Source organism: Halomonas sp. RT37 (genome assembly GCF_040070525.1).
Taxonomy (GTDB): Bacteria; Pseudomonadota; Gammaproteobacteria; order Pseudomonadales; family Halomonadaceae; genus Halomonas; species Halomonas litopenaei.
Window position 1 is genome coordinate 3,030,458 of the sequence record NZ_CP098827.1, and the last position, 57,671, is coordinate 3,088,128.

Below are 57,671 nucleotides of genomic sequence, written 5' to 3' on the forward strand. Positions count from 1 at the left end.
GTCTTGTTTTCGCCTGACCGCCGCCGCCCTGGGGCTCGGCCTGCTGGCCGGCTGCGCCACCTCCCAGAGCGTCACCGAGCCGCGCCAGGAGCGCCAGGCCGGTGACTGGGAAGCCCAGACCGAACAGGTGGAAGCCTTCACCTCCTGGAACCTGACCGGAAAGGTGGGCCTGCGCACTCCCCAGGAATCCACCAGCGCCAACCTCGACTGGCGCCAGACCCCCTACCACTATCGCCTGCTGGTCACCGGCCCCATGGGCGCCGGCCGCAGTACCCTGGAAGGACGCGACGGTCGCGTCTCGCTGACCACCAGCGAGGGTCGCTTCGAGGCCGACAGCCCCGAAGCCCTGATGGAACAGCGCCTGGGCTGGTCGCTGCCGGTCTCGAGCCTCACCGACTGGGTGCGCGGCCTGCCCGCCGACGACAGTGACTTCGAGATGACCGACGACGAACTCGGCTTCCCCGCTTCACTGGAACAGGACGGCTGGGAGATCGACTATCGCGGCTGGAAGGATGTGAACGGCACCTGGCTACCCAACCGGCTGGTCATGACCTATGACGACCTGCGCGCCACCCTGGTGGTGAACCAGTGGCAGCCACTGGAACAGTAGTCGCGCCGGCTCCCGCCCCGGGTGGCGGGAGCCTGTCTCCCGGGTAGAATGAAGCACCATCGCCCTCTGCCTCCTGTCGACGTGCTCCTTGCAGCAAGCTCCCTATAGAGAGAAGCAACGAGAGCCATCATCGATCCCGGTCGCCGATGGCAGGCGCCGCCCCCAGTCACCGATCGCCATCACTTCGGTCAGTCGATCCCTGGACAGCACCCTTTATAGACTCCCCCATGCCCGACACCTCTTTCTCTTCCGATGCCAGCGCGCAGCAGACCCTGACGTTGCCGGCGCCGGCCAAGCTCAATCGCATGCTGCATATCGTCGGCCGTCGCGACGACGGCTACCACGAGCTGCAGACGCTGTTCCAGTTCCTCGACCACGGTGACGATATCCACCTGCGCCTGCGCCTGGACGGTGAGATAACCCTGACCGACCGTCTCGAGGGCGTACCCCGCGAGGCCAACCTGCTATGGCGGGCCGCCGACCTGCTCAAGCGCGAGACCGGCTGCGCGCTCGGTGCCGATCTTGGCGTCACCAAGCGCCTGCCCATGGGTGGTGGCCTGGGCGGTGGCAGCAGCGACGCCGCCAGCGTGCTGGTCGGGCTGAATCATCTGTGGGGCCTGGAACTGACGACCCGGCGTCTGGCCGAACTGGGCCTGACGCTGGGCGCCGATGTGCCGGTATTCGTCCACGGCCAGGCCGCCTGGGCGGAAGGCGTCGGCGAGCGCCTTGTCGCGGTGGCACTCGACACCCCCTGGTTCGTGGTCGTGCACCCGGGTGTGGCGGTCTCCACCCCTGCCGTGTTCACTGCGCCGGAATTGACACGGGACACCCCCGCCATTACCATGGCGCGCGCACTCAAGGGGGGAGCGTCAAGCTGGCGCAACGATTGCGAGGACACCGTCAGGCAAGCCTATGCTGAGGTGGCTCGTGCCCTGGACTGGCTCAACGCCCGGGCGCCGTCAATGTTGACGGGTACCGGCGCGTGCGTTTTTGCCCGTCTGGAGTCGGAGGCCGAGGCCGTCCAGTTGCTGGACGATGTCCGATGCCAACAGCCGACCTGGCACGCCTTCAAGGCCCTGGGCCTGAATCGATCGCCTCTCCTCGACGCCCTGCCCGCGTGAGGCAGGACGTATGCTGGGGTATAGCCAAGCGGTAAGGCAGCGGTTTTTGGTATCGCCATGCGGAGGTTCGAATCCTCCTACCCCAGCCAACTTCCTTCTGAGTCCTGGACTCACTCCCCCAGGCTCACACTGAAGACCCAACACAGCAAAGGTGGCTGCGCGTGTCAAAATTGATGGTTTTCGCCGGGAATGCCAACCCCGAACTCGCCCGTAAGGTCGCCGAGAGCCTGGACAGCCGACTGGGTAATGCCACGGTCGGCCAGTTCAGCGATGGCGAGGTCGCGGTCGAGATCAACGAGAACGTGCGCGGCAAGGATGTCTTTATCCTGCAGTCCACCTGTGCACCGACCAACGACAACCTGATGGAACTGATCCTGATGGTTGACGCCCTGCGCCGAGCCTCGGCCACCCGTATCACTGCGGTGGTGCCCTACTTCGGCTACGCCCGCCAGGATCGCCGCGTGCGCTCCGCCCGGGTGCCGATCTCGGCCAAGATCGTGGCCGACATGATGGTCAAGGCCGGCGTCGACCGGGTCATGACCATGGACCTGCACGCCGACCAGATCCAGGGCTTCTTCGACGTGCCCGTGGACAACGTCTACGGCTCGCCGATCCTGCTCGACGACATCGAGCGTCAGAACTACGACGACCTGGTCGTGGTCTCCCCCGATGTCGGCGGCGTGGTCCGTGCCCGTGCCATCGCCAAGCAGCTCAACGCTGACCTGGCGATCATCGACAAGCGTCGTCCCCAGGCCAACCAGGCCCAGGTGATGCACATCATCGGTGATATCCAGGACCGCACCTGCGTGGTGGTGGACGACATGATCGACACCGCCGGCACCCTGTGCAAGGCGGGCGAAGCGCTCAAGGAACACGGCGCCAAGCGCGTGGTCGCCTACGCCACCCACCCGATCCTGTCGGGCCCTGCGGTGGACAACATCTCCGAGTCGGTGCTGGACGAAGTGGTGGTGGCCGACACCATCCCGCTGTCCGACACCGCGCGTCGCAGCGGACGTATCCGCCAGCTCAGCGTGGCCGGCCTGATCGCCGAAGCGATCCGCCGCGTCAGCAACGAGGAATCCGTCAGCGCGATGTTCCACTAAGCGACATATCGCGCGGGAAACGCGCCCCGACAACCGGGGCATCTGGAACCACCGAGGTCTGGTCGCGGGCTCGGTGGCTTCCTTACTTTAGCCAAGAGGCAATTTCATGTCTGACTACAAACTTACCGCCAATGTTCGTAACGACCTGGGGAAAGGTGCGAGCCGCCGCCTGCGTCGTGCGAACCAGCAAGTCCCCGCCATCATCTACGGTGGTGAAAAGACGCCGCAGCCGATCGCCGTCGACAAGACTGCGTTCTACAAGGCGCTGGAAGACGAAGCCTTCTTCTCTTCCGTCATCAACCTTGAGGTTGACGGCAAGTCCCAGCAGGTCGTGGTGCGTGACCTTCAGCGCCACCCGTACAAGCCGCTGGTGACCCACGCCGACTTCCTGCGCGTCGATGCGACTCACGAGATCACCATGCGCGTTCCGCTGCACGTGGTCGGTCAGGACGAGTCCAAGGCCATCAAGGAGCAGGACGGTGAACTGCACCAGCTGGCCAACGAAGTCGAGATCAGCTGCCTGCCGAAGGACCTGCCCGACTACCTCGAGGTCAACATCGCTGACCTCGAGATCGGCAGCACCCTGCACCTGTCCGACCTCAAGGTTCCGGCTGGCGTGACCATCGTCGAGCTGAGCCACGGTGAAGAGCACGACCAGGCCATCGTCAACGTGACCAAGGCCAAGGTCATGCAGACCGAGGAAGAAATCGCCGAGGAAGAAGCCGCCGCCGCCGAGGCCAGCGAAGAAGCTGCCGAGGAAGCGAAGGACGAAGCCAAGGACGAAGACGAAGAAGGCGACAAGGAGTAATCCTTTTCTGCCGGATTCAGGGGCCACTGCGGTGGCCCTTTTCGTTTCCGAGGGCTTTGCCCATGGCCTCGTCGCCAAGGCCCTGAGCAAAGCGCTTGCCCCGCACCGCTGACCGGAGAGACCACCATGACAAGGATCAAGGCGCTGATCGGCCTTGCCAACCCTGGCACCCAGTACGAGGCGACGCGTCACAACGCCGGCGCCTGGCTGGTGGAGGAAGTCGCGCGTCAGTCCAGCGCCGAGCTGCGCCCGGAGAAGAAGTTTCTCGGCCTCTACGCCAAGGCCTTTGTCGAAGGCAGCGACCTGCACCTGCTGGTGCCGACCACCTACATGAACCGCTCTGGCGCCTCGGTGGCGGCGCTGGCCAACTTCTTCAAGCTTGCCCCCGACGAGATGCTCATCGCCCACGACGAGCTCGACCTGCCCCCCGGCAGCGCGCGCTACAAGCAGGGCGGCGGCCACGGTGGGCACAATGGCCTGCGCGACATCATCAGCGCCCTGGGCAACGACAAGTCCTTCCATCGTGCGCGCATCGGCATCGGTCATCCCGGCAGCGCCAAGCTGGTCACCAACTACGTGCTGGGCCGCCCCGGCAAGACCGAGCGCGAGGCCATCGACGGCGCCCTGATCGAGTGCCTGGCGACATTGCCCCAGGCGCTATCCGGCGACTGGGCCAAGGCCATGAACCGCCTGCACAGCCACTCTGCCTGACCCGGCGGGCGCCAACAGGGACAGCAGGTGGTTGCACCGCCCGGGCTGTCCCCGCCTGGCCCGACGTCATACACTGTGCGCCGACTTCTTTCACTTCACGCCTTCAGGAACCACCCATGGGATTCAACTGCGGCATCGTTGGTCTGCCCAACGTCGGCAAGTCCACCCTCTTCAACGCCCTGACCAAGTCCGGCATCGATGCAGAGAACTTCCCGTTCTGCACCATCGAGCCCAATGTCGGCATCGTCCCCATGCCGGACCCGCGCCTCGACAAGCTCGCCGAGATCGTCAAGCCGGAGAAGGTGGTGCCCACCACCATGGAATTCGTCGATATCGCCGGCCTGGTCGCCGGTGCCTCCAAGGGTGAAGGTCTCGGCAACCAGTTCCTCGCCAATATCCGCGAGACCCAGGCCATCGCCCACGTGGTGCGCTGCTTCGACAACGACAACGTCATCCACGTGGCCAACCAGGTCGACCCGGCGGCGGATATCGAGACCATCAACCTGGAGCTGGCCCTGGCCGATCTCGACACCGTGGAGAAGGCCATCCAGCGCCTGGTTCGCGTGGTCAAGGGCGGCGACAAGGACGCCATTGCCACCAAGGCGGTGCTCGACAAGATCCAGCCGCACCTGGCCGAAGGCCAGCCGCTGCGCAGCTTCGATCTGAGCGATGACGAGAAGAAGCAGATCAAGAGCTTCGGTTTCCTGACCCTGAAGCCGACCATGTACATCGCCAACGTCAACGAGGACGGCTTCGACAACAACCCCTACCTCGACGTGGTCAAGGGCATCGCCGAGGCCGAGGGCGCCGTGGTGGTTCCCGTGTGCAACCAGCTGGAAGCCGAGATCGCCGAACTCGATGACGAGGAACGCGAGATGTTCCTGGCCGAGATGGGCATGGAAGAGCCCGGCCTCGACCGGGTGATCCGCGCCGGCTACGCCCTGCTGGGTCTGCAGACCTACTTCACCGCAGGGGTCAAGGAAGTGCGTGCCTGGACCGTCAAGGTCGGCGCCACCGCCCCGGAAGGCGCCGGTGTCATCCACACCGACTTCCAGAAGGGCTTCATCCGCGCCGAAGTGGTGGCCTATGACGACTTCGTCAGCCTGAACGGCGAGCAGGGAGCCAAGGACGCCGGCAAGTGGCGCCTGGAAGGCAAGGACTACGTGCTCAAGGATGGCGACGTGGTGCACTTCCGCTTCAACGTCTGACGCTCACTGCAGCGTCCGACGTAACATCACGTTTCCTGTGTCAACACCGAGGCATGCCTCGGTGTTGTCGTTTACATGCCAGTCACATGCAGCAACTCTATCGCAAAGAGGTTATATTCGAGAGATGTCATCAAGCGCAGGAACAAGAGCGTGACACTCTCGAACGATTCTCCACCACTCAAGGCAACGGCGCCTGAGCTATGGATAGCGGATGGGCCCGTCATCAGAGGCAAGCTGCTGCCCTATCCGACACGCATGGTGGTGGTACGCCTGAGCGGCGACCGGCTGTGGGTGCACAGCCCCGTCCCACTGACCGAGCCACTGCGTGACGCCCTCGACGAGCTGGGCCAGGTACACTTCCTGATCGCTCCCAACCATTGTCACCACCTGTTCATGCGCGAATGGCAGATGGCCTACCCGATGGCTCGCAGTTTCGGCACCCGGGAAGTCATCGCCAAGCGCGGCGACCTGGTGTTCGAAAGCACCCTGGATGGCACTCCCAACCGCTTCTGGGGTGACGATATCGACCAGTGCCTGTTCACCGGCTCATCGCGCATGCAGGAAGCGGTGTTCCTGCACCGTTCCAGCCGCAGCCTGATCGTGGCCGATCTTATCGGCAATCTACCCCCTGCTTCCCTGACGCCCTTGCAGCGTCGACTGGCCAGGCTCTCGGGCATCCTGGCGCCGGATGGCAGGATACCACTGGAGTGGCGACTGAGCTTCCTCGGCCGACGCTACCTGGCGAGCGAACATCTGCGCACCCTGCTCTCCTGGCGGCCCGCTCGAATCATCATGGCCCACGGCGAGATCATCGAGCATGACGCCAGCGACTTTCTCGCTCGCGCTTTTCGCTGGTTGAAGGATTAAGGGCCAAGCATGGCGCTGTTTGCATACAGTGCATAATGTTTGTATAACATTGAGGCAGGTTCTGAACGCAAAGGATCTGCGCTCATGCTTGGTTCACCTCGGCTACTGCTGATCGGTTATCTGTTGGCAGTAGGCCTGCTCGGCATCTTTTGGCTACCGACGTCCCCGCAACAGCTCTGGTGGTGGCTACCACTGGCGGCGCTGGGGGTGGTCGGCGTGCTGGACCTTCGCTCCAGCCACAACGTGCTGCGCAACTACCCCATCGTCGGCCATCTGCGCTACATGATGGAATTTCTGCGTCCGGAACTGCGCCAGTACTTCTTCGAATCGGAGACCAGCGGCCGGCCGTTCAATCGCGAACAGCGCCAGATCATCGGCGCCCGGGCCGAGGGACGCAGCGACACCGCCCCCTTCGGCACCCGCCAGGACGTGCTACGCCAGGGGCGTCGCCAGATTGCCCACGCCATGATCCCCACTCGCGTCGACCCGCAGCAAGCCTGGGTGACGATCGGTGGCCCCCAGTGCCACCGCCCCTACCGCTCTTCACGGCTCAATATCTCGGCCATGAGCTTTGGTGCCCTGTCCGGACGGGCCATCACCGCCCTCAACCTGGGGGCCAGGCGCGGCGGCTTTGCCCAGGACACCGGCGAGGGCGCCATCAGTCCTTATCACCAACGGCACGGCGGTGACCTGATCTGGCAGATCGCCAGCGGCTACTTTGGCTGCCGCGACCAGGCCGGGCGCTTCAACCCGGAAGCGTTCAGCGCCAAGGCCCGCGAGGATCAGGTCAAGATGATCGAGATCAAGCTGTCCCAGGGCGCCAAGCCGGGACACGGCGGCATGCTCCCCGGCTCCAAGGTCGACCAGGAGATCGCCGAGACACGCCAGGTCCCGGTGGGGGAAGACTGCTATTCACCGGCGGCCCACCCGGAATTTTCCACCCCGCTGGAACTGATGCACTTCATCCAACGCCTGCGCGATCTGAGCGGCGGCAAGCCGGTGGGCATCAAGCTGTGCCTGGGCCACACCCGGGACATGCTGGCGATGTGCAAGGCCATGCTGGCAAGCGGCATCCAGCCGGACTTCATCACCGTGGACGGCGCCGAGGGCGGCACCGGCGCGGGACCGGCGGAGTACGCCGACCATGTGGGCCGCTATATCGATGAGGCGCTGCCGATCGTCGACGCCTGCCTCAAGGGGATCGGCAAGCGCGACGAAATCAGCGTGATCGCCAGCGGCAAGGTGGCGCTTGCCATCGACATGGTCGAGAAGTTCGCGCTTGGCGCCGACGTCTGCAACGCCGCGCGTCCGTTCATGTTTACCCTGGGTTGCATCCAGGCCCAGCGTTGCCACACCAACACCTGCCCCACCGGGGTGGCGACCCAGGACCCGGCCCGCAGTCGCTCCATCGATGTCGACAGCAAGGCCGACAACGTCCAGCGCTTCCATCGGGCCACCCTGGACGCCTGCCTCGACATGATCGGCACCATGGGCCTGGCAGGCCCTGGCGAGCTGCGCCCTGAGCACCTGCTCGAGGGACCAGCCACCGCCACCCGGGTATGGCAAGTCGACAGCCTGGAGGTCGGCGCCTTGCTCGACCACCAGAAAGCGCAACAACTCCCCGACTGCTGGCGAGACGACTGGCATGAAGCCAGTCCCCACCACTTCTTGCGTGGACCGGGAGGCTCGCACCAGGAAAGCCACCACAGGACGGCCCCCGGCCCCATCGAGACGGCGGCGAAGGAGACCGCCATCATCCGCCAAAGGAGGTGCAACGATGATCGTACGTAGTCACAAGGATGCGGAGAAGTCAGCCGTAGAGGACGACAAGTGGATCAGCCGGCGCTACACCCTGCGCAAGGACGGCATGGGGCATTCGGTCCACGAGACCTACATCAAGCCCGGCCAGGAACTCCACATGTGGTACAAGAACCACACCGAGACGGTCCTGTGCATCGAAGGCGAGGGCCAGATCGAGGACCTGACCGAGGGCGGCAAGTGGGAACTCAAGCCCGGTGTGCTCTACGCCCTCGACAAGCACCAGCAGCATATCCTGTCGAGCGAAAAGGGCATGACCGTGATCTGTACCTTCTCGCCGGCCCTGGTCGGTCCCGAGACCCACGATGAACAGGGCTCCTATCCCCTGCTCGACGACGACGGCAGCGTGCTCAAGCGCTGAGCCATGGCCCGACACCGGGGCGGCACCAAGCACAGGACGGCTCAGCAAGCAGACGGAAAGACCTAGGCGCTGTCCGAAAAGTCGACGAGCGAAGGTTAGACAAGGCAAAAATCGGTGAGAAAGCGCAGTTTACGGGGTGTAAATGAGCATTTTGATCCGATTTTTAACGCCGTATTACCGAGCGCAGGCACTTTTCAGACAAGCCCTAGCGGAAATCCCGCGAGGGCACGCCGAGTTCGGCCCATAAGCCGCTCAAGTCCTCGAGCCGTCCGGCGATCACGTGGATCACGCTGCCCTCGCGCTCCAGATGGCCGGTGACCTTCAACAGCCGGGCGTTCAACAGCGACTGGCGCTGGGCCTTGGCGGTGTCCTTCCACACCACCACGTTGACGTTGCCGGTCTCGTCTTCCAGGGTCACGAAGGTGACCCCGGAGGCGGTGCCCGGCCGCTGGCGGGTGGTCACCAGCCCCGCTACCTGGACCAGATGGCCGTGGTCCAGCTCGGCAAGCTCAGTGGCCTTGAGGCAAGGCGCCAGTCCTTGCCGCCCCATGGCAGCCTGCTCGCGCAGCAACGCCATGGGATGGCGGGCAAGGCTAAGCCCCAGATGGCGAAAGTCCTCCTCGAGGTCGGCTTGCTCGCTGGGGGGCGCCAGCTCTGGGGTGGTGTCGTCGAGGATATCGGTCTCGCCCAGCGCCAGCGCCGGATCCGGCGCCAGCAGATTCCAACGTGCCTGGTAGCGATGGCCGCCGAGGCTCGACAGCGCCCCGGCCGCCGCCAGCGCTTCCCACTCGCGGGCCGACATCGGCGCGCGACGCCTGGCCTCGGCGACGCTGGCATAGCCGTTGGCCGGACGCCTCGCCAGCAGGCAGTCGATGGCACCACGCCCCAGCCCCTTGACCAGGCGAAAGCCCAGTCGCAAGGCACCGTCCGGCTCCAGGGTGGCGTCCCAGTGGCTGGCATTGATATCCACCGGACGCACCTCGACGCCGTGGCGGCGGGCATCCTGCACCAGCTGTGACGGGCTATAGAAGCCCATCGGCTGGCTATTGAGCAGGCCGCAGCAGAAGGCCGCGGGATGGTGGCACTTGAGCCAGGCCGAGACGTACACCAGGTGGGCGAAGCTGGCCGCGTGGGACTCGGGGAAGCCGTACTGGCCAAAGCCCTCGATCTGGCGACAGATGGCGTTGGCAAACTCATCGCTGTAGCCCCTGGCACGCAGCCCGGCGGTCAGCCGCTGCTGGTGTTCGGCGATGGTGCCGGCCCGTCGCCAGGCCGCCATGGCCCGCCGCAACTGGTCGGCCTCGCCACCGGAGTAGCCCGCCGCCACCATGGCCAGCTTGATCACCTGCTCCTGGAAGATCGGCACCCCCAGGGTCCGCTCGAGCACGCCCCTGACCTCGTCGCTGGGATAGCTGACCTCCTCGATGCCGTCGCGACGCCGCAGGTAGGGATGCACCATATCGCCCTGGATCGGCCCCGGACGAACGATGGCGATCTCGATCACCAGGTCGTAGTAGTTGCGGGGCTTCAAGCGCGGCAGCATGTTCATCTGGGCACGGCTCTCCACCTGGAAGACGCCGACGCTGTCCCCTCGACTGAGCATGGCGTACACCTCGGAATCATCCCGGGGCACCCGGGACATGGCCATGGCCTGATGCTCGCTCTCGCTCTCGCTCTCGCTCTCGCCATCGTCGTCGCTCTCACCCGTGCTCTCGTAGCAGCGCCTGTCGTCGTCCCGGTGTTCACCTCCGTCAGACAGCAGCGCCAGGGTCTTGCGAATGGCGGTCAACATGCCCAGCGCCAGCACGTCGACCTTGAGCAGCCCCAGACTCTCCAGGTCGTCCTTGTTCCACTGGATCAGGGTACGCCCTTCCATCGCGGCGTTCTCCACCGGCACCAGCTCGTGCAGCGGCCCGCGCGAGATCACGAAGCCCCCCACGTGCTGTGACAGGTGGCGGGGAAAGCCCAATAGCTGCTCCACCAGTTCGACCAGATGGCGCAGCAGTTCCGGGACGGCGGTGGAGGCGGCCTCTTCACATCCCGCGCCCACCGTCTCCCCCACCGTCTGCTTGAGCGCCTCGAGCCAGGCACCCTCACCCTCGCGGCGATCCAGCCGACTGGCGAGCCAGGCCAGATAGCCCGGTTGCAGCCCCAGCGCCCGCCCCACGTCCTTGAGTGCACTTCTGGGGCGGTAGCTGATCACGGTGGCGGCAAGCCCGGCCCGCTCGCGGCCGTAGCGCCGATAGATGTACTGGATCACCTCCTCGCGGCGCTCGTGCTCGAAGTCCACGTCGATATCCGGCGGCTCGTCGCGCTCCTCGGAAATAAAGCGTTCGAACAGTAGCTGCACCTGACGCGGGTCCACCTCGGTGATAAACAGGCAGTAACAGACCACCGAATTGGCCGCCGAGCCACGCCCCTGACACAGGATGCCCTGGCGGCGGGCGAAGGCGACGATGTCCTCGATGGTCAGAAAGAACGGCTCGTAGGCCATCCTGGCGATCAGCTCAAGCTCGCGGGCGATCTGCTCGGCGATATCCGAAGGCGTACCCTCCGGGAAGCGTAGCCGCTCGCCCTGGCGCACCTTGTGCGCCAGCCAGGACGACGGCGTATGGCCGTCGGGGACCAGTTCCTCGGGGTACTCGTAGCGAAGCTCACCGGGGTCGAAGCGACAGCGCTCGGCGATACGCAGGCTTTGTTCGAGCAGCGCAGGCGCAAAACACTGCGCCAACCGTGACAGGGGGCGCAGGCAGCGCTCGGCGTTGGGCTCGAGCAGAAAACCGGCGCGCTGCACGCTGGTGCGATGCCGAAGGGCGGTCAGTACATCCTGCAATCGCTTGCGGCTCGGCTGGTGCATCAGGACGCCACCGCTGGCGACCAGCGGCAGGCCGGCGGCGCTGGCCAGCCTCATCCGCCTCGCCAATCGGTCCTCCTCGCTTGCCAGAAAGTGGCGCTGGACCATCACCCAGCAGCGCCCGTCGAAGCGTTGCTTCAGCCCGTCCATTCTCTCCCGAGTCCGGGCGTCGTCGTTGCCCGGCAGGTACAGCAGCAGACAGTCCTCGAGCGCCTCCAGATCCTCCCAGCCGAGACGATAGCTGCCCTTGGGCGCACGGCGACGGCCCAGGGTGATCAGCCGACACAGGCTGGCGTAGCCGCAGCGGTTCTCGGCCAGCACGACCACGACCTCGTCGGCCAGGCGAAACTCGGCACCGATGATCAGCGCGATCCGGTGGTCTCGGGCAGCCTCCCAGGCGCGCACGATGCCGGCCACCGAGCACTCGTCGGTGATCGCCAGGGCGCGATAGCCAAGCTCGGCGGCACGGGCGACCAGCTCATGGGGGTGAGACGCGCCCTTGAGAAAGGTGAAGTTGGACAGGCAATGTAGCTCAGCGTAGCCAGGGCCCGGGGCGACTTCGGCAGCGTCAGGTGGCTCGCCGACACGCTCAACCGAACCAGCCATGCAACCACCATTGCGACTCGGCGTCGCGAAAGACCCAGCCGTGGCGACCGTCCGGCCAGCAGGCCACGTGATAGTCACGTCGCGCCGGGGCCTGGTCCCACCAGCCGCTGGCCAGTCGCTCGGGCCCGGCGACCCAGACCAGACGCTCGAGGGTCGCCGGCGTCAACGGCTCGGGGTGTTCCAGCAGCCAGGCCGGATGGTTGGCGCTCTGGATTTCAGACGGGGGCCTGCGGGCGGTCCCCGGCTGCGCTACCAAGCGGGAGGCTCGTTCGGGGCGATGATCCTCCAGCGCCATGGGCTGCAACACGGCGCCATCACCGAGACGAGAACGCAACCGGCTGAACAGCGACTCGGGGGTGTCTCTGGGCGGCGCCGCCTGAAACAGGTCCGTTGCCACCTCTTGCAGGCTAGCTACCTCGCTGACCTCCAGGCGCAGGCGCAACACCGGTGCTTCGAGTACCACTGATTCCAGGCGCAGCCGGCACAGCTCGAGCCAGGCCTCCGCCGCCTGCTCGCCCCCGGCGTGCCCCACGCTCAGGTGCTGAGCCCCTTCCCGGTGATACAGGGTCAAGGTCAACGACAATGCCTTGACGCAACGCACCTTGAGAAAGCCCTCGAGCTCCGCCAGCAGGCGCCGCAGGGGAAACACGATGCCGGCGGCCAGCTCGATCTCATGGACCAGCTCCCGCTCACGATCGAAGCGCGGTGGTGGCGCGAATACCGGCGGGGGATCGGCGACCTCGCCGGTCAAGCGCTGAAGGTAGCGCCGCAGGTCAGTCCCCAGGCGCGAGGCCAGCGAGGCCGGCGGCAGCACAAGCAGGTCATTGAGGTGCGTAAACCCGAGTCCCTTGAGGCGCGACTGCTGGCGTGCGGATAGCCCCAGCCGGTCGAGGCGAAGCCAGCCGAGCCTGGCCATATGCTCCGCCTCGCCCTGGCCACAATAGCCCCCCGTCCGGGCCAGCAGGCAGGCGGCCAGCGGGGTATGCCCGGTGGCGCTGGACACCTCAAGCTCCAGGGTCGCCAATTCTTCGTGCAGTCGACGCCACAGTCCCTCGAGTCCGCCGAAGTAGTCGAGCATCGAGGCGATCTCCATCACCACCCCCCAGGACGCGGCGTTCTCCCCCGTCGGCTCGAGACTGACCCGGGCGCTGAAGCGGGCACACCACAACGCCAGCCCTTCGAGACGACGTCGGCTCACCTCAGGATCCGGCGTCAACAGCCGGAGTCCTGGCTCCAGACACAGTGCGGCATTGATCGTCATGCCCGGCCGCACACCGGCCTGCCAGGCCCTGGCCGAGGCCAGCGCGATACGCTCCCCGTCCTCGCACAGCAACGCGAGGGGTCCGTCATCGCCGGCGCTCAGCACCTCCAGCCCAAGCTGCGGACAGTGAAGGCATAGCCACAGCCCCTTCATGATCGCCCCGCACCCTTGCGCTCGGAGACGAGCAACACGGGTCGGGATCGACGTTCCCCACTGGGGGCGCACGGTAGCGAAGTCGGCCGCGGGCACGGGGGCGACAGCCTAGAGTCGGCCAGGGTGATATCGATGGCCCTGGCTGGCATGGCCCCCTTGCGCTTGAAGGCATGGACCTTGATGCGGCTCGACAAGGGCGCCGTCTCGTCACCGCTGCTCTGATCAGGAGCCGACAGCCGCAGTCGCCAGGGGGCCACTGACCCTTGCTTGGCGAAGTCGGCCGGTCGAATCAGCGCGCCATGGCCGCCCCCTGACGCCACGGCGAGCTGCAGCCGCCGCAGCCATTGCCCCTGCACCGCGGCGAACCAGCCCAGCACCAGATCGCAGCAGCCGCTCTTCAATGCCTGCTCCATGGCCCACAGCCGCTGCCTGGGATGGCGGGTACGCACGATGACTAGGCGCGACAGATCCAGGCCCGCCGCCGCCAGGGCCGCCGCATGAGGCTGCCAGGGTGGGTCAAACCACACCACCCGCTCGCAGCGGTGCATCAGCGGAAGCAATAGACGAATCTCGCCGCAACCCGCTCGATCCAGCAGCAGTTCCAGCAGCTCTCCCCGGGGCCAGCCACCGCCGAGCACCTCGTCCAGGGCCTCGACCCCGGTGGAGATCCCGCGCTTCGTGTCGCCCTCCGGCTGATCACGGTGCCACTGTCGCCGCGCCCGCCAGACGCTGCCTCGCTGCATCAAGCGCGAGAGGTCATCACTTGCGTTGTCACGGGCCTGGTTGTCTGCTGCCTTCATCGCTCCTCTCCCGCTCCTGTCCCGCTCCGCTCTTGGCCTGCTCAACTGGTCTGCTCAACTAGCCTGCTCTGCCGACCTTCTCTGCTGGCGTTTGCTGCTGGCGTTCGCTGCAGGCGTTCTCTGCTGAGCTGCGCTCCTGGCCCGCTAGATACTCCAGCCCGGCCCAGGTTTCAGGCCCAGATTTCTGGTCCAGGTTTCAGGCCCAGGTTTCTGGCCCATGTTTCTAGACCACGCCCTGGCCTTACCGGGCGGACGCCGAGATACCGAATACTGTTATTTTATACAGTACTCGTCCAATGCCAAGTCGGCAATGCAGCGCCAGGGCAATCTGACGATGGGTCAGGAAAGCGGCACATCCGCTCACACCAGCACAGAAGCGCCACGGGGGCTCCCCCGGGGAGGGGTATGGTGGTCGTAGAAGGTTGTCACAGCTCAAGTTTGGCTTGCGATAGCTGTGAAATAGTCAGGCAGGTCTTTTCTTCACCGCTGGACGTCATGACCATTCACCCCCCCACGACACCGCCATGCACCCCAGAGACCACGGTAGAAATCCGGGTCCGCGGCTGTGTGCAGGGTGTGGGGTTTCGTCCGACGGTATGGCAACTGGCCAACCGGCTAGCGCTGGTCGGTGAGGTGCTCAACGACGGTGAAGGCGTGCTGATCCGGGCAACCGGCCCCAGTGAACGCCTCGAGAGCCTGATCGAACAACTCAAGCGCGACCCGCCCCCACTGGCACAGATCACCGACATCGAGGTTCGCTCGGGCCTGGCACCGCTGCACCGAGTCGGCTTCACCATCGTCGATAGTCTCGAGGGCGCAACGCGCACCGATATCGCCGTGGACGCCGCCATCTGCGCAGCCTGCACAGAAGAAATACTGAGCCAGCACCAGCGACGCTCCGGCTACGCCCTGACCAACTGCACCCACTGTGGCCCACGCCTGTCGATCATTCGTGACATGCCCTACGACCGGGCGGCCACCACCATGGCTGACTTTGCGCTATGCGAGTGCTGTCGCGCCGAATATCTGGATCCCGGCGACCGTCGCTTTCATGCCGAACCCATCGCCTGTCCGGCCTGCGGGCCACAGGTGCGTCTGGTGGCGCTTGACGGCGGGCCCTGGCTGGCGGGCGAAGACGCCATCGACGCTCACCCCCCCCCCGCCATTGAGGCTCCCATCGACCAGGCCGCAGCGCTGATCCGCCAGGGCCAGATCCTCGCCATCAAGGGGCTCGGCGGCTACCAGCTTGCCTGCGACGCCACCAGCACCGAGGCCCTCGAGCGCCTGCGACGACTCAAGCATCGCCCCACCCGACCGCTGGCGTTGATGGCCAAAGACCTGGAGATGGTCAGGCGCTACTGCCGGCTCGATGAGCTCGAACAACAGGCACTCTGCTCAGCCGCCGCACCCATCGTGCTGCTCGAGCGGCGCCGCGACGATGCCCCAGGCCGGCCACTCGCCGAGGCCCTGGCCCCGGGGCTCGACCGACTCGGCGTGATGCTGCCGTCGACCCCCTTGCACGTGCTGCTGTGCCAGCGGCTGCCCTTTCCCATCGTGATGACCAGCGGCAACGTCTCCGGCGAGCCCCAGCTGATCGACGATGATGAACTCGGCGACAGCCTTTCGACGATCGCCAGTCATGCCCTCACCCACGACCGCGCCATCGCCCGGCGCATCGACGACAGCCTGGTACAGCTGGCCGCCGGCAAGGTGCGCATGCTGCGTCGTGCCAGGGGCTACGCCCCGGCATCACTGCCGCTGCCGCCTGGCTTCGAGGACATCTCGCCGGGGCTTGCCCTGGGTCCGCAACAGAAGGCCACCTTCTGCCTGGTGGATGGCCAGCGCGCGATCCTGTCGCCGCATCAGGGTGACCTGGACGACGCCGCCACCCTCGACGACTACGAACGCAATCTTGACGACTTCCTGACGCTTTACGACCACCGTCCCGCCTGGCTGGCCTGCGACACTCACCCGGACTACCGTACCAGCGGCATGGCTCGTCACATGGCCGACGACGCCGGCCTGCCACTCGATGCCATTGGCCATCACCACGCCCATATCGCCGCCTGTCTGGCCGACAACGGCTATCCTCGCGACGCCGCTCCAGTACTGGGTATCGCCCTGGACGGCCTGGGCCTTGGCGAGAATGACGGCCTGTGGGGCGGTGAGTTCCTGCTGGCGGATTATCGCCATTGCCAGCGGTTGGGCTCGCTCAAGTCCGTGGCCATGCCGGGGGCCGGCGCCGCCTCCCGCGAGCCCTGGCGCAACCTCTTGGCGCAGCTCATCGCCGGTCCCGGCCTTGCCGCCCTGAAGCGCCGCCACCCCAACCTTGGCGTACTCAAGCGACTGCAGCAGAAGCCGATCGACACCCTCAGCGGGATGATCGAGGCCAGGATCAACAGCCCCCTCGCCTCCTCCTGCGGGCGCCTGTTCGACGCCGTCGCCGCCGCCCTGGAGCTGTGCTTCGATCGCCAGCACCACGAAGGCGAAGCGGCCATGGCCCTGGAAGCCCTGGCCGCCCGCGCGCTGACTCAAACTCCGCCGCCTACGTCATGCACGTCTGGCGCCATTGCGCCCTATCCCTTCGCCCTTCACAGGGAGCAAGGCGGTCACCGGATCCTCGATCCGGCACCGATGTGGACGGCGCTGTTTGACGACCTGGCCGTCGGCAAGGACCCCACGCTGATCGCGGCGCGCTTTCATCTGGGACTGGCCAAGGGGCTTGGCGAGGTCGTTGGCGAGATGCTGGGCGACGTCGATGGCGACATGCAGGACGACGCACGTGACGAAGTCTCTAACGACAATGCCCGGCGACTCTCCAGCACGCGCAACGTCAAGACCGTCGCGCTGAGCGGTGGCTGCTTTCACAACCGCACCCTGCTGGAACTGACGCTTAAGTGCCTCGCACCCCTGCCTGTTCAGGTGCTGACCCACCGCCAGGTACCCGCCAACGACGGCGGCATCGCCCTGGGCCAGGCGCTGATCGCGGCGGCGCGGCGGCATCCGCTGGCCTCCCACCAGGCGTCGGATCGTCGGACCTCGGCGACCTCGGCGACCTCGGCAACCTCAGCAATCGCGGCAACCTCAGCAATCGCGGCAACCTCAGCAATCGCGGCAACCTCAGCAACTTCGACGATCTCGACAACAACAACCGCTCCCTCCATTGCCACTGTCATTACCGCCACCACGGCATCCAATAACACACAGGAGACCGCCCATGTGTCTGGGAATTCCAGGACAGATCATTTCCCTCGATGACGCCGACGCGCGGCTCGCCACGGTGGACGTGAGCGGGGTCCGACGCCAGATCAACATCGCCTGCATCGTCGATGACGACCACCCGCCCGAACGCTGCGTGGGCGACTGGGTACTGGTCCATGTGGGCTTCGCTCTGAACCGTATCGACGCCGAGGCTGCGGCGCGCACCCTCGAACTGCTGGACGAACTGGGCGACACCCACGAGTTCGACGCTCTGACCTTGACCGGCGACCAGGAGGTCTCTTCATGAAATTCATCGACGAATTCCGCGATCACGCCCGCGCCCGGCAGATCCTCGAACACATCACCACCCTGGTCGCCCGCCTGGCCGAGCAGCGCGGCGGCCCGGTGCGCATCATGGAGGTCTGTGGCGGCCACACCCACGCGATCTTCCACTATGGGCTGGAGGCCATGCTGCCGCCGGAACTGGAGCTGATTCACGGCCCCGGCTGCCCGGTGTGCGTGCTGCCGATGGGGCGCGTCGATGACTGCGTCGCCATCGCCGAGCGTCCCGAGGTGATCCTCGCCACCTTCGGCGACGCCATCCGGGTTCCCGGCTCACGCAAGAGCCTGATGCAGGCCAAGGCCGACGGCGCCGACGTGCGCATCGTCTACTCCCCCACCGACGCCCTGGCACTGGCGCGCAAGCATCCGGATCGGGAGGTGGTGTTCTTTGGCCTGGGCTTCGAGACCACCATTCCCTCCACCGCCCTGACCATCGCCCAGGCCGAGCGCGAAGGGGTCGGCAACTTCTCGGTCTTCTGCAACCACATCACCATCATCCCGACGTTACAGGCGATCCTCGACAATCCTGACCATCGCCTGGATGGCTTCCTCGGGCCGGGACACGTGTCGATGATCATCGGCACCGACCCCTACCGCTTCATCGCCGAGCGCTACGGCTGCCCGGTGGTGGTCTCCGGCTTCGAGCCCCTGGATATCCTGCAGTCGCTGCTGATGGTCGTTCGCCAGCTCCACGATGGCCGCGCCGAGGTCGAAAACCAGTACCAGCGTCTGGTGACCAGCGACGGCAACCTCACCGCGCTGGAGGCCTTCCATCGGGTCTACGAGCCCCGCGAGAGCTGCGAGTGGCGCGGGCTTGGATCGATCGCAGAGTCAGGTGTCCAGATCAAGGATTCCTATGGTGCCTTCGATGCCGAACGCAAGTTCGCCGTCCCCAACCAGCAGGTAGCCGACCCGGACAACTGCCGCTGTGGTGACGTGCTCACCGGCAACCTCAAGCCCTGGCAGTGCGAGCTGTTCGGCAAGCGTTGCACACCGGATCAACCCCGGGGCGCGCTGATGGTCTCCAGCGAAGGCGCCTGCGCCGCCTACTATCAGTACGGCGGGGGCAACGTCGATAGCCCGAACCACAGCACAAGCCAGGCCGAATCATGAGCAATACGACACGACGACAGCTTCCCACCCTTGCCGCCCGCGCGGTGACCCAGGCCCACGGAGGCGGCGGCAAGGCCATGAAGGACCTGATCGATGACGTCTTCGTCAGAGAATTCACCGCGCTTCCCGAGGTGCTCGAGGACCAGGCGCGGCTGGAACTGGCCGAGCTGGCATGCCTGGGCGACCGACTGGCCATGACCACCGACGGCTTCGTGGTCGACCCGCTGTTCTTTCCCGGTGGCGACATCGGCAAGCTGGCGGTGTGCGGCACCGTCAACGACCTGGCCGTGGGGGGTGCCCATCCCCGCTACCTGTCCTGCGCGGTGATCCTGGAAGAAGGCCTGCCGATCGATGACCTGAGGCGCATCGCCCGCTCCATGGCCGCAGCCGCCCGCGAGGCCGGCGTCGAGATCGTCACAGGTGACACCAAGGTGGTCGAGCGCGGGGCCTGCGACGGCGTCTTTATCACCACCACCGGCATCGGCGTCATTCCCGCCGAGCGTAAGCTCGGTATCGAGCGCATCCAGGCCGACGACGTGATCATCGTCAACGGCTGGCTCGGCGATCACGGTGCCGCCATCCTGGCGGCCCGTGGCGACCTGTCGCTGGACACCGACCTTGAGAGCGACTGCGCCTCCCTCAATGGCCTGATCGAGACGCTGCTGACCGCCGCCCCCGAGACCCGCTGCCTGCGTGACGCCACCCGGGGCGGCGTCGCCACGGTGCTCAACGAGATGGCCGAGGCCTCCAGGCTTGCCATCGAACTCGACGACCTGGCCCTGCCGCTGCGCAAGGAGGTCCGGGGGATGTGCGAGATACTGGGGCTGGACCCACTGTACCTGGCCAACGAAGGCAAGCTGGTGGCGGTGGTGCCCGCGGCTCAGGCCGAGGCGGCCCTGGCCGCCCTGCGCGGGCATCCGCTGGGAAAGGAAGCCGCGATCATCGGTCAGGCGCTGGACGGCAAACCGGGACGGGTGACGCTGCGCACCGGCTTCGGTGGCCAGCGTATCGTCGACATGCTGGTGGGAGAGCAGCTACCGCGCATCTGCTGATGCGGTGCTGACACGCTGATGGTGGTCTGCGCCGGGCCGAGTCCACATCTCTGCCTATTCGGGATCGCCGGCCGCCTCGCCGATCCCGTAGCGTTGCAGCTTGGCCCTCAGGCCGATGCGCGATAGCCCCAGTTCACTGGCGGTACGCGACTTGTTGCCGCCATGACGCTCGAGCGCCCGGGCCAGGCAGCTCGCCTCCAGGCGTTCGACCCGTTCGCGCAGGGTGCCGGCGTCCTCGTCGTCCTCGACCGGATCGGCTGTCGTATTCGCTTTCGGCGGCTCAGGCAGGTCCTGGCGCCGCTCGACTGTCGCCTGACGCCATTCATCGGTTCGCAGGTGCGGCGCCAGCAGTTCGACACCAAGCTTCTCGCCGGTCGCCAGCATCACCATGCGGGTGATCTGGTTTTCCAGCTCGCGCACATTGCCGGGCCAGGCGTAGGCGCACAGACACGCCATCGCCGCATCGGTGAAGCTGCCGACCCTGACCCCGTGGCGGGAAGCGATCCGCGCCAGCAGTACCTCGGCCAGGGCCGCGATATCACAGGCGCGATCGCGCAGCGGTGGCAACTGAACCGGGGCCACCGTCAGGCGATGGTAGAGGTCCTCCCGGAAGCGTCCCGCCGCCACCTCGGCCATCAGATCCCGGTTGGTCGCGGCGATGACCCGAACATCCAGCTGACGCACCTCGTTGGAACCCACCGGGCGCAACTCACCCTCCTGCAGAAAGCGCAACAGGCGCAGCTGAAAGGCGCTGGAGGTATCACCGATCTCGTCCAGCAGCAGGGTGCCCTCGTGGGCCCGCTCCAGCAGTCCGACGCGGCTTGAACTCGCCCCGGTGAAGGCCCCCTTGCAGTGGCCGAACAGCTCGCTCTCCAGCAGTTCATCGGTCACCGCGCCGCAGTCCAGGGCGTAGAAAGGCATCTCCGAGCGCAGGCTGCTGGCGTGGATAGCCCGGGCCATCAACTCCTTGCCGGTGCCGCTCTCTCCTGTCACCAGGACCGGCACGTCGAAGCCGGCGATGCGCGCCGCCATGTCGCACAGCGGATCCAGCGGTGACCCCGGCGCCCGGATGATCGTCTCGAAGCCCCCCGCCTCGCGCATCCGCCGGCGGTGGGCCGCCAGCCGCGCCTGAACGGTCGGCTGGTACAGGGCACGCTCCGCGCGCAGCCGCCGACACTCCCGCTCGAGCTGATACTGACGCAGGACGACGTCGATGGTTCGCGCCACCACCTCGACCGGACTGCGGCGACAAAGCAGGTGAAACGCCTCGGGCCAGTCACCGACCGAGGTGGGCCCATGATCGGCGATCACCAGACACTGCACCTCGGGCCAGCGATGGGCCAGTTCCCTGGCCCAGCCACCGTCAGGGGACAGTCCCGCACCCCTGGCGGCGTCGCCCTCAGGTGCAAGCTCGACAATCACCAGCCCGACCCACTCGGACACCAGCAGCGCCCGAGCCTCTTCCCAGTGCGTCGCCCTCAGGCACTCCAGGCGCCCTTGCGTGACGTCCTCAAGCGAGCCGATTCGCTCGCTGGCGGCACCGACCACCAGCACACTGGGCAGCGACTCGGCGGCAACACCCCGTCCATCGAACAGCGGACCCTCGACCAAGGTGGACATGGCGACCCCTAGCGCTGCTCGAGCATGGCAAGGTGCTGGCGCGCCCGGCTCAAGGCACGCTGCCTGAGCGCCTCACGGCGTGCGTCGATCCAGTCGAGCCAGGCGTCCATGCCCTCACCGCTGGTGGCCGACAGCCGCAGGATCTCGAGTTCGGGATTGATCCGACGGGCGTAGGCTTCGCAGGCGTCCATGTCGAAGTCGACATGGGGCGCCAGATCGACCTTGCTCAGCAGCATCAGTGAGGCGGCGGCGAACATGTGTGGGTACTTGAGCGGCTTGTCCTCTCCTTCGGTCACCGACAGGATCACCACCTTGGCGTCCTCGCCCAGATCGAAGCCCGCCGGACACACCAGGTTGCCCACATTCTCGATAAACAACAGGCCGAGCCCGGGCGGGCTTACCTGGGGCAGCGCCCGTTCGACCATGGAGGCGTCGAGATGGCAGCCCTTGCCGGTATTGACCTGCAGCGCCGGCACCCCGGTCTCGCGAATGCGCCGGGCGTCATTGGCGGTCTGCTGGTCGCCCTCGATCACCGCCACTCCCTCGGCACCAAGCCGACGGATGGTGTCGACCAGCAGCGTGGTCTTGCCGGAACCCGGGCTCGACACCAGATTCAGCGCCAGCACGCCGTCGGCCTCGAGGCGCCGCCGATTGCCCTCGGCGATGGCGTCATTGCGCGCCAGGATGTTGGTCTCGATCTCCACCAGACGGCGCTGCGACATTCCCGCCACCTCGACCCCGGCCGGCCCCGCACCACAGTCCAGATGCGGCGAGGCATCCGGCTCGGCAGCGCCAGGGTGGTCGCCGTGGTCATGGGAATGAACATGGGCGTGCACATGCTCATGAGAGTGGGCGTGGTCGTGGTCGTGGTCGTGCTCGTGCTCGTGCTCGTGCGAATGAGGGTGAGCATGGGAGTGAGTGTGGGGGTGAGCATGGGAGTGAGTGTGGGGGTGGGCATGGGAATGAGCATGCTCGTGCTCGTGATGATGGGCGTGACTCTGGTCACCACTTTCGGCGCATCCGAAGACGGTACACATCAGACAACCTCCAGTTCCTTGACGCGAAGTTCCTCTCCGCCGGTCACGTGCAGACGGGCGCTGGAACACAGGGGGCAATCGTCGCCACGCTGGGCAATATCCACCGTGCGATTGCAACCGAAACACCAGGCCGTGGCCGGTATGTTGACGATGTCCAGCGTCGCCCCTTCGGCGACGGAGCCACGGGTGGATAGATCGAAACCGAACGCCAGGGCCTCGGGCTCGACGCAGGACAAGGCCCCTATCTCGAGACACACCCGGGTCACCTTCTCGAACGCCTGGACACTGGCCTGCTCCTCGATCAGTTCGACGATGCTCTGACACAGGCTCAATTCGTGCATGATGACCTCCCCTTGGGCGGCCCTGCCTTCCGGTATGGCGCCTGCGAAGGCGCCTGGCACAGCGCTTCACTCGACTCCTGCCACACCACCGGCAGACAGGGATCAGCACAGCTCAGCGCCATCGCCACCCGCTGCCGGGCCTGGTTGTCGCCATCACTGAGGCCATGACTGTAGCCATGGCACTCGCCCTGGCCGTGGGCGGATTCCAGCAAGCGGGAAAGGAAGCCATGTTGCCGCTCGCCATCGGGGCCGACAGCACCGTCGAGCATGGCGTCGGTCGGGGTGATGATGTGGTAGTCGACGACGCGGTCGTCGCGGCACGCCACCCGATGCACCAGGCGTCCCCGGGCGGCCTCGGCCCAGCCGCTGCCATCGGCGGCGCGCCCGCAGCGTGGCTTGCCGGCATCGCTGCTATCCCCAGCGGTGCAGTTGCCAGCGCCGGCGCGCAGCGCAACTATCAACTGCGCCACCTCCACCAGCCGCGCCAGCATCCGCGCATACAGGCTCCAACCATCCCGCGCGATGACGCCGCCTAGCGACGCATGCCCGGCCACGCGACCCACGAAGGTAGGATCGTCCGCCACAGCGATTCTCCCGAACTCCCGCGGCCAGTCGGCGACCTGGCGCAGCACCTCGGCGGGCCGACTCGGCGCTCGCTCGAGCCACGCCTCGATATCCTCCAGTGCGCGCTCGGCCGACCCGGCAAACACCCGCGCCTCCAGCACCTCCAGCGTGGTCAGCGAAAGCCCCGCCAGCCCCTTCAGGGAGTCGGCGTCCATCGCCATGCCCAGCACCCCCGGCCAGTCCCGCAGCATGACCAGGCCATGCTCGCGCAGGGTCTCGAGCTGGATATGGCGGTGGCAGTCAGGGGCAAGCGGCAGGTCCATGGCCTTGGCTGCCGCGGCGCTCTGGGCAGCGGCGCACAGGTTGTAGAGACACCCCACCATGGTCATCGCCTCGTGACGATTTCGATCGATCAGCCACTGAGTCGGCATCCGTCCTCGCTGACTCACGCGAAACCCCGGCTCGCCCCCGGGGTTGTGGCCGTGACCGTGGCTGATGATCAGCGTCGGCATCATGACGACTCGTCCTCGTCCCCTGACGCAGAATCCAAGGAGGCTGCGCTGCTGGGGGAGGCTTTGGTGCCGGCAGCGGTGCTCGACGTGCGCCCGGTCAGGAAGTCTCGCCGTGACTCGAGCCCAGGCGCCGGGGGAGACCACTGGCTTACGCCAGCTTCACCATCGCTGCCTAGGGGTTCGGGGTCGGCCGAGGGCGCCGCGGTGCTTTTAGCCACAGCGTCAGCGTCAGCATCTGCCCCGGCGATACCCTCCTCCCCGGCCACGCTCAGCGCGGCGATATCGGCGTGGCGATCCGTCTCGGCGCGGTGGGCAGGATCAAACAGCGCCTCCATGGCGGCGCGCGCCACCTCGGTGGCGTAGGCCTGGCTTGCAAACTCGCTCATGTCGGAAAACAGCGAACAGGCCAGGAAGGCGCCCACCGGTACCCGGGTATTGAAGATGAATTCGTAGTCGCCGGAGGCAAAGGAGTAGACCCGCTTGTCGCCGGGACGCAGGCGCTGGGCGTCGTCATCGGGACCTGGGATCACCACCAGATTCATCAGCCAGGGCGCGACCAGGATGCCCAGCAGCCCGCCCTCCCAGGGGATAAACCCCACCGCCTCGACGTGCAGCGACAGATTGTTGAAGGGGGAATCCTTCATGCCGGTGGTCTGGATCTCGCGAAAGGTCTCGACCAGTCGCTTGACGGCGCCCATATCGGCCCTCGCAGCCGCGGCGGGTGTGGCAGGTGTGGCGGGCGGGGCGGCCGCCCCCCCGACGCCCTGCCGATCATCCAGCACCATAAACTGGTTGCGCTCACCGTCGCACTGGGGGCAGCGCCAGTCCTGGGGCAGCGCCGAGAATGGCGTCCCCGGCTCGACCTGACGAACGGCGTCACCGACGGCCGGGTCATAGCAGTACCAGCAGATCTTGCACTCGAGCCGGGCGGCGTCGTCCAGGCGCGCCAGGTCTCCGAGAAACGAACCTTCGAATCGTGCCGTCACGCCATCGCCTCCACTACCTGCTTGAGTCGAATCACCGAATCGGCGATGTCTTCGGCCGCCGCGCAGGCCACCTCGGGCACATCGGAGACTTCGATGACGTCCAGAATCAGCGAGTCCTGGGAATTGAAGTAGCGCACCCGCCAGACGTGATCGAGGGCGGTGCTGTCGATACGACAGTTGCCGTAGCCCCGCGACAGGATGGTGACCTCGCCCCGACCCAGCGCCTCGTCCAGATAGGCCAGATCCTCCGGGGTATGGGGCAACAGCGACAGGTTGATGGCATAAGGCTCGCCACCCGGGACACGCTCCTCGCAGCGCTCGATCAGCTCCGAGACGATAAAGGGCCCGTTGACCACACCCTGGCCGGCCTCCGGCGGGCAGAAGATGCGCTGCTGGCGGCATTGCACCACCGCCAGGGGCACCACGCCGATCTCGATATGTTCCCGCACACTGCCCGTGGCGTGATCCACATCCCGGGACGTCACCCGCCACAGACCGGCGAAGACCGACTCCTGAATCTCGACGGCATCCTTGCCACCGACCTTGATCGCGACCTCACCCTCACCCAGTGCATCGGCCAGCGCCTTGCGATTCTCGGCATCGAGCGACGGCAGCTCGACCACCAGGTTGCCGCCCTCCGGCGTCCACTGGGCGGCCCTGTCGGCCAGAGCGCTGAGGGCATCCAGCGCCGGCCGGATGCGCTCGGGGTCCTCCACCTCGGGAAAGCTCGGCTGAAAGGTGCTCATTCCCGATGGCATCGGCAGGTAATCGAGCACGGCCTCCTCGGGCTGGCTGCCAGGCCCGATACCCGGCGATGACGGCATGAATCCCTGGGTCATGTTCGAACACTCCCGTCGCGAGCGATGATATTGGCGCTGGCAGACGTCCCTTGCAGAATGGCGTGGATCTCGCCCAGGTAGTCGTCCCAGTCGCGCACCTTCGAGATCACACCGGTCATCCGCCCGTCCTGGAAAAACAACAGTGAAGGCACCGGCCACACCTGAAAGCGTTCGCGGGTGGCGTCTTCTTCCGCGCGATCCACCACTGCGGGCTTGAAGCGGCCCGGGAAGGCCTTGACCAGCTCCGGCAGAATGGCGGCCACATCGTTGGTCTCGAGGTTGGTGGCCGGATCGCCACTGAGAAACAGCACCCGTGTGCCTGACCCCGTCACGAAGGCCGCCAGTTCCTCCCCGGCGAGGCAGGGATAGTCCAGTTCATTGATCAGCCGGTGCAATGGCCCCGTCATTGGCGTGACTCCCTAGTCGCTCACTCGCTTGTGTTGTCGATCACCCGCTTGCGTTGTTACCCGTGGCGTACTCAGCCGGTGGAGGCACCCGCCTTGCGCGCCGCCTCCAGATGCGGCGGCAGGCGGGGTTCGCCCTGCTCCAGGTCTGCAAACAGTCCCGCCTCGACCGTCCCTGCCTCGGCCGCCATGGCCATGGCCCTTAGCGCGTCGCTGATGCGCAGCGCCTCATCGGCCTCCAGCACCCGGCGCGCCGCTCCCAGAAATACCAGCAGCCAATCGCCGGGGCTCACCGCCTCGACCAGGGAAATATCGACCTCTTGTCGATCCTCTGCTCCGTCGCTGACACAGATGGCGAGCGTCCCGCTGGCCTCAAGCACCCGCATGGGAATGCCAATGCACATATCGCGGCTACTCCTTCGCAACGCTGTCGGCTACACCATCCCGCTCGCTTCCCGCCTCGCGAGACGGGTCGCCGTGCGCCCCGTCAGGATGACCAAGGTCCCTCGCCAGAAAGCGCGGATCACCCACACGGCAGGCATCACGTGGTGAAGGACGCAGATTTTCGTAGTGGTGAAGGGCGAGCGCCGAAGGCGCCAGTTCGGCGATGGGGGCCTGGTGATCGCGGCTGTATCCGGGGCTGTGTTGAGAGCCGTGTTCGGGGCTTTGTTGAGAGCGAAGCTCAGGCCTTGCGCCCCAGGACGCCAGCTCATCGACCACCAGGCGGATCACCTCATCGATTCGCGCGGCGATCTCCGGTCGCAGCGAGCCACCATAATCGTCCAGCACCGAGGGCTGAACACCGACCAGCATCACCCGCTGTGGCTGCCAGCCGAGCAGCTGCGCCGCCGCCAGCACCTCCTGAAAGCCGGTCTGGTGCAGCGACATCTTCTTGGCGCCCATGAAACTCGGCACCGCGTCATCGCGCACTACATGCACACTGCCCGGGGCCAGGCCGTAGTCGATGGCATCGATGACCAGCAGGCACTCGCAGGACTGCACGTAGGGCAGCAGGTAGAGTCCCTGGGTGCCGCCATCCATCACGGTCACCGCCTCGGCAAACGTATAGCGCTGGTGAAGCGCCTCCACCGCCCGGACCCCGAAGCCCTCGTCGGCCCACAGCACATTGCCGATACCCAGCACCAGAATCGATGGCGTCGCCTCGTGATCATCCGTCTTCATGCCGGCTCCTTCGCTGCGCCGAATATCTGCCTGCGCTACTTTAGTTGGCTTTATCCTGCGTCTCGTTCTTCATTCTTTCCTTGTTCCTTCTTTCCTTGTTCCTTGTTCCTTCTTCGCCTCTTTCAGCGGCTCGCTCTTCGTCTGACTCCTGGATGCATTCGCCATAAAAACATCAAGATGCAGCATCAAAGCCAAAGCCCAGCCACGAAGCGCCTTTTTCAACGACAAACAAGACACCGACAAACAGGACGCCAAAAAACTGCCGAAAACGCTTCCATCTGCGACACCCATGGCATATGCGAAAGCATTTTTTCACACTACAGCAGCCACTTACATGCACATATCCACGATGACCTGAAAAAAACCTCGACCATTTCCGCAGAATAACGCCGCCACCTTTCAATAAAAAACATGCCCATCGTTTCGGCACAGTCACATGGTATATAACCCTACAAAAGTCCAATAACCGCCGATTCAAAGAGAATCTTTCTCATAAAACACCGGGCAACAACGTTTCAAAAGGTGACTTATGATTACCTGATTAATGCCCGACCAAGATACCTCCCCCACCGGCCTATGCACGCGCCTCGCCAACCTCCCTGAACGCCAACAAAAAGCGCCGGAGACCTCACCTGATATTCTCGGTGAAGCCTCCGGCGCCAACAGTCAGCGCTTACGCCCTTCAACGGCAGGGCTAACGATCAACTGCGAGCAATGACAAGTCACGGCGAGCAACGACAACTCACTACAAAGGGTCGTCGTCCTTGAAGGTGCGCTCCCCTGAGATCATGGTCGAGACGATGCTCTGGCGGGACATGATGTCTTCGCGTATCGCCACGTACACATGGATGATGATGAAGGTGATCATCACCCACATGCCGAGACGATGCAGGGTATGCACGTCCAGGCTCTGGCCCACCAGCGGGATGACCCAGCCGAACAGCGTGTCCTGCCAACTGCCGCGCAGGGCACCTTCGGCGTAGAGCGCCATTCCGGTCACGATCATGAACAGGGTGCCGAGGGTGATGAAGATGAACATCGCCAACTGCGCCAGGGGATTGTGGCCCACGTACTTGCGCGGGCGCTTCTCCAGAAACAGATACCAGCGAAGCTCGAACCACACCTCATGCCACCAGTCACGACGGTGCAACGGCAAGCGAAACAGCTGCTTGGCGTGGTGATTGCCGACCAGCGACCAGTAGAACCGAAACAGAAAACCGATCGCCAGGATGTAGCCCGCGGTGAAGTGGGCAAAGCGGATATAGCCCATCACGAAGTGATCGCTGGCCTCACCTGACACCGTCGGCAGCGGCTTGCCGATAAAGTAGCCGGTGACGATCAGCACCAGGATGGCTGCCGCGTTGGTCCAGTGCCACAGCCGCAGCGGCGCCTCATAGACGTAGACAGACGTCTGCTTGACCGAGGAAGGCAGCACCCGCTCCTCCCCGGGGCCCAGCTTGCCTGCCTGAGGGTCGGCCTGGCTGGCTTCTGCAGATGACGACGCTTTCGAGTCATGGGACATGGGACACCCTCCCCCGGCTATCTGACGGTGACGCGAGACAGCTCTTCACCGTCTTCGCTCATCACGTGGGTGGAACAGGCCAGGCACGGATCGAAGGAATGCAGCGTGCGCAGGATCTCCACCGGCTCGTCCGGCCGCTCCATGGGAGTATTCAGCAGTGACGCCTCGAAGGCGCCGATGTTGCCCTCCGGGTCCCGTGGACTGCCGTTCCAGGTGGTCGGCACGATGCACTGGTAGTTCTCGATCTTGCCATCCTTGATGCGGATCCAGTGGCCGTTCATGCCCCGGGGCGCGGCGACCATGCCGACACCGCGAGCCTCCTGGGGCCAGGACGCCGGGTCCCACTTCTCGATATTGGCGGTAGCCAGGTCACCGGCGCGGATGTTGGCGATCAGCTCATGCCAGTCATCGAGCATCATGGATGCGCAGTAGTGGGCTTCCAGGGCGCGGGCCAGGGTACGGCCGATGGTGGTCGGCAGCGCCTGCTTCGGCGTCAGACGGGTGCCGGCGAGCTGATTCAGGGCGGCCAGCGACGAGTCCACCTGGTCGATCACGAAGTCATTGCCCTGGGCGTAGTTGAGGATGTAGCGCGACAGCGGCCCCACCTCCATGGCGTGGCCACGCCAGCGTGGCGACTTGATCCACGAGTACTTGGCGGCCTCGTCGATCTCCTCGATCCGGGTGCGGGTGCCGACGGTGCCCTCGCCCAGTTCGTAGTGGTGCTCGGTCTCGCCGTCCCAGGGGTGCAGACCACGGGACTCGTCGGCGTAGCGGTACCAGGAATGGGCCACAAACTCCTGGATCTGCTCGGGGTCGGTGGGGTCCACCTCGTGGATCTCGTTCCAGTTGCCGCCGAGGATGGCGCCGCCCTTGAGCTGGTCGGTGGACTTGTCGTAGTTGACCTTGGAGTAGTCGCCGTAGTCCATCACGTTGGTGGCGGACAGGCCCCCGCCGTACAACCAGCCCTTGTAGAAGCTCGCAATGGCGATGACGTCGGGGATGTAGACGTTCCTGGAGAAGGCGAAGGCTTCCTCCATGCGCGCGCGCACGAAGTTGAGCCGCTCCATGTTGAGTGGCGCCCCGGCCGCCAGATCGCCGTCGATATTGATGGCACAGGGCACCCCTCCGACCATGTAGTTGGGGTGGGGGTTCTTGCCGCCGAACACGGTGTGGACCTTGACGATCTCCTTCTGCAGGTCCAGCGCCTCGAGATAGTGAGCGGTCGCCATCAGGTCCGCCTCCGGCGACAGCCGATAGGCGGGGTTGTCCCAGTAGCCGTTCTTGAAAAGCCCAAGCTGCCCCGACTCGATAAAGGTCTTCAGGCGATTCTGGACGTCGCGAAAATAGCCCGGCGACGACAGCGGATGGTTGGGGCCGGTCAACTGCTGCAGTTGCGAGGTCGCCCGCGGGTCGGCCCTCAGCGCATTGACCGGGTTGACCCAGTCCAGCGCGTGCAGGTGGTAGAAGTGCACCACGTGGTCATGCCACTGCAGCACCTTGGCCATCATCTCGCGGATCAGGTGGGCGTTGCGCGGGATGCGGATGTCGAGAGCGTCCTCCACCGCGCGCACCGACGCCAGCGCATGACAGCCGGTGCAGACGCCGCAGATGCGCTCGACAAAAGCCCAGGCGTCGCGCGGGTCACGGCCCTTGAGGATGACCTCGAGCCCGCGCCACATGGTGCCGGTGGACACCGCGTTGCGGATGATGTTGTTGTCATCTACGTTGACCTCGCAGCGCATATGCCCCTCGATGCGGGTCACCGGGTCGACGACGATACGCCGTCCGCTTCTGTCCAGATTGAACCCGTTAGGGGTGTTGATCTGCGTCATCAGGCTTCCTCCCTGTTGGCTGACGACTGGCGCTTGACCTGCGCCCGTTTCAAGGCGCTGACGGCAGCGTGGACCGCCACCGCACCGCCCACCCCGGTGGCTACAACGCCGCCGATCTGGTCGGCGTTGGCCTCGATGCCGAACTGGTGCACGTCCTGCAGCCGGGCGTACCAGGAGCCCTTGTCCCAGAAGCCGTCTTCGGAGCAGCCGATACAGCCGTGGCCGGCCTGGATCGGGAAGCTCACGCCCTCGTTCCAGCGGATGGTCGAACAGGCGTTGTAGGTGGTCGGGCCCTTGCAGCCCACCTTGTACAGGCAGTAGCCGCGACGGGCGCCCTCGTCATCGAAGGACTCGACGAACTGGCCGGCGTCGAAGTGTGGCCGGCGGTAGCACTTGTCGTGGATGCGCTGGGAATAGAACATCTTGGGCCGGCCGGTGCGGTCGAGCTCCGGCAGCCGGTCGAAGGTCAGCATATAGGTGATGACCCCGGTCATGACCTCGGCGATCGGCGGACAGCCCGGTACCTTGATGATCGGCTTGTCGGTGATGACCTTGTGCACCGGAGTCGCCCGGGTGGGGTTGGGGCGCGCCGCCTGGACACAGCCGTGGCTTGCACAGGAGCCCCAGGAGATCACCGCCTTGGCGTGCTCTGCGGTCTCGCGCAGCTGGTCGACGAAGGGCCGCCCACCGACGATGCAGAACATGCCGTCCTCGTTGAGCGGCGGGTTGCCCTCCACCGCCAGGATGTAGTTGCCCTTGTAGCGCTCGATGGTGTCGGCCAGGGCGGCCTCGGCCTGATGCCCCGCCGCCGCCATCAGGGTGTCGTCGTAGTCCAGCGAGATCATCGACAGCACCACGTCCTTGACCAGCGGATGGGCCGAGCGGATGAACGACTCCGAGCAGCAGGTGCACTCGAGCCCGTGCACCCAGATCACCGGCGTGCGCGGCTTGGTCTCCATGGCGTGGGCAATTTTGGCGGTGTAGGCAGGCCCGAGCCCCAGCGCCGCCGCCGTCAGTGAACAGAACTTCAGAAATGAGCGACGCGTGACCCCCTGTCGCCGCATCACGTCGTAGAAGGTTTCGATGGGCTCCATCGGCAACGACTCCCCTGTCGTGGTCCTGGATCTCGCCACCGGCGTGATCCCCTGATCTGGAGGCGGCCTGCCCTCGTTACACCCAAGGCCAGAAGCCGACACGAGGCTTGCACGAAAAGCCATCCAGATCGCCTGTTGTTGTTTCCCTAAACTACAGGGCAAGGCCCGTGCCAGATTGCGGGGAGTACGTCTTTTCAAACACTTGGCGCACTTGATGACCACATGGCGGTAGCGCCCTTTCCAGCCACCTCCGTCACGCCAGCACAGAACTCGCGCTACACGGCACACAGGTGGTAGCCGGCTTTCCAGCGCACTGCGCTGGCGTCGCCCTGGCCGCCCCGGGCCACTAGCAGAGCCATCATCGGGGCCATCGCCAGGGCCGGCATCGGGGCCATTGCCGCAACCCAAGCGCTTGACAACAAGCCGGCAATCCGTAGAATACGGCGCCATCCAAAGGCTACGTAGCTCAGTTGGTTAGAGCACATCACTCATAATGATGGGGTCCCCTGTTCGAGTCAGGGCGTAGCCACCAGATACCGAAAGGCCCGCCGATCACCGATCGACGGGCCTTTTCGTTGTGCCTTCCAATGCAACGGTTCAACACCGACGCAACAACGACAGAGCGCCTGGCGGTTGCCCGCCAGGCGCTCTGTTATCGTCGTTTCAGTCTTTCAGCAAGCGTGCTGCGAGCGCTCGCCCTACACCAGTTCGGCACTGTTGAAGAAGGCAGTCAGCGCACGGGTCAGGTGTTCCACGTCCTGGCTGCCGGCGGTCTCGCGGATAGAGTGCATCGCCCACTGGGGCACCCCCACGTCCAGCGTCGGCACGCCAAGCTCCGTTGCGGTGATGGGGCCGATGGTGCTGCCGCAGCCCATGTCCGCCCGGGTAATAAAGGTCTGCACCGGCACCTCTACCTTCTCGCACAGATCACGGAACATCGCCGCCGTGGTGCTGTTGGTGGCGTAGCGCTGGTTGGCGTTGGTCTTGATCACCGGGCCTGCGTTGAGGCTCGGTCCGTGCTGGGCGTCGTGCTTGTCCTTGAAGTTCGGGTGCAGCGCGTGGGCGTTGTCGCAGGAGATCATCCGCGAGGACTGGATCAGGCGGATATAGCCTTCCTCGGTGCCCTCGCCCACCTGGCCATTCACCCGCTTGAGCACGTCGGCGAGGAACGGGCCCTGGGCGCCACAGGCGCTGGCGCTACCCACTTCTTCGTGGTCATTGGCGACCAGCACCATGCCCTGTTCGCCGTCGGCGTCGAGCATCGCTTCCAGGCCAATAAAGCAGGACAGCAGGTTGTCCAGGCGGGCGCTGGCGATCAGTTCCTTGCCCACGCCCACCAGCGACGGCGGCTGCAGATCATAGAAGCCCAGCTCGAAGTCCAGCACCTTCACCCCGGTCAGACCGTGCTCCTGCTCCAGCCAGGCCAGCAGCAGGCGATCGAGGTCGTCGTCCTTGCCGCCCTGCAGCACCACCGGCGCCATCTGGGTCTGGGCATTCATCGCCTTGCCGTCGTTGGCTTCACGATCCAGGTGGATGGCCAGGCTCGGGATGATGGCGATGGCCTCGGCGACGTTGAGCAGCACGCCCTCGACCCGCCCATCGGCGTGACGGACATGCAGACGCCCGGCCAGGCCCAGGTCACGGTCGAACCAGGGCGCGAGCAGTGCCCCGCCGTAGACCTGCACGCCAAGCTGCAGCCAGCCCGCCGAGGTCTGGCCGGCGTGGGTCTTCAGCCTGAGATTGGGGCTGTCGGTATGGGCGCCGACCATGCGCAGACTGGTGACCGGCTGGCCCTTCGGCAGGTTGACGGCGATAATCGAAGAATCGTTGCGGGTCACGTAGAAGCGGTCACCGGGAACCAAATCCCAGCTATCGGTCTCCAACAGACGACGGTAGCCGGCGTCCTCGAGCCGCTGAGCCATGTTCGCGGTGGCGTGCCAAGGGCTGGGGGAACGGTGAAGAAACTCAAGCAGCCGACTGAGCCTTTTGGCGCATCCGGCATCATCCTTTGGCAAGCACTCCTGTGACATGGGCGTCCTCTGTTGCATGATAGTGTGGTTCAAGGATTGACCCTAAATGTCGCACAACGGCAAGGGTCAAGGATTGACATCAAGCTGCTACAATGCGAATCCGGTCCAAGGGACCCGCCGACCGAGTCGGTGTCAGACCGACGAGTGTACACGAATCCTGGAGTGCTTCATTGATGAGCCTGATTGAGTCTGCGGGTCGCGCCCTGGCGCTGTCCCTGCTGATCGCGGCCCCTACGGCGCTGGCTACTCCCACGCCCGGCGACGACCAGCGTCAGGCGGCCATGGAGGTGGCCGAATCACTACGCTACGGCCACTACGCGGATGTGCGGCTGGACGACCAATGGTCCAACCGTGCCTTCCAGCGTTATCTGGACGTGCTGGACGGCCAGCGTGCCTACTTCCTGCAGGACGACGTGGATGAGTTCGCTGATCTGCGCACCGGCATGGACGAGGCAATGCTCGAAGGCTCCCTGGAGCGGGCCTACGACCTCTACGAGCGCTACCACGATCGTGCCGAGGCACGTCTTGAGTGGATGCTCGACGAGATCGACCACCTCGACATGAGCTTCGACGGCGAAGGCCGCCTCGAACTCGACCGCGAGGATGCCCCCTGGGCCGCCTCCCAGGCGAGCCTCGACGACTTGTGGCGCAAGCGCCTGGCCAACGCCGCCCTGACGCTGTCAATCAGCGGCCAGGAAGACGACGAGGTCATCGACACCCTGCGCGAGCGCTACGAGACCCAGAAGCATCGCCTCGAGCAGACCAACGCCGAGGACGTGTTCGGGCTGATCATGGCCGCCGCCACCGGCACCGTGGACCCCCACACCGAATACCTGTCGCCGCGCCAGGGCGAGTCCTTCGACATCCAGATGCGCCTCTCGCTCGAAGGCATCGGTGCCCTGCTCCAGGCCGACGGCGAGTACGTCAAGGTCGCGAGCCTGGTGCCCGGTGGTCCGGCCGAGAAGGACGGCGCGCTCAAGCCCGCCGACCGCATCATCGGCGTCGGCCAGGATGGCGAAGACATCGTCAACGTGGTCGGCATGCGCCTGGACGACGTGGTCGAACTGATTCGTGGGCCCAAGGGCTCCGAGGTGCGCCTCGAGGTGGTGCCCGGTGAAGCCGTGGACATGACCCGCTCCACCGTGGTCGACATTACCCGTGACACCGTCAAGCTCGAGGATCAAGCGGCCAGCAGCGAGGTCATCGAGATCCAGCGCGAAGACGGCGTGCACAAGGTCGGCGTGATCGAGGTGCCCGCCTTCTACGTCGACTTCGACGCCTGGCAGGCCGGCGAGGAAAACTACCGCTCCACCACCCGTGACGTTGCCGCCGAGGTCGAGAAGCTCAAGGCCGAAGGCGTCGAGGGCATCGTGCTGGACCTGCGCAACAACGGCGGCGGCGCCCTGCAGGAAGCCAACTCGATGATCGGCCTGTTCATCGACCGTGGCCCCACCGTGCAGGTACGTGACGCCCGTGGCCGCATCAGCCTGTACGGCGACACCGACAGCGGCACCCTGTATGACGGCCCGCTGGTGGTGCTGGTCAACCGCCTGTCCGCCTCGGCCTCGGAGATCTTCGCTGGTGCCATCCAGGACTACGGACGCGGTCTGATCGTCGGCTCCAACACCTTCGGCAAAGGCACGGTACAGACCCTCAACGACCTGAGCTACGGCCAGATCAAGCTGACCCGCGCCAAGTTCTACCGCATCTCTGGCGAGAGCACCCAGAACCGCGGCGTGAAGCCGGACATCATGTACCCGAGCCTGCTCGACCCCGAGATCATCGGCGAGAGTGCCCTCGACAACGCCCTGCCCTGGGACACCGTACGCGACGTCCAGTACCGCAGCTACGGCACCCCGCGCCAGTACCTGAAGGACCTGCGCGCCCGCCACCAGCAGCGTGCCGACGAGCACCCCAACTTCCACTACCTGGAACAACGGGCAGAGCTAGCGAGCCGTCTGCGCGAGCAGCACACCAGCGTCAGCCTGAATCGCGAGCAGCGTCAGCGTGAAGCCGACGCCCAGGACGCCGAAATGCTGGCACTGGAAAACGAGCGCCGCGAAGCCCTCGGCCTCGACATCCTCGAGGAATGGGGCGACGCCCGCGAAAGCGGCGACGACGCAGACCTCGCCGACGAAGAGACCGAAGAGGAACAGCCCGTCGACCGCGCCGAGGTCGAGGAGTCAGCGGAAATCCTGCTCGACTTCGCCGAACTCGGCCCGAGCTGGCAGTACGCGGTAAAAGGCTAAGCGGCAAAGAGACGACTAGCCGCAAGCTAAACGAAAAAGCCGGGGCTTCGAGCCCCGGCTTTTTTATGGACGTGGTCTGAACTCAGCCATCGTCACCCTAACGGCGAGTAGCCCTTCTCACTCTTCTCTCCCTCCAAAGCCCCATCGCGACCAGGAGTTCGAGCACGGCAAAGCCCACAAACGCAGCCCCGTAGACCCAGCGAACCTGGCGCTTCTGCTCCTCAGTCGGAAACAGCTCCAGCGAGCCGTGCAAAAACCCTGCACCGCTCAGCAGCATCAACACGAGCAACAGCACCGCAATACACCAGAGTAGGATTCTCACCTTCGTCCCGCCTTGTTCGTCAGAGCGCAATCAAGAGAATGGGCAGATGCACTTACTGAGCGCAACTAAAGTACGCCCCTTTCCAAGCCAACCACACTACAGTAGTTGCCAACGCCCATGCGGCTAACCATATTGAAGGTGGTACCGAAAAAGGAGGCAGGACGATGCGAAGGCGATCTGTTCAGAGAGCTCTTAAAAATGCCAAAAACCTCATCACCAACAGTGACTTGAGCGAAAAGACCGGACGTCTGAAGGCCAACATCTCGGCTACACGAGAGAAAGCACTGGAAGCAAAGCTCGGCGGTCTCAACCTACAAGCGCAACACTATTGGAGTGCCGGAGATCCGGGCACTGACATCTGGAGAACCTCCGCGTATACCTCCAGAGGCGTCTTGGCGTTCAACGTCTCTCTAGGCCTGGTATTGAGTGAGTCTGCGATCTCATCGAGCTCCTCCTGGGTGTAGGTCGATAGGTCCGTTCCTTTGGGCAGATACTGTCGAAGCAGACCATTGGTATTCTCGTTAGACCCACGTTGCCACGGGCTGTGTGGATCGGCGAAGTAGATGGCTGTCCCGGTACGTTGGGTTATTTCGGCATGCTTGACCATCTCGCTCCCTTGGTCGTAGGTCATCGACAGCCGTAGTGAGCGTGGAACACGGTTCAATTTGTCACTAAAGCCGACCATCGCATCCGTCGCGGTCGTACCGTCCATTTTCACCAGTATGACGAAGCGTGTCGTGCGCTCAACCAACGTGCCTACGGCAGAACGGTTGCTGGCCCCCATGATGAGGTCGCCTTCCCAATGCCCGGGCATCAACCGATCTTCGATCTCAGGCGGCCGGAGATGAATACTGACCAAGTCAGGAATTTGGCGGCGACGATCCTTGCCACGACTGCGTGGACGCCGCTTTCCCTTCCCCTGCCGAAGGCAAGCAATGAGCTCTTTTTTCAGCGAGCCTCGGGGCATCACATAGAGCGCGTTGTAGATGGCCTCGTGGGAGACCTGACGTGTAGGGTCATTTGGATACATGCGCTTCAGTGTGATGGCTATCTGCCTAGGAGACCAGTACTTGCGCAACAGGTAGGTCACCAGATCGAAAAGAGGCGTACCAAGGCGCAACTTAGATTGTCGTCGTGCTCGATGTCGCGTCAGCGTGGCCCTGAAACCCGCCAGACTGGCGTCATAGCCAGCATGAGAAGGTACCGCATGCCGAGCCAGCTCTCGAGAAATCGTGCTGGCACCTCTCCCAAGGAACTTGGCGATGGAGCGTATCGAGTGACCTTCACGCATCAGCATGATGGTGGCACGTTCTTCAGCAGTAAGGTGGTGGTAGCAATGAGTCATAGCGATAGCGTACCTGATCGATCAGGTGTTGCACTTGCTCATTGAGACCGCCCTCTCCGAGAGCGAAGCCGAACAATGGCAGTGGGACAACAGCAACGCTATCAAAGCCTACAACCATGCTGTCGCTGAGCATGGGTGCCTTGGAGAAGAGTACAGGACATTCTAATGCCCCCAGTTCGACGTGTACGCTAACCCCGGCGCGTCGAAGAAAAAGACGTACCCCTATCTTCTGGACATACAGAGCGATACCCTCTCAGCGTTGGCCACCCGAATTGTGGTGCCGCCTGGACGAGCATCTTTCCTCGAAGGAGAAAAACTGACCCGCCTTACTCCAACAGTGACCCTCGACAGCGAAGAACTGTTGATCCTTATCCCACAAATCGCATCATAGCCTGCCAGCGTTTTAAAAAGGCCCATCGGCACTCTAGAGCACATGCGAGATAAAATAGTCGCCGCACTCGACTTCGCGATCGTGGGTTCTAGTTATGGATATCGGTGTCTAACGCCATGGTCACCTCAAAATCACGAGCACAGCGAGTAATTTATCCGCGTGCAGCACTTTGTTATGCAATCTCGTGTGTTAGTAATTTCTTAAACGCCGCTACAAGGAGCTTTTCTCTTTCTTCCACGAACTGCCTGAAGTTTTCTAATGTAAGGTCAACATCTGGAATATAGTGTTTTTCCATATACGCTCTTCTATCATTTTTATCCGGATATTTTTCATTTATCCAAGCATGAAAACCCTTCCCTGATTTTTCTTGGTTAGGAACGCCCTCAAGTAGCTGCAAATTGGCCAAACAATCAAACTTTTCTAGATAGAACTCGATATCCTGCGTCTTTATTCCGCACTTCTCAAGCCGTTTTCTGGTAAATAGCCTCTTCGGAAATATGTGGTCTTGATGAAATTTATTTCTAAAATCGAGAGATGGATAGATAAACGCAAGGGCAGAATAGGTGTATGATCGACCATATTGGTAATACAAAAGGTTGTCTATTTCGTCCTCATCAAATGATATTGCTTTATTTCCACCTTTCAATTTATTCACAATCTCAAGCAACGGAAATCCATCTTCAGAAGCGTTGATGGCCTCACGAATTGGCCTAAGTACATTGTCAGGCTGCCCACTAAACGTCCTTTTCAAGAGCACCATCACTAGCCACTTGAAAATCTTTTGTCTATCATTTTTATATTTGGATGATTCAGAAAACTTTTCTGGACTACCAATCTTGTATAGGTACCCAGCTATTGGTATAAGGGCATTGTTTGATGTTAATGTATCTCTGTGATAACCAAGGCTTGAAATCAAAATAATTGCAGTTTTGATTGCTTTCGTTATATCATCCCATTGCTTTTCAATGGCAAGCATGTTTTCCTGGTTAAAATTATCAACTTTGAATGCTATATCCCTAAATCCAGATATAACCAAGCAACTTTTTAATACAAAATCTTTGTTAATGTTAAAACCGTCGCCTATGGCATTTATTTCGTCAACAAACGCTGTAATTTCCTCTCTGGCATCTTTTTCTTTCCATTGCGCAGTGGCTATTGAAAGCAAAAGATCCGAATAGCTTAACTGTGTTCCGCCGCTATTTACGCGAATAAATATATTTAGAACCTTATCTAAACTCTCTCCTCTTTCTAAGAAAAAGTTTATTGACTTGTTTTTGTGAATCACTTCGTACAATTTAAAAAGTGCTTTATTAGCATATCTAAATTTAACTTTCCCATATTCCGAGACGTCACTTTCTAGAAGAAAATCATTAACATCAACCGCCTCAGTCAAACTAAGTATATCACCGACGACAAACCAAAAGTGTCGGTCATCAGATTGTTCCGACTCCTTCTTTGTTAGAAATTTAAATTCATATTCCAAGTCACCATCATCGGCAGGTGCAAGCAAGTTTAAACACAGTTTTCGTTTTGGAAATGCAGAATCATTGTCCCATCTTCTACGTGGTAGCTTATAAGCATAGGTTCCTTTCAATCCAACATATAGCGATGTTAGTCGTTGCTGCCCATCCAAAATCGCTGTAATACCAGATTCCCCATCAATATTTGCTTTTGGATTGTGCGTATTGTCTCTTTCATGATATTCGCGAACAAACTCATAGAACTGGTAGTTATCGATATTGGCTTTCTCCACCTCCCAAAACAAGAAAGAACTTATTGGGTAGTCCCTCATTAATGAGTCAAAGAGTCGTTCGATCTGATCTGTTCCCCAAACGAACTCACGCTGGATGGCTGGAAGCAAATAGTTCTTCTTGTGTACATTATCAATCGCGTTTTTTATCGTGATTGGCTCTACAAACGCCATTTAACACACTCCATCTAATTTATTCACATAACGTCTGAGTTCACCGTCATTTGAGGCGATGCATGTTTTTCCGAAAGCAAAAATGGTCAGCGGGTCACTTCAGTCAAATGTCCGGTGCTACGATTTTTTGGGCGGCAACTCCACCAAAGCTAGATTGGCCCATAAACAGGTTTCCCATTCGCGAACTACAGTTGGGCTATATGGATAAAGTTCGCGCATTCAACTTCTGGCCGAACATGTTCTTTCCAACGTCGTCGATGACGCCCCACTTCGGAACGATTCCGGCGACTACAAGCGTGTTATGCAACAAGTACACAAGAGAATTTTCATGTGCCGGCACAGAATTTTCGAACCTAAGCGTATTGAAGGAAGAGTTCTTTACCGGTCTGTATAAAGCATGACCAGGAACACTTCTCACTTCGTTATTTGGGTCCACGTGATCAGGCAGATCACTTGTAAGAAAGGCCAGCGGATTGGTTCGTAAAACGGTCTGAATCTCATTTATTTTTACGATTTCGTGCCTTCCGTCATCAAATGCCAGCAAAATCATACCGTCATAACGAGGATCAACTCCAAACTCAGAAAGAGCATGCGGCAGAAAACACGCATCGAGTGGATCAAGACCTTGTGTACGGATCAGATCCAATTGCTCTACCGCCCAATGTAAGATCTCCTGACGATTTGGATGATCTTTTAACGCAACCTGATTTCTCTTCGCGGTCAAAGGGGGACTATCGATATACCCAACAAATGAACCGTGCCCTGATGCACGGGGATATGCGGCAAGGCCGCCTACTGTAAATAGTGAAAGAAATCCTCGGTCTGCGTGCATAAGTGACAGCGCAGCAAGGCCAATTTGAACGTCGCCCACATGTATAGCCCTTATGCGTGCAACATGGGCGTTAAATTTTTCAGCACTTTCGCCAACATTCATAAACTCAGAAAAAGATATCTTTCTAAGCCAATCATCGGCATCCTCTTCTGCCGGTGTCCCAGAATGAAGTAATATTTTCGCACCATCTCCTTGCTCAAGACTGACCGGCACATCGAGTCCTGCAACCAAACGTTGCAATATTGCGCCTAGTGGAACGAAAAACTCTTGCGCTCCTGCGACAGAAGCGCGAACTTTGAATTTCATTTCTTCTGAAATTACACCGTCCTTAAGCATCAGTGTGACTCGCGTGGACGTGGTAAAACCAGGAACCTTTCCACTACACATCAAGGGACGCAGCGAAAGCTGGTTCTTGAACTTTAATTCTCGACAATCATCTAGTCCGCAATCCCATCTGCGACTGACTACAGAGACAGCCTCTGCCACCATAAATACCGAATAAAAACCTATTCCAAATTTCCCAACAGGTTTGTAAGTAGACGCACGTAGCCCGGGAAATTCAGAGCGAACGAGCTCGGTACTCCAGAAACTGCTCCCAAAGTCGAGTAAGACTGATGTCGAGACACGCTCTGACATGCCGAGACCATCGTCCTCTACTTCAAGTTCGTAGTGTTCGCCAGATTTAAGCCGAACTGTCACTGAGCCGACATAATCCCTTTGAAGCACTCGCCGCGCCGCAATAGCATCGCGTGCATTTTGAATAAGCTCACGAAGCGCAACCCAAAGCTGGTCAGTATTCCCATATAACTGCTCGCCTCCTAATTGCCGAACCAGCCCTTCGACGTTGCCAACATGCAACTCAGCGTTGCAAGGTTGCCAACCAGAAACCCTCAAATAGGTGGACATTAGTCTTGGCGAATCCACTCCTGAGACACCTTTACAAGCAAACGGAGGGACCTCATGCACGCTCAACTCACTCAACAGTGCGTTGGACGCACGAATTTCACGGTCAATAAGACGCGCAGCATCGTACGCCACCCACCAAGCCTCAAAATCACTTTCGTTAAATGATCGAGTTGACGTGATAAGGAGATGCCCCGGTTCAGTCGGGTCAGTTGATGGCCGGCCTATCCAGTTCTGCGCCTTCCAATGGTCCAGGGATACGCCATTTCTATTGAGCAGTACATACAAAAAATCAGGAGATCTTCTTCCATCAATATGCGCAGCGTCAGCGCAACGCAAAATACAGGCGATCTTTTGAGGGCACACTCTCCACTCAGAGGGAAATTCGCTTGGACTGTTGACAAACCTGGGCAGTAGGCTTTGAACCTCTTCGATGGACCAGTGATGGCTTGCTGCGATTTGGCCAATAAGCTCACCGACGTGTGCCCTCAGATGTTCATCCGATATTAGAAAATGCTCAGGCGCACCGTTATTCTTCCAGCTTCGAGAACAAAGTTGACTAGCTTGCCCCGCGTGAAGCAATCGTATGGCCTGAAAATCCGCAGAATGCTTACGAGCGTCTTCGTTGTCTTCACCGTCCGAAACTGCTGCATATGAGTCTTTCCATTCGAGTGTTTCTCGAATTCCAGATAAGCCTCCCTCATAAGCCTCAAAGCACAGCGCCGCGTCGTGTAGCAGAATCGCGCCTCCAAGAATGAAGCCTTCCAAAGGATTAAGAGGATACGACCTCCCTACAAGCAAAGAAGCGGTTTCCCAGAGCGCGTCCAAGTGGGTTACATCGTGAACAGTTAATTCTGGAATGTCATTGCTAACTCTCTCCACGAGAACTGAGACACGATCTCGAAATGACCGCAACTCTGTGCGCAATCGCTCCAGCGCACTGGAGTGACCGTATGTGCTCTCATTACCGAGGCTCCGTTGCCAAAGAATTGTAGTTTCAAATGCCAGATTCCCAGAAGCCATGTTTGTACCTAGAGTTGTTCGGATGGATTACGTATAAGTGCTGCCGTTCGCTCGCATTTTCCGCCCAACGCCGCTAACAATGGCCGACCGTAGCGAGGTCCAGCACCGACGGGGCGGTGCTGCTTGGCCCTGTTTAATGTTGTTGGCTAGAAACTTGATTGAACATAGGAAAACAGTTTTCTTAGTACTTTGTCTGGGTGATCTGTAAACTCATAATCGATCTTATTTAAGTACTCTTCATATTTTTTCGGAATTATCTTCTAATGCTCCAACTCTCTCATCGCGGTTTTTTGGCTGGACCATTCTCACCAAATAAATCTAGCGCTTTCTGGGCAATGCAAGCCATTTTATTTGCCCCAATGGAGTCGATGGCTTTTGCAGCATAAAAAGCGATATCACCAGATGTATTATAAAAAAAGTAGATCGAAGCCACCTTTATTCAGTTCTGATTCCACAGACCATATTGTTTCCAATACGCGCTCTGTTTCACGTATATCATCGAATCCTTTTATTAAAGTTCGATCAGTGTTTTTTCAAATGCTTGCTCTATATTCATTATGACATTTAACGTTTCAATCATCTGACGCGTTAGCGGCCCGCTGAATTGACTTGTTATTTATTTCTGTCCAGTACTTAATGACAAACTTGATCCTTTCTATTAGGTCATCATATGTGACTATATCAATGACATTTTTGTATTGGCGTTTAACAACTTCAAAATCTTGAATTTGCTCGTGACTTAGGCCCTTTGTTCGGCCCATAATAATTAACCCACTCGGATTCGTTATTTTTATTTTGAAACCTGGCATAATATCATCTTTGTAATGCTCACTTAACTTTTCTTCTCCATTCTTTCCCCACTTATTCAAATAGAAAATATACTTTTCAATCTGCATAACTGTTCCGGAAAGCGCTCTAAGAGGGATATAGTTATCTCGATATGTCCTACTTGTTATGACACAACTATTAAATGGCTTCTTAATCTCCACTATGTCTGTGTTGCCGCCAGCATCAACAAGCAAATAATCGATATTTCTATTTTTGTTGTTATAGGTATCTCGGACGGGCGCCTCTTTAAATACGTGAATGTATTTCGGGTAAAGCAATAATAAAATCTGTAGTATTTCTTTTTGCCACTGCGCTTCCGAGTATGATTCTTCGTCATCAAGCATGTTGTTGAGCTTTTCGAGAATTCCTGTGTACTTCAGTAGCTCAACTTCAGAAAAGAGATAGCTTAGGTTGGTTCCTTCCCTTGAAGTGCGTTTATTCAAATATTGCTGATACTTTTCTTCGTAATCGTCTTTTGTTTCTAAATAAGAAGACAGAACACCAGAAATGCGTGCTGACGCGTATCTGTGCAGTTCGTACGCATTTGGAAATGCTTTTAGAAGCTCCCTAAGCGTCACTTCTGATATTGCGCCATCCTCATTGCCACCAATATATATCGACTGGCTTACGAGATCATCAACTTTTCTAAAAATTGAGATACCCCGTTCCGCAATAAATAGCTTTCGCTCAAGAGCTATGCTCTCATGTATATAGAGGTCATGTTCTATAGATAATACGTCTTTTGGAAAGCAAAAATATTCGCCTTCCTTTTCCGCAACCTGAAATTCTACTAACTTGTACTCATCACTCTGATCAAATGTAGTTAAAAGTTCATTTTTTGTGAGTGAGAATGCTTTTGCTATTCTTACAACACCCGATTCATCTAACTCGTGATAAACCCACTCAAGGCTGAGCCTTTCGCTCGAATACGCAAGAATCACCTTGTCATTCGATTTCTTGAATTCGATCATTGCCGATGCTCGATGTTTTTAAACATAACCCTGCGTTAAGCGGTGAGTGAACGTATGCTGCGTTTGAGCGAAGCGAGTCCAGCACACGCTTGCGAATCCGTCTTAAACGCCATTGTTATACTTTACAGAAACAGGTCCTTCAACTCTTCCGATTTTTTGTCGAACTCTTCTTGAGTAATAGCACCTGCATCAAGTAGTTTTTTGCACTCTAAAAGTTCAATTCTAGCTTTTTTTGAAACCATATTCTTTTTAAGCTTATGTAGGTAACCAACTTCAGCTTTATCATTGAATGGGGATGGAAGATTTACTCCGATTAAAAAAAGAAAGCTTGCGACTACGGCATAAACCATACCACCATAAGCAAAGAAATCACCTAGGTCTCGCATTTTAAAAAAATCATGTAAGCAAGCGCCAAAAAAGAAGATGGCACTACCTATGACAGCTTAAAATAACACTTTTTTAAAAATCATTCTCTCTTTTGAAAAAAAACGTAGATAAAACATAAAGCCCCCCTTGCTGGAGGGCTGCATATTATATTAATTATTTACAACTCCGTCGAATAAAAACTAAAAGTTCAATTACGTCCAGTCGAAAACGTGAAGTCACTCGGTAAACATAGCTCCTTTCTCACCGGCACATTCTGCGGAGAGCGTTTTTGTATTAAAACGGAGCGCAACGACAGGCACTAAAACGAACGTAGCTGTGTGTGCCGTGTGCAGCAACTTGTTAACCATTGAAATCCACTATAACCAAAACACCTTTCGCCGTGTCATATAGCACTAGCAAGGCATAAATAAATATGCCGGTCACTATGGAATTGAAGAGCAAAGGCATATTTTCGATAGATTGAATAATTGGAGCAGACTTAACGGACAAAACAACTATTGCAAGTATGATCAATCCAATTTGTTCTTTTATAGATAGAAGCATGTTGCTTCTTGTTTTTATGAATGCCTCAGCATTACCATTTTTATCTATAAGATCTCGCATCTTAGTTAGCACAATGCCCATTGTTGCAGCATTGACCGCCAATAGAGCCACAAGAATTGTCACTAAGTTAGACTCAAAAAAAACATAAAGAAATTTAGCCCCCAGCCAAACATTTAACATCTCGGTTAAGAAACCAATACCTAACGAAATAAATGATGTGACAAGTACCTGCTTAATCATTTAGCAACTCTTTTATAACGGAAGCCACTTCTTCAGCACTACCCTGTATTTCCATATCTCCAAGCTGGATTTCTTTGACCGTTTTAGATGTATGGTAGGTTGTTTTCACTCCATCGATCTTTAGCGAGATATTTCCGCCACCTTCACTACTATAGTTAACAAGACCCTGCAATGTCCGATTGCTTTCTTCGAGGTGCAGCGGAGCTTCAGGGTCGGATTCAATTTTTAATTTGTTTCTCGCCGAGTTAGTTGCCTTTGCAAAGGCTTTGAGATCGTCTGATAACGAGCCAGAGATGTTGGCCATGTTTGGCGTTATTATCTCAAACTCTACGGATTTAATTCTGCCTTGATACTGATGCAATAGCGACCAGAATTGTTGTTTTTCAAATAGCGGCTCATGTATCGATCGTAGGTGGTGCTGACTCAACTGAGGTGATATGGAATTAAGAATCATTTTAACGACTACCTCACATGACGAGAATGCAGTGGATCTTCGTTGGACAGCAATGAACTGCTTTTCCGGATTATTCCAGATTGCGACCAAGATGGATGGCCAGTTATCTATGACCTCGTCGCGAAAATCTTTAGTTTCACGATGAATTGACCTGTTGTGAGCGATTCTTAGAAGAAAGAAATCATCTTTTCCGTATAATTTCTTCGTTATCGTCTCATGCCTTTTATCTGAAAAGCTCTTCGTCGCTGCAATAGCTTCTGAAAAAAACTCGTTCTTCCGAGATATAAGTTCATCGATCGAACTAACCCCAGTCAATAAATTTCCCTGTAGAAATCTATCGATTGGCAAAAGCTGGTATCTAAAAAGCTCGAATGATGTCGTTTTCGCGCTCATATCTCTCCTTGATGGTTAACGCCCGCCAGCAGGCGTGCGTTTTTTATGCATCGCCTGCCTGGCATTGTTATGAATTTACTTCCAGCTAGAAAAATCGTGATACTGAAACCAAGGCACCCCGGCACCATCGCTGCCTGTCAATTCCTCCCCACAGTACGAGCAGAACTTAACATTGAGAATGACAGTAGCTATCGTCTTACCGATTTGTTCAAGATGGTGGTTCTCTTCTAGGTCGTCCCGAGATGCGGTCTGATTTAAATGTAGCAGAGGCTGATCATGCTCCAACTCAATCCAGACCTCGGCCTGCTTAATATCGCCACACTCATGGATCCTGTTCATTACAAGCGACCCTGAAATTCATAACTTTTTATTCATAGGCATACTTATTTCGCTTCCGCACGAACCTGCCTAGATTGCAGCCTATACCTTTGCATTCTTCCGTAACTTTCTCACTTAACGGCGGAGTAACCCGGGATAAAACGTGCATGCTTATGTTCAAAGCGCGCATGCCCAAAATCGCTCTGTCGTGATTGCAAAGCCATTGATTTTTCGTAACTTTATAGCGCCTGTTCGCAATAAACACGCGCTCTGAGACATCACTTCGAGCGTGCCTGTAAATCCTGTGTTTTATTTCGTATACACGAATGAATACTGCACCCAGAGAAACGGCGAAGGCATATCGCCAGTCGAAAGGCACACCTCCCCGTCACCTATAAACTACCGACCAGGCACGCTACCGCCACGGCGGCCACACGACATGACCACCCAGGCGGCGATTGCCGCTGTGCGATCACGAGTACGGAAGGAATTTAGGGCGGGTAACCGAAACGGCAGCACGCTGCCATACAGGCGGTAAGGCGCCCGCATTGAACGTCAGATTAGCGTTGGCTGGTCATCCCTTGGCCATCGTCGGCTTTCCTATCCCTGCGCGTGATCGTTGTTTTCGGGCTCGTAGCGGCACTGTTTATAGCTTGGCGTTGGCCATTAGCAGCAGAATAGACAAAAGATGTGAGGAATGGGAACGAATTTACGCGTTTTTTGGCTTAAGTCTTACAAACTGTTGAATTTCGGAAACTGCTTTTTGAAAGCACTTGCTCGAATAAAATTCGGGGATAGAGATTTGAAGCTGATACGACTGCCCTGCCCAGCGCGAGCAAGCAATCACTCGCATATGGCGGATGGGTGGTATAGCTTGTTCAGCTCGGCGCCAGGTAACCGCGATGCGTTTTTGATCCACCACAGAACCTTGCCGCCATTGACCGGAACGGCTCCGTGCGTCTGTGAGGCAACGTTTCGAGGTATCGCTACCAGGAAGCGTATTCACGCCCAGCGCGGCAAGCGGTCCTGGGTTGCCATACTGAGCACCAAAACGAGCCAATATACGTGAATACGTCAGAATGAGCTGCGAGGCTTCAGATGGATACCCGTATACAGTTTCGTATCGATCAAGAGACTAAGCGCCTAGCCCAGCAGATGGCAGAGAGCCAGGGGCGTACGCTCAGTGGCGCCTGCAGGGAATTGGCAGAACAACTCGCCGAGCAACAGCGCCGAGCAACAGCGCCAAGCAACAGCGCCAAGCAACAGCGCCAAGCAACAGCGCCAAGCAACAGCGCCAAGCAACAGCGCCAAGCAACGTCACACCATGACTGGTTATCGCTTCAGGTCAAGCGAGCATTTGACAGACTCGAAGCCGGTGCAGCGACCTTTGTCGATCATGAAACCGCAAAATCCCGGATGGCAGAACGAAAGTCACGGATCCGCGCCCGTGACCTTGCCCCGGTAATCGGCGATTCCAAGGGAAGAAGAGGGTCTGACAAGGCGTGAAGCCATTTTCGACTTCCTCTACCAGTTCAATCCTGTGGTCGCCGAACGGACTGATGGCCTGATCGAGGAAAGGGCAGAACTGCTGATGCTGCAACCGCTACTCGGCGTAGAGCGCCAAGGTATTCCTGGTCGCTTGCTAATCCTTCCGGAAGTATCGCTTCTGATCTCCTATCAGTTGGCAGGCTCAGATATCCGGATCGTGCGGGTCCTTCACCAAAAGCAGCAATTCCCGCCCGCCGATTGACGGCTAATCACTCTCTGACCGCAAAGGCTCGAAGCGGACGTAGCTTCTTGGCTCGTCTGATGGACGGAGTCAGCCGGCCCCACCCCTTCGCTCGATATCCGTTAAGCGTCATTACCTCACCTGCTCTGCATCCTGCCCATCAGTGTCTCGCTATCACGCCCTTGGCTGGCCGGCGTCGCCTGCCGCACCTGGCTCACCTACTAGCCGCTCTCGGTGTCGACATCGGCGAGGGGTTGGTCCTCGGCCGCGGGGTTGGCGTACTTCATCCAGGTCTTGCCGAGGTGGTTGCGCAGTTCGTTGCCGACCTGCTTGCCGTCGCGGGCTTCCAGGGCGGCCATGATGGCTTCGTGCTCGTCCATGGCCACGGACCACTTCTCGTTTTTCAGGTTGGAAAGGTAGCGCACTCGGTAGAGCTGTCGGCTCAGGGTGGCGTGGATCTCGATCAGGGAGTTGTTGCCGGAGAGCGAGACGATGCGGTTGTGGATCGCCTGGTTCAGGCGAAAGTAGTTCTGGCGGTCGCGGCGCAGGAAGGCGGCCTTCATCTCGAAGTGCAACGCCTGTAGCTCGGCGATGTCGTCGTCGCTGGCATTGGCGCAGCAGAGCTCCGCGGCGGACTGCTCCAGTACGCTCAGCACGTAGGCCTTTTCCTGTACGTCCTGGGGGCTGACGTCGGCGACCACCGCACCCCGGCGTGGGGAGATGACCACCAAGCCTTCTGCTGCGAGGATCTTGAACGCCTCGCGCATGGGGGTGCGCGAGACGTCCAGTTCTTCGGCCAGCTTGCGCTCGGGCAGCCGCTGCCCGGGCTGGAAGTGATCCATCACGATATGTTCACGCAGGTAGTTGGCGACCTTCTCCACCAGTCCTTCGCGTGCGTCCACTGCCGCTTCGTCCATCGTTATTGCCGTCATGGTCTTCGATACCTAAAGAATGGCATACCGTTTTTTGACGGGCAAACATTTGCGCGGTTTGTCTCACTGCATTTATTTGTTGTTATTCAACGATATAACGCGCATCTTTCGACATATTCGACCAAGGTCTATGCCCCAATCGTTTGACCATCAAAATGGTATACCACTACATTTCTCTGCATCTTGATCCCGCCCGATCCTTCCAGACCGAGGCCTTCAACCCGCTCAGGCAGCCCCCGGCAACGCGCCAGCGGTGGGCCAGGCCAGCACGGAGACGCTCTACGACCATGAATTACCTTCACCACTTTGATACCGCCACCACCGTCGAGGCATGCGTCGCGGGCGCTGGCGATTTCGGTCGCGGCATCCTCCGTCAGGCCCAGCAGATGCCTGGCATGAACGCGCGTATCGCGGTGGACATTAGCGCCGAGACGGCCGCCCAGGCGTTCGAGAAGGCCGGCATTCCGGCCTCGCAGATTGCGGTATGCCAAACGCAGGACGAGGCAAGCGACGCCTGGCAGGCGGGCAAGTTTGTCGCCTGTGGCGATCTCGAAGTGGTCAAACACCTGGATTTCGACATCCTGGTGGAAAGTACTGGTATACCAAACGCCGGTGCCACCCACGCGGCCAGTGCACTCAAGGCCGGCAAGCACGTCGGCATCGCCACCAAGGAAACCGAATCGGTGGTCGGTCCCTACCTGACCCGCCTCGGTAACCGCCATGGTCGCCTGTTTACTCCGCTGGACGGTGATCAACCGAGTCTGTTGATCGGCCTGGTGACCTGGGCCCAGACACTGGGCTTCGAGATCATCGCCGCCGGCAAGAGCAGCGAATACGACTTTGTCTGGGACGAGGCGGATCAGGCGATCTGGTGCAACGGCACCCGCTTCGACGCCCCGGACATGGCCGAGCTGTGGACGCTGCCCGAGGGCGACGAGCGCAGCGTGGTGCGCGCCCGTGGCGAGCACTTGAGCGCCATTCCGCAGATCTCCGCACCGGACCTGTGCGAGATGACCAATGTCGCCAACGCCACCGGCCTCACCCCCGACCACCCTGCCTTCCACGCCCTGGTGCTGCGTACCCATGAGGTGCCGACCCTGCTGGATCTGGAAGGCAACGGCGGCGTGCTCTCCGGCACGGGGCGTCTGGAGGTGTTCAACTGTCTGCGCCGCCCGGACGAGCTGAGCTTCGCAGGTGGTGTCTTCGTGGTGGTGCGCTGCGAGGATGCACACGCCTGGGAGGTGCTGGACGGCAAGGGCCATATCCTGAGTCGCAGCAAGAAAAGCGCCATGGTCTACCTGCCGCGCCACCTGCTGGGCCTGGAAGCGCCGATCTCGCTGCTCGACGCCGTGCTCAAGGGCCTGCCCTCCGGCGGCGGCCAGGCTACCCGCCCGGCGGTTGACCTGGTCGCCCGGGCAACGGTGTCACTCAGCAAGGGGCAGGAGCTCGAGATGAAGGGCCACCATCGCCACATCGCAGGCCTTCAGCCCGAGGTGCACCCCGCCGCTGCGCTACTCGATGCCACCCCGGTGCCCTTCTATCTGCTGCCCGGCGCCGTCCTCAAGCGCGATGTGGCCGCCGGCGAGTTGATCAGCGTGGCCGACGTGCAGCTGCCCGACTCCACCTTGCTCCACCTTCGCCGCGAGCAGGACGCGATGTTCTTCTCCACCGCCGAATCTTCCTCCGAACCGGCCTGACGTCATGTCAGGCCACCTGGCAACCACTGGGCAGATGCCCATGCTAAACCACAACAACCACCCCCAGGAGAACGCCATGATCACCCGAAACGCGATCATCACCGCCAGCGCCCTCGGCCTGTCGCTCGTCGTTGCGAGCCCCGCCGCGCTGTCCGCCGACGAGGCGGCCGACTTCCCCTCCAAGCCGCTGCAGTTCCTGGTCGCCGCCGGCGCCGGTGGCGGCACCGATAACTTTGCGCGCACCATCAAGCCGCTGCTTGAAGAGGCCATGGACACCCGCGTGACGGTGGTCAACCTGCCGTCCGCCTCCGGCGCCCTGGCCCACCAGCGTACCGCCAACGGCGACGCCGACGGCCACACCCTGGACTTCGCCTCCTCGACCCTGGTCACCTCGCTTGCCGCCGGCCAGAACCCCACCGGCCTCGACCAGCTCACCCCGGTGGCGCGTATGCAGTCCGACGTGATGACGCTGATCGTCGATCCGGACAAGTACGCCGACTTCGACGCCTTCATGGAGCACGCCAAGGCCAACCCGGGTCAGGTCATCATCGGCGGCACCCACGCGGCCAGCCCCGACCGCATGGCCTTCCTGTCGTTCCGTGACGCCACCGGCCTGGACATCAGCTTCATTCCCTACGACGAGGAAGGCAGCGTCGCCGCCAACGTCATGGGCGGCAACATCGATGGCCTGTTCGGCGAGATCAGCTCGGTGCTGAGCTATATGGAATCCGGCGAGATGATGCCGATCCTGGTGTTCGCCGAGGAGCGTCTGGAGAACTTCCCGGACATCCCCACCACCGTCGAGAACGGCTGGGACCTGACCGACGGCAACGAGCGTGGCATCTTCGTCCACGCCGACACCCCGGACGCCATCGTCGAGAAGCTCGAGTCCACGCTGAAGAGCGTCTACGACTCCGAGACCTACCAGGAGTACGAAGAGCGGGTGAACCTGCACTACCGCGAGGGCTGGCTGGGTAGCGACGACTACCGCGAGAAGCTCGAGCAGAACCTGGAACTCTACACGCGGCTTCTGGAAAACACCTGATCCCGTGGACTGGCGGGCCGGGTACTACCCGGCCCCTCACCTTGCGCTGACGGGACTCGCTCCCGCTGGCCCGCCGTGAACCGAGCCTCACCATGCATACCAAGTTCACCGTCTTTGCCGTCCTGCTGCTGGTACTGGCCGCCGTCACCCTGGTGCCGACGCTTGATTTCCCGAGCTCCGAGGACGTCTCGACCTTTATCGGCCCGCGCCTGTGGCCGCTGTCGCTGTTGCTCCTGCTGATCGTGCTGTCGGCGACCCTGCTGGTCTCCACCCGCATGAGCCAGGCCAAGGAGCGTGCCAGCGACGCCGAGGCCAAGGCTTCGATGGAGAAAGCCCCAGCGACTGAACCCGGCCAACAGGCTGACGCCGGCCAGGACAGCGCCACCGACAACGTCACCGACAGCACCACCGAAGCCGCTGGCGTTGCTCTTGACCCTGGGTTTCTTGCCGCCAACCGCCACTGGTGGCTGATGGGCACCACCGTTGCCTACACCCTGCTGATGCCGGCCATCGGTTTTTTGCTGGCCACCGTGATCTTCACCCTGGCCTGCACCCTGCTGCTTGGCGCGCGCCACTGGGCGGCCCTGCTTGCCACCGTGGTCATCGCCGTTGCGCTGATCCAGGGCGTGTTCTCCACCCTGCTGGGCATCCCCTTGCCATGACACCCAGCCGGTACGATTTTCCACCAGTATTTCGCGGGAGCTGACGATGCTGGAGAGTTTTCTCAGTGGGCTAGGCGTGGTCTTCCAGCCCATGAACCTGTTGATCCTGACCTCGGCCGTGTTCATCGGCTTTATCGGTGGCGCGCTGCCGGGCATCAGCGGCGTGATCCTGGTGGTCATCCTGCTGCCGGTCACCTACGGCATGGAGCCCACCCAGGCGTTCATGCTGCTGACCGCCATCTACGGCTCCACCGTCTTCTCGGGGCTGATCACCGCCATCCTCTATCGCGCCCCGGGCACCCCGGAGGCGGTGATGACGGCCTTCGACGGCTACCCCATGACCCAGCAGGGCGAGGCCGGCAAGGCGCTGGGCATCGGCGTGCTGAGCTCGGCGGTGGGCGGCCTGGTCGGCACCATCGCGCTGATCATCTTCACCCCGATGCTGGCCTCGGTGGCGCTGAAGTTCTCCTCCCCCGAGTACTTCGCACTCGCCATCCTCGGCCTGACCGTGGTGGCCTCCCTCGGTGGCCGGCTGATCCTCGGCTTGATCGGCGCCACCCTGGGCCTGTTGATCGCCACCATCGGCATCGACCCGCTCACCGGCACCAGCCGCTATACCTTTGACAACCTCAACCTGGCCGAGGGGGTCGGGCTGATTCCGGTCATCGTCGGTCTGTTTGCGGTGTCCGAGGTGATGAAGCGCTCCCTGAGCCGTGACGCCGAACAGCCGCTGACCAAGGTCAAGATCAAGATCTTCGACGCCCCCATCCTGAAGAAGATCGGTGTGACCCTGTCGCGCTCATCGATACTTGGCGTCATCATCGGCATCCTGCCGGGCATCGGCGCCAGCACCGCCGCCATGGTCAGCTACAGCGAGACCGTGCGCTGGTCCAAGCACCCGGAGAAGTTCGGCAAGGGCGCACCGGAGGGTATCGCTGCACCGGAGGCCGCCAACAACGCCGCCGCCATGGGCGCCCTGGTGCCGCTGTTCGCGCTCGGTATTCCGGGAAGCGGTACCACCGCGATCATCCTCGGCGCCTTTATCATGCATGGCCTGCAGCCAGGGCCGATGTTCATGCTGACCTCGAGCGACCTGATCTACGCGGTGTTCGCTGGGCTGTTCGTGGTGAACTTCATGATCCTGGCGTTCTCCAAGCCGTTCATCAAACTGTTCACCCGACTGCTCAACGTGCCCTACTCGGCGCTGGGCCCGATCATCCTGATGTGCTGCATCGTTGGTACCTACTCGGTGCGCAACTCGATGTTCGACGTCTGGCTGATGCTTGGCTTCGGGGTGCTCGGCTTCCTCTTGGAGAAGATCAAGTTCCCGCTGGTCTCGATCATTCTTGGCCTGGTGCTCGGCCCCATCGCCGAGAGCGAACTGCGTCGCTCGCTGGCCATGTCACAGGGCGATCTCAGTATCTTCTTCTCGCGTCCGATCAGCGCAAGCCTGATCGCAATCGCCGTGCTGCTTCTGGGCACCACCATCGTCATTGCCCTGCGCAAGCGGGCGAGGAACCGGGCCGCTGCGATGGGCTGAGGTGATAAAGCCACACACCGGCTGACCACCAGCATCCTCCCCTCGCAGAAACGACATCGCCCTCGCTGCCGACCACGCAACGAGGGCGATTTTTTTGCTGAATCATACGCGGGTGCCAACAACGCTATCTGAGTCGGGCGGCCTGACGGCCAGATGCCCATCTTGTCCTAAGCTTATCCAACAGGAGGTGGCCGATGACCACAGTAACCGTCGAGAATGCTCGCGCTGAGCTCGAAGCCTTGATCGACAAGGCATTGGAAAGCCACGAACCTATTTTCATCACCGGTAGAAGAGGTGACGCCGTCTTGCTGGCGGAAGATGACTGGCGTGCCATCCTGGAAAGCCTCCACCTGGCTTCCCTACCTGCCATGGGCGAATCGATCAGGGAAGGGCTGGAAACCGATCTCGGCCAGTGCGAGCGAGAACTAAAATGGTGACTTGGCAGACAGGCTAGAGAGAACGCTTCGCCCCGAGTGCAAACTTTCTGCGACACCGCTTTTTACGCCCAGGCATCGCAAGCCTCAGCAAGAATGCGGCAGAAAAACGCAAAGCATGAAGCAAATCCTGGGACGGAAATCCCGGATAATTTCAATAAAGAGAAGAGACGGCAGGAAAGGGATAACACCAAAAATCAGCACTGGCTCCCCGAACAGGACTCGAACCTGTGACCCAATGATTAACAGTCATTTGCTCTACCAACTGAGCTATCGGGGAACAACGATGTGCAGTACTTCAAGCTTGGCGACAATGTCAGCAATGCTGCAAGGCAAGATGGCTCCCCGAACAGGACTCGAACCTGTGACCCAATGATTAACAGTCATTTGCTCTACCAACTGAGCTATCGGGGAATTACCTTGAATTGTCGGTGCGTGACGCGGGATCAACCGTTGCGGTTGGCTCCCCGAGCAGGACTCGAACCTGCGACCCAATGATTAACAGTCATTTGCTCTACCAACTGAGCTATCGGGGAATCGCCTCAAGCACGGGGCGTAGTATACGGATCGCTCCGAGATCGTCAAGCCCGGTTGCGCTTTTGTTGACCCAAGGACTGGCTTAACCCGCTGATCCGCCTCGTAACCTGGGTTCGGGCGGCTCTGGCTGCCGTCACGATGCACTGCACTGTCCTGAAGCCCTATCCTGAAGCCTATCCTGAAGCCCTGCCCTGAACGTTGGCCCCTCGCCCACCGGGCAGGTGCGGGCGGGTCACAAACGCTGAAAGACAGTGCCAGACGATGGCTGACGGGAGGCAAAAAACCCGCCGCATACGAAAGCACCCGCTGGCCGAGGTCAGCGGGTGCTTTCTAGATACTGGTGGCTACGCCCTGACTCGAACAGGGGACCCCATCATTATGAGTGATGTGCTCTAACCAACTGAGCTACGTAGCCTTTTGGGTCGTCATGCGGCAAAAGCGCCGTGTCGACGGGGGAGAATTATGCACACCGTTCATGAACTTGGCAAGCCCGCCTGCGAAATTTTCGACGACGGGCCTGCCTGCTCTCCCCCGGCCGGGAACGCTCTGGGCTTGCTAGACAGTCAGCTCAGGCCTGTTCAGCGCCCCAGCGCTGGCTTATTCGACACCCAGCTCTGGCTTATTCCACACCCAGCTTTGCCTTATTCAACACCCAGCTCCGCCTTGACCACCTCGAGGGCAGGCTCGCCATCGGCGGTCTCCACGCCTTCGAGCCAGGAGGCGAGCAGCTCCGGGTTGGCCTGGAGGTAGTCGCGGGCGGCCTCGTCCGGGGCGGTGCCGTCATCCATGATGGTGCCCATCAGCTGGTTTTCCATCTCCAGGGTGAAGCTCAGGTTGTTGAGCAGCGCACCGACATTGGGGCAGGCGTCGGTGTAGCCGGCGCGGGTGTTGGTGTAAACGGTGGCGCCGCCCAGGTCGGGGCCGAAGTAGTCGTCGGCGCCTTCCAGGTAAGCCATGTCGAAATTGGTGTTCATGGGATGCGGCTCCCAGCCGAGGAACACCATCCAGGTCTCGTCGGGGACGCGGGCACGCAGCTCCGCCAGCATGCCGGCCTCGCTTGAGTCGATCAGCGACCAGTCGCCGAGCCCAAAGGCGTCATCGTCGATCATCTGCTGGATCAGCTCGTTGCCGTCATTGCCGGCCTCGATGCCGTGGAGTTCGTTATTGAACTTGTCGGCGTGCTCGTCGAGATCCGCCACCGAGGTGACACCGGCGTCGTAAACGTACTGCGGCACCGCCAGGGTGTACTTGGCCCCTTCCAGGTTGGCTCCCAGGCGATCGACATCACCCTGCTCGACGTAGGGGTCGCTGATGGACGCCATGGACGGCATCCAGTTGCCGAGAAAGACGTCGAAGTCGTCGTTCTTCATGCCCGAATAGGCGATCGGCACCGAGACGGTGTCGATACGCGTCTCGTAGCCCATGGCCTTCAGCACTTCGGTGGTCAGCGCGGTGGTGGCGGTGATGTCGGTCCAGCCAACTTCGGCGAAACGTACCGGCTGGCAGCTGTCATCGGCGGCCATCGCCTGGGGGGCGGCAAGGCCGGCGATGGCAGCCGCCAGCACGGACAGAGCGGGAATCGTCGGGGTCGTCATGATGCACTCCTTGTTGAGGTTATCGGTTGCAGTATGGTGGCCTGTTCACGACTGTGCCGTTGAATCGACCAGATTTTGATTGAACGTCCAATCAATAAAAGGCATACTCTCTACATCCTAACCTCGGGGGTGCCTCGAGGAGCAAGTCACTAGATTCAACTCTTGAGCACGATATCGCTCGAGACGCGCATCAACAGATTCACCTCTCGGGCACCTCAATGTTCGAGGGCGAACGGCACGGAGGTCTGTCATGCCCAAGGTAGGAATGGAGCCGATCCGCCGCCAGCAGCTGATCCAGGCGACCATGGCGGCGATCCACGAGGTGGGGCTTGCCGATGCCACCATCATGCGCATCGCCCGCCACGCCGGGGTCTCCGCCGGCATCATCAGCCACTACTTCGGTGGCAAGGATGGCCTCTTGGAGG

General features: G+C 60.8%; 48 protein-coding genes and 6 tRNA genes (2 of these 54 running past the window's edge). 24 read left to right on the top strand and 30 right to left on the bottom strand.

The genetic code is table 11. The features are described from left to right. From lolB to NFG58_RS13150, 10 genes are all read left to right on the top strand, one after another. Window positions 1-610: the 3' portion of a lipoprotein insertase outer membrane protein LolB gene (gene lolB, locus NFG58_RS13105; RefSeq protein WP_108132915.1), read on the top strand. 5 nt of this gene lie to the left of the window's left edge; only the last 610 of its 615 coding nucleotides appear in the window; its start codon lies beyond the left edge, outside the window; the stop codon is at window positions 608-610. Window positions 611-837: 227 nt separating this feature from the next. Further along, the gene (ispE, locus tag NFG58_RS13110; protein ID WP_108448939.1) at window positions 838-1,731 is read left to right on the top strand and encodes a 4-(cytidine 5'-diphospho)-2-C-methyl-D-erythritol kinase; all 894 of its coding nucleotides are present in this window, start codon (window positions 838-840) and stop codon (window positions 1,729-1,731) included. Window positions 1,732-1,745: 14 nt separating this feature from the next. Continuing rightward, window positions 1,746-1,820: transfer RNA gene (locus tag NFG58_RS13115), tRNA-Gln, on the top strand. Between the two features lie 72 nt (window positions 1,821-1,892). Continuing rightward, window positions 1,893-2,834, top strand: a complete 942-nt coding sequence (locus NFG58_RS13120) for a ribose-phosphate pyrophosphokinase (protein WP_181248623.1) — start codon at window positions 1,893-1,895, stop codon at window positions 2,832-2,834. Window positions 2,835-2,940: 106 nt separating this feature from the next. Continuing rightward, entirely contained in the window at window positions 2,941-3,642 is a 702-nt protein-coding gene (locus NFG58_RS13125) for a 50S ribosomal protein L25/general stress protein Ctc (RefSeq protein WP_348826689.1), read from the top strand. A gap of 126 nt (window positions 3,643-3,768) precedes the next feature. Continuing rightward, entirely contained in the window at window positions 3,769-4,353 is a 585-nt protein-coding gene (pth, locus tag NFG58_RS13130) for an aminoacyl-tRNA hydrolase (RefSeq protein ID WP_108132918.1), read from the top strand. A 116-nt stretch (window positions 4,354-4,469) separates the two neighbouring features. Then, entirely contained in the window at window positions 4,470-5,561 is a 1,092-nt protein-coding gene (ychF, locus tag NFG58_RS13135) for a redox-regulated ATPase YchF (RefSeq protein WP_045995168.1), read from the top strand. 150 nt (window positions 5,562-5,711) lie between these two features. Further along, window positions 5,712-6,428, top strand: a complete 717-nt coding sequence (locus NFG58_RS13140; protein ID WP_348826690.1) for a DUF4336 domain-containing protein — start codon at window positions 5,712-5,714, stop codon at window positions 6,426-6,428. A gap of 84 nt (window positions 6,429-6,512) precedes the next feature. After that, on the top strand, window positions 6,513-8,219 hold the full coding sequence (locus tag NFG58_RS13145) for an FMN-binding glutamate synthase family protein (protein ID WP_348826691.1): 1,707 nt from the start codon (window positions 6,513-6,515) through the stop codon (window positions 8,217-8,219). Beyond that, window positions 8,206-8,607 (top strand): ectoine synthase, encoded by a 402-nt coding sequence (locus tag NFG58_RS13150; protein WP_213229688.1) that lies wholly within the window; start codon window positions 8,206-8,208, stop codon window positions 8,605-8,607. Before NFG58_RS13145 ends, NFG58_RS13150 begins: the two co-directional genes overlap by 14 nt. Before the next feature lie 205 nt (window positions 8,608-8,812). On the opposite strand, the gene NFG58_RS13155 is transcribed toward NFG58_RS13150, so the two are convergent. From NFG58_RS13155 to imuA, 3 genes are read right to left on the bottom strand one after another with little or no spacing between them, the layout of a single operon-like run. Next, complete coding sequence (locus NFG58_RS13155) at window positions 8,813-12,067, bottom strand: error-prone DNA polymerase (RefSeq protein WP_348826692.1); 3,255 nt, start codon at window positions 12,065-12,067, stop codon at window positions 8,813-8,815. Further along, window positions 12,051-13,481, bottom strand: a complete 1,431-nt coding sequence (locus tag NFG58_RS13160; protein ID WP_348826693.1) for a DNA polymerase Y family protein — start codon at window positions 13,479-13,481, stop codon at window positions 12,051-12,053. The genes NFG58_RS13155 and NFG58_RS13160 overlap by 17 nt, the downstream gene beginning before the upstream one ends. Then, entirely contained in the window at window positions 13,478-14,281 is an 804-nt protein-coding gene (gene imuA, locus NFG58_RS13165) for a translesion DNA synthesis-associated protein ImuA (RefSeq protein WP_348826694.1), read from the bottom strand. Before imuA ends, NFG58_RS13160 begins: the two co-directional genes overlap by 4 nt. Window positions 14,282-14,776: 495 nt before the next feature. Here imuA and hypF point away from each other — a divergent pair, with 495 nt between their 5' ends. Genes hypF through hypE form a run of 4 tightly spaced genes read left to right on the top strand, consistent with a single transcriptional unit; the run spans window position 14,777 to window position 19,989 of the window. After that, window positions 14,777-17,539 carry a carbamoyltransferase HypF gene (hypF, locus tag NFG58_RS13170; RefSeq protein WP_348826695.1) on the top strand — a complete coding sequence of 921 codons (2,763 nt, stop codon included), beginning with the start codon at window positions 14,777-14,779 and terminating at the stop codon, window positions 17,537-17,539. Further along, window positions 17,499-17,789 carry a HypC/HybG/HupF family hydrogenase formation chaperone gene (locus NFG58_RS13175; protein WP_045994052.1) on the top strand — a complete coding sequence of 97 codons (291 nt, stop codon included), beginning with the start codon at window positions 17,499-17,501 and terminating at the stop codon, window positions 17,787-17,789. The genes hypF and NFG58_RS13175 overlap by 41 nt, the downstream gene beginning before the upstream one ends. After that, entirely contained in the window at window positions 17,786-18,937 is a 1,152-nt protein-coding gene (gene hypD / locus NFG58_RS13180; protein WP_348826696.1) for a hydrogenase formation protein HypD, read from the top strand. Before NFG58_RS13175 ends, hypD begins: the two co-directional genes overlap by 4 nt. After that, complete coding sequence (hypE, locus tag NFG58_RS13185; protein WP_348826697.1) at window positions 18,934-19,989, top strand: hydrogenase expression/formation protein HypE; 1,056 nt, start codon at window positions 18,934-18,936, stop codon at window positions 19,987-19,989. Before hypD ends, hypE begins: the two co-directional genes overlap by 4 nt. 54 nt (window positions 19,990-20,043) lie before the next feature. Here hypE and NFG58_RS13190 read toward each other — a convergent pair whose 3' ends face one another. The 12 genes from NFG58_RS13190 to NFG58_RS13245 form a co-directional block, all read right to left on the bottom strand. Beyond that, window positions 20,044-21,609, bottom strand: coding sequence for a sigma-54 dependent transcriptional regulator (locus NFG58_RS13190; RefSeq protein ID WP_348826698.1), 1,566 nt, complete (start codon window positions 21,607-21,609; stop codon window positions 20,044-20,046). An 8-nt stretch (window positions 21,610-21,617) separates the two neighbouring features. After that, the gene (gene hypB / locus NFG58_RS13195; RefSeq protein ID WP_348826699.1) at window positions 21,618-22,646 is read right to left on the bottom strand and encodes a hydrogenase nickel incorporation protein HypB; all 1,029 of its coding nucleotides are present in this window, start codon (window positions 22,644-22,646) and stop codon (window positions 21,618-21,620) included. Then, window positions 22,646-22,987 (bottom strand): hydrogenase maturation nickel metallochaperone HypA, encoded by a 342-nt coding sequence (gene hypA / locus NFG58_RS13200; protein ID WP_108132930.1) that lies wholly within the window; start codon window positions 22,985-22,987, stop codon window positions 22,646-22,648. Before hypA ends, hypB begins: the two co-directional genes overlap by 1 nt. After that, complete coding sequence (locus NFG58_RS13205; protein ID WP_348826700.1) at window positions 22,975-24,066, bottom strand: hypothetical protein; 1,092 nt, start codon at window positions 24,064-24,066, stop codon at window positions 22,975-22,977. Before NFG58_RS13205 ends, hypA begins: the two co-directional genes overlap by 13 nt. Then, complete coding sequence (hybE, locus tag NFG58_RS13210; RefSeq protein WP_348826701.1) at window positions 24,063-25,049, bottom strand: [NiFe]-hydrogenase assembly chaperone HybE; 987 nt, start codon at window positions 25,047-25,049, stop codon at window positions 24,063-24,065. The genes NFG58_RS13205 and hybE overlap by 4 nt, the downstream gene beginning before the upstream one ends. Beyond that, complete coding sequence (locus tag NFG58_RS13215) at window positions 25,046-25,888, bottom strand: hydrogenase expression/formation protein (protein WP_348826702.1); 843 nt, start codon at window positions 25,886-25,888, stop codon at window positions 25,046-25,048. Before NFG58_RS13215 ends, hybE begins: the two co-directional genes overlap by 4 nt. Further along, entirely contained in the window at window positions 25,885-26,295 is a 411-nt protein-coding gene (locus tag NFG58_RS13220; RefSeq protein WP_348826703.1) for a hypothetical protein, read from the bottom strand. The genes NFG58_RS13215 and NFG58_RS13220 overlap by 4 nt, the downstream gene beginning before the upstream one ends. Window positions 26,296-26,366: 71 nt before the next feature. After that, window positions 26,367-26,696, bottom strand: a complete 330-nt coding sequence (gene hypC, locus NFG58_RS13225) for a HypC/HybG/HupF family hydrogenase formation chaperone (RefSeq protein WP_348826704.1) — start codon at window positions 26,694-26,696, stop codon at window positions 26,367-26,369. Between the two features lie 7 nt (window positions 26,697-26,703). Beyond that, window positions 26,704-27,474 carry a HyaD/HybD family hydrogenase maturation endopeptidase gene (locus tag NFG58_RS13230; protein ID WP_348826705.1) on the bottom strand — a complete coding sequence of 257 codons (771 nt, stop codon included), beginning with the start codon at window positions 27,472-27,474 and terminating at the stop codon, window positions 26,704-26,706. 745 nt (window positions 27,475-28,219) lie between these two features. Further along, window positions 28,220-28,996 carry a Ni/Fe-hydrogenase, b-type cytochrome subunit gene (gene cybH / locus NFG58_RS13235; protein WP_287165402.1) on the bottom strand — a complete coding sequence of 259 codons (777 nt, stop codon included), beginning with the start codon at window positions 28,994-28,996 and terminating at the stop codon, window positions 28,220-28,222. 17 nt (window positions 28,997-29,013) lie between these two features. Further along, complete coding sequence (locus NFG58_RS13240; protein ID WP_108448923.1) at window positions 29,014-30,828, bottom strand: nickel-dependent hydrogenase large subunit; 1,815 nt, start codon at window positions 30,826-30,828, stop codon at window positions 29,014-29,016. Further along, window positions 30,828-31,922, bottom strand: a complete 1,095-nt coding sequence (locus NFG58_RS13245) for a hydrogenase small subunit (protein WP_253029420.1) — start codon at window positions 31,920-31,922, stop codon at window positions 30,828-30,830. The genes NFG58_RS13240 and NFG58_RS13245 overlap by 1 nt, the downstream gene beginning before the upstream one ends. Window positions 31,923-32,377: 455 nt before the next feature. Between NFG58_RS13245 and NFG58_RS13250 the strand changes: the two genes are divergently transcribed. Continuing rightward, window positions 32,378-32,454 (top strand) — tRNA-Met (locus NFG58_RS13250). Window positions 32,455-32,620: 166 nt separating this feature from the next. On the opposite strand, the gene NFG58_RS13255 is transcribed toward NFG58_RS13250, so the two are convergent. Continuing rightward, window positions 32,621-33,952: a M18 family aminopeptidase gene (locus tag NFG58_RS13255; protein ID WP_348826706.1), complete on the bottom strand. Its 1,332-nt coding sequence runs from the start codon at window positions 33,950-33,952 to the stop codon at window positions 32,621-32,623. 173 nt (window positions 33,953-34,125) lie between these two features. On the opposite strand from NFG58_RS13255, the gene NFG58_RS13260 reads away from it, so the two are divergent. Beyond that, a complete protein-coding gene (locus tag NFG58_RS13260; protein ID WP_348826707.1) occupies window positions 34,126-36,201 on the top strand; it encodes a carboxy terminal-processing peptidase in 2,076 nt (691 codons plus the stop codon). A 647-nt stretch (window positions 36,202-36,848) separates the two neighbouring features. Here the strand turns inward: NFG58_RS13260 and NFG58_RS13265 are convergent. The 8 genes from NFG58_RS13265 to NFG58_RS13300 form a co-directional block, all read right to left on the bottom strand. After that, window positions 36,849-37,868 (bottom strand): IS30 family transposase, encoded by a 1,020-nt coding sequence (locus NFG58_RS13265; protein ID WP_348826708.1) that lies wholly within the window; start codon window positions 37,866-37,868, stop codon window positions 36,849-36,851. Between the two features lie 563 nt (window positions 37,869-38,431). Next, window positions 38,432-40,183 (bottom strand): DUF262 domain-containing protein, encoded by a 1,752-nt coding sequence (locus NFG58_RS13270; protein ID WP_348826709.1) that lies wholly within the window; start codon window positions 40,181-40,183, stop codon window positions 38,432-38,434. A gap of 196 nt (window positions 40,184-40,379) precedes the next feature. Then, window positions 40,380-42,845 (bottom strand): ATP-binding protein, encoded by a 2,466-nt coding sequence (locus tag NFG58_RS13275; protein ID WP_348826710.1) that lies wholly within the window; start codon window positions 42,843-42,845, stop codon window positions 40,380-40,382. A 373-nt stretch (window positions 42,846-43,218) separates the two neighbouring features. Further along, a complete protein-coding gene (locus NFG58_RS13280; RefSeq protein ID WP_348826711.1) occupies window positions 43,219-43,374 on the bottom strand; it encodes a DUF4375 domain-containing protein in 156 nt (51 codons plus the stop codon). A 139-nt stretch (window positions 43,375-43,513) separates the two neighbouring features. After that, window positions 43,514-44,740 carry a Shedu immune nuclease family protein gene (locus NFG58_RS13285; protein WP_348826712.1) on the bottom strand — a complete coding sequence of 409 codons (1,227 nt, stop codon included), beginning with the start codon at window positions 44,738-44,740 and terminating at the stop codon, window positions 43,514-43,516. 122 nt (window positions 44,741-44,862) lie between these two features. Beyond that, complete coding sequence (locus NFG58_RS13290) at window positions 44,863-45,126, bottom strand: hypothetical protein (RefSeq protein WP_348826713.1); 264 nt, start codon at window positions 45,124-45,126, stop codon at window positions 44,863-44,865. Between the two features lie 340 nt (window positions 45,127-45,466). Further along, window positions 45,467-45,910, bottom strand: coding sequence for a hypothetical protein (locus NFG58_RS13295; protein ID WP_348826714.1), 444 nt, complete (start codon window positions 45,908-45,910; stop codon window positions 45,467-45,469). Beyond that, on the bottom strand, window positions 45,903-46,757 hold the full coding sequence (locus NFG58_RS13300) for a hypothetical protein (RefSeq protein ID WP_348826715.1): 855 nt from the start codon (window positions 46,755-46,757) through the stop codon (window positions 45,903-45,905). The genes NFG58_RS13295 and NFG58_RS13300 overlap by 8 nt, the downstream gene beginning before the upstream one ends. A 1,416-nt stretch (window positions 46,758-48,173) precedes the next feature. On the opposite strand from NFG58_RS13300, the gene NFG58_RS13305 reads away from it, so the two are divergent. Together NFG58_RS13305 and NFG58_RS13310 are read left to right on the top strand one after the other, a co-directional pair. Beyond that, the gene (locus NFG58_RS13305) at window positions 48,174-48,581 is read left to right on the top strand and encodes a hypothetical protein (RefSeq protein ID WP_348826716.1); all 408 of its coding nucleotides are present in this window, start codon (window positions 48,174-48,176) and stop codon (window positions 48,579-48,581) included. 4 nt (window positions 48,582-48,585) lie between these two features. Further along, window positions 48,586-48,825 (top strand): type II toxin-antitoxin system RelE/ParE family toxin, encoded by a 240-nt coding sequence (locus tag NFG58_RS13310; RefSeq protein ID WP_348828136.1) that lies wholly within the window; start codon window positions 48,586-48,588, stop codon window positions 48,823-48,825. Between the two features lie 200 nt (window positions 48,826-49,025). Here NFG58_RS13310 and NFG58_RS13315 read toward each other — a convergent pair whose 3' ends face one another. Continuing rightward, a complete protein-coding gene (locus NFG58_RS13315) occupies window positions 49,026-49,736 on the bottom strand; it encodes a GntR family transcriptional regulator (protein ID WP_261395451.1) in 711 nt (236 codons plus the stop codon). Window positions 49,737-50,023: 287 nt separating this feature from the next. Between NFG58_RS13315 and NFG58_RS13320 the strand changes: the two genes are divergently transcribed. The 5 genes from NFG58_RS13320 to NFG58_RS13340 all read left to right on the top strand — a co-directional run bounded on the left by NFG58_RS13320 (window position 50,024) and on the right by NFG58_RS13340 (window position 55,117). Beyond that, window positions 50,024-51,433, top strand: coding sequence for a flagellar biosynthesis protein FlgA (locus NFG58_RS13320; RefSeq protein ID WP_348826717.1), 1,410 nt, complete (start codon window positions 50,024-50,026; stop codon window positions 51,431-51,433). 76 nt (window positions 51,434-51,509) lie between these two features. Continuing rightward, window positions 51,510-52,478, top strand: coding sequence for a tripartite tricarboxylate transporter substrate binding protein (locus NFG58_RS13325; protein WP_045994607.1), 969 nt, complete (start codon window positions 51,510-51,512; stop codon window positions 52,476-52,478). A 92-nt stretch (window positions 52,479-52,570) separates the two neighbouring features. Further along, window positions 52,571-53,140 (top strand): tripartite tricarboxylate transporter TctB family protein, encoded by a 570-nt coding sequence (locus NFG58_RS13330; protein WP_348826718.1) that lies wholly within the window; start codon window positions 52,571-52,573, stop codon window positions 53,138-53,140. 46 nt (window positions 53,141-53,186) lie between these two features. Continuing rightward, window positions 53,187-54,680, top strand: coding sequence for a tripartite tricarboxylate transporter permease (locus NFG58_RS13335; protein ID WP_348826719.1), 1,494 nt, complete (start codon window positions 53,187-53,189; stop codon window positions 54,678-54,680). A gap of 194 nt (window positions 54,681-54,874) precedes the next feature. Continuing rightward, on the top strand, window positions 54,875-55,117 hold the full coding sequence (locus tag NFG58_RS13340) for a type II toxin-antitoxin system Phd/YefM family antitoxin (protein ID WP_045994604.1): 243 nt from the start codon (window positions 54,875-54,877) through the stop codon (window positions 55,115-55,117). A gap of 201 nt (window positions 55,118-55,318) precedes the next feature. Here NFG58_RS13340 and NFG58_RS13345 read toward each other — a convergent pair. The 5 genes from NFG58_RS13345 to NFG58_RS13365 form a co-directional block, all read right to left on the bottom strand. After that, window positions 55,319-55,394 (bottom strand) — tRNA-Asn (locus NFG58_RS13345). Window positions 55,395-55,452: 58 nt separating this feature from the next. Further along, window positions 55,453-55,528, bottom strand: a tRNA-Asn gene (locus NFG58_RS13350). Between the two features lie 46 nt (window positions 55,529-55,574). Further along, a tRNA-Asn gene (locus NFG58_RS13355) sits at window positions 55,575-55,650 on the bottom strand. A 339-nt stretch (window positions 55,651-55,989) separates the two neighbouring features. After that, a tRNA-Met gene (locus tag NFG58_RS13360) sits at window positions 55,990-56,066 on the bottom strand. Window positions 56,067-56,292: 226 nt separating this feature from the next. After that, on the bottom strand, window positions 56,293-57,174 hold the full coding sequence (locus NFG58_RS13365; RefSeq protein WP_348828137.1) for a choline ABC transporter substrate-binding protein: 882 nt from the start codon (window positions 57,172-57,174) through the stop codon (window positions 56,293-56,295). 322 nt (window positions 57,175-57,496) lie between these two features. Here NFG58_RS13365 and betI point away from each other — a divergent pair, with 322 nt between their 5' ends. After that, window positions 57,497-57,671, top strand: partial view of a transcriptional regulator BetI gene (gene betI / locus NFG58_RS13370; protein ID WP_204248998.1) — the 5' end (the start) only. 446 nt of this gene lie beyond the right edge of the window; the window shows 175 of its 621 coding nt (coding positions 1-175); it begins with the start codon at window positions 57,497-57,499; the stop codon falls past the right edge of the window.

Excerpts from the sequence above, each read along its gene's own strand:
- cybH (WP_287165402.1), bottom strand. The coding sequence starts at position 28,996 with ATGTCCCATGACTCGAAAGCGTCGTCATCTGCAGAAGCCAGCCAGGCC.
- NFG58_RS13330 (WP_348826718.1), top strand. The coding sequence starts at position 52,571 with ATGCATACCAAGTTCACCGTCTTTGCCGTCCTGCTGCTGGTACTGGCC.
- NFG58_RS13220 (WP_348826703.1), bottom strand. The coding sequence starts at position 26,295 with ATGACGGGGCCATTGCACCGGCTGATCAATGAACTGGACTATCCCTGC.
- hypD (WP_348826696.1), top strand. The coding sequence starts at position 17,786 with ATGAAATTCATCGACGAATTCCGCGATCACGCCCGCGCCCGGCAGATC.
- NFG58_RS13270 (WP_348826709.1), bottom strand. The coding sequence starts at position 40,183 with ATGGCGTTTGTAGAGCCAATCACGATAAAAAACGCGATTGATAATGTA.
- NFG58_RS13285 (WP_348826712.1), bottom strand. The coding sequence starts at position 44,740 with ATGATCGAATTCAAGAAATCGAATGACAAGGTGATTCTTGCGTATTCG.
- NFG58_RS13230 (WP_348826705.1), bottom strand. The coding sequence starts at position 27,474 with ATGAAGACGGATGATCACGAGGCGACGCCATCGATTCTGGTGCTGGGT.
- NFG58_RS13145 (WP_348826691.1), top strand. The coding sequence starts at position 6,513 with ATGCTTGGTTCACCTCGGCTACTGCTGATCGGTTATCTGTTGGCAGTA.
- NFG58_RS13265 (WP_348826708.1), bottom strand. The coding sequence starts at position 37,868 with ATGACTCATTGCTACCACCACCTTACTGCTGAAGAACGTGCCACCATC.
- hypF (WP_348826695.1), top strand. The coding sequence starts at position 14,777 with ATGACCATTCACCCCCCCACGACACCGCCATGCACCCCAGAGACCACG.
- NFG58_RS13160 (WP_348826693.1), bottom strand. The coding sequence starts at position 13,481 with ATGAAGGGGCTGTGGCTATGCCTTCACTGTCCGCAGCTTGGGCTGGAG.
- NFG58_RS13255 (WP_348826706.1), bottom strand. The coding sequence starts at position 33,952 with ATGTCACAGGAGTGCTTGCCAAAGGATGATGCCGGATGCGCCAAAAGG.
- hypA (WP_108132930.1), bottom strand. The coding sequence starts at position 22,987 with ATGCACGAATTGAGCCTGTGTCAGAGCATCGTCGAACTGATCGAGGAG.
- NFG58_RS13245 (WP_253029420.1), bottom strand. The coding sequence starts at position 31,922 with ATGGAGCCCATCGAAACCTTCTACGACGTGATGCGGCGACAGGGGGTC.
- imuA (WP_348826694.1), bottom strand. The coding sequence starts at position 14,281 with ATGAAGGCAGCAGACAACCAGGCCCGTGACAACGCAAGTGATGACCTC.
- NFG58_RS13365 (WP_348828137.1), bottom strand. The coding sequence starts at position 57,174 with ATGGCCGCCGATGACAGCTGCCAGCCGGTACGTTTCGCCGAAGTTGGC.
- ispE (WP_108448939.1), top strand. The coding sequence starts at position 838 with ATGCCCGACACCTCTTTCTCTTCCGATGCCAGCGCGCAGCAGACCCTG.
- NFG58_RS13320 (WP_348826717.1), top strand. The coding sequence starts at position 50,024 with ATGAATTACCTTCACCACTTTGATACCGCCACCACCGTCGAGGCATGC.
- NFG58_RS13215 (WP_348826702.1), bottom strand. The coding sequence starts at position 25,888 with ATGACCCAGGGATTCATGCCGTCATCGCCGGGTATCGGGCCTGGCAGC.
- hypE (WP_348826697.1), top strand. The coding sequence starts at position 18,934 with ATGAGCAATACGACACGACGACAGCTTCCCACCCTTGCCGCCCGCGCG.
- pth (WP_108132918.1), top strand. The coding sequence starts at position 3,769 with ATGACAAGGATCAAGGCGCTGATCGGCCTTGCCAACCCTGGCACCCAG.
- NFG58_RS13300 (WP_348826715.1), bottom strand. The coding sequence starts at position 46,757 with ATGAGCGCGAAAACGACATCATTCGAGCTTTTTAGATACCAGCTTTTG.
- NFG58_RS13240 (WP_108448923.1), bottom strand. The coding sequence starts at position 30,828 with ATGACGCAGATCAACACCCCTAACGGGTTCAATCTGGACAGAAGCGGA.
- NFG58_RS13315 (WP_261395451.1), bottom strand. The coding sequence starts at position 49,736 with ATGACGGCAATAACGATGGACGAAGCGGCAGTGGACGCACGCGAAGGA.
- hypC (WP_348826704.1), bottom strand. The coding sequence starts at position 26,696 with ATGTGCATTGGCATTCCCATGCGGGTGCTTGAGGCCAGCGGGACGCTC.
- NFG58_RS13155 (WP_348826692.1), bottom strand. The coding sequence starts at position 12,067 with ATGGCTGGTTCGGTTGAGCGTGTCGGCGAGCCACCTGACGCTGCCGAA.
- NFG58_RS13295 (WP_348826714.1), bottom strand. The coding sequence starts at position 45,910 with ATGATTAAGCAGGTACTTGTCACATCATTTATTTCGTTAGGTATTGGT.
- ychF (WP_045995168.1), top strand. The coding sequence starts at position 4,470 with ATGGGATTCAACTGCGGCATCGTTGGTCTGCCCAACGTCGGCAAGTCC.
- NFG58_RS13205 (WP_348826700.1), bottom strand. The coding sequence starts at position 24,066 with ATGATGCCGACGCTGATCATCAGCCACGGTCACGGCCACAACCCCGGG.
- NFG58_RS13150 (WP_213229688.1), top strand. The coding sequence starts at position 8,206 with ATGATCGTACGTAGTCACAAGGATGCGGAGAAGTCAGCCGTAGAGGAC.
- NFG58_RS13340 (WP_045994604.1), top strand. The coding sequence starts at position 54,875 with ATGACCACAGTAACCGTCGAGAATGCTCGCGCTGAGCTCGAAGCCTTG.
- NFG58_RS13125 (WP_348826689.1), top strand. The coding sequence starts at position 2,941 with ATGTCTGACTACAAACTTACCGCCAATGTTCGTAACGACCTGGGGAAA.
- NFG58_RS13190 (WP_348826698.1), bottom strand. The coding sequence starts at position 21,609 with ATGTCCACCTTGGTCGAGGGTCCGCTGTTCGATGGACGGGGTGTTGCC.
- NFG58_RS13305 (WP_348826716.1), top strand. The coding sequence starts at position 48,174 with ATGGATACCCGTATACAGTTTCGTATCGATCAAGAGACTAAGCGCCTA.
- NFG58_RS13325 (WP_045994607.1), top strand. The coding sequence starts at position 51,510 with ATGATCACCCGAAACGCGATCATCACCGCCAGCGCCCTCGGCCTGTCG.
- hypB (WP_348826699.1), bottom strand. The coding sequence starts at position 22,646 with ATGTGTACCGTCTTCGGATGCGCCGAAAGTGGTGACCAGAGTCACGCC.
- NFG58_RS13290 (WP_348826713.1), bottom strand. The coding sequence starts at position 45,126 with ATGCGAGACCTAGGTGATTTCTTTGCTTATGGTGGTATGGTTTATGCC.
- NFG58_RS13335 (WP_348826719.1), top strand. The coding sequence starts at position 53,187 with ATGCTGGAGAGTTTTCTCAGTGGGCTAGGCGTGGTCTTCCAGCCCATG.
- NFG58_RS13175 (WP_045994052.1), top strand. The coding sequence starts at position 17,499 with ATGTGTCTGGGAATTCCAGGACAGATCATTTCCCTCGATGACGCCGAC.
- NFG58_RS13260 (WP_348826707.1), top strand. The coding sequence starts at position 34,126 with ATGAGCCTGATTGAGTCTGCGGGTCGCGCCCTGGCGCTGTCCCTGCTG.